Below are 46,120 nucleotides of genomic sequence, written 5' to 3'. Positions count from 1 at the left end.
CCGCCGCCGCGGCCGCCCGTCCGGGCGGCCGCGGCGGCGGCCGTCAGGACGCGGCGGCGGGGCGCGGCGGGGTCTCGACCCGGTTCCAGAACGCGGTGAGGGCGCCCGCCGTGGTCTCGGGCGCCTCGACGTTGGGGGAGTGGGCGGCGCCGGGGATCACCACGCGCTGCGCGCCGAGGTGCTCGGCCATGGTGGCCTGGACCTCGGCGGGCCAGGCGTCGTCGTTCTCGCCGTAGACCACCAGCTTGGGGACGTCGGTCGCGGCCAGGTCGAGCGTGCGGTCGGGGGCCGACAGCAGCTCCTCGGCCATGCGCACCAGCGCGTCGGGGTGGTTGGCGAGCATGCGGGCGCGCAGGAACGCGTAGATCTCGTCGGGCAGCCCGCTGGTGCGGGCCGGGGCGTCGAGGTGGTCGGCCCACAGCGCGTGCACGTGCTCGCGGGTGGGGGTGCGGCCCAGAGCGGCGACGAGCCGCCGGGCGTCGGACGCGCGGGCGCCGCCGATGGCCGAGGGGCCGGAGCTCATGAGGGTGAACGACAGCACCGGCACCCGCGCCTCGATGACGGTCTCGCGGGTGACCAGCCCGCCGAAGGAGTGGCCGAGCAGGTGGACGGGCCCGTGGTCCAGGGCCGCGGCGACGGCGGCGACGGCCCGGCCCAGCCCGGCGCGCGTGTAGTCGGCGGGGTCGGCCAGACCGGGGGACTCGTACTGCCCGGGAAGGTCGATGGCCACCACGGACCGGCCCGCCTGGGCCAGGGTCTGCAGCAGCCCGATGAAGTCCTCTTTACTGCCGGTGAACCCCGGGACCAGGAGCGCGGGCTGCAGCTCGCACCCGCCGGCGGCCGGCAGGGCGGTCAGGGCGGCGACGGTGCCGAGCGGCGTCGCGACGTCCGTCCGCCGCACTCCGGGCGGAAGGTCCAGGAACCGAGGTGTACTCACGGCGATTCACTATATTCCCCGTTGGTCCGCCCCCGCGATCATGCCCGCGGCGGCGCCGGGGTGGCGTCCGCCGCGGCGGTGCGGCCGGCCCGCTGACGCGGTCCGGCGCGCGCGTTCGTTCCTCGTTGCGGGGGGTCAGCCCTGCTGCTTCTTGTCGATGTCGACGCCACCGCGGGTGCGGCGGCGGCGACGGCGCCGCGCGGCGGCCGGAGCGGACGCGGTGGCGGTGTCCGCCGGTGCCGCGGCGGCCTGCGGTGCCGCGGCCTGGGGGGCGGCGGCCTGCGGCGCGGGGGCCTCGCCGCGGTCGGCCGAGCGGCGGTTGCGGCCGCCGCGTCCCCGCCCGCTGCGCCCGCGGCCGCCCTCGCGGTCGCCGCGGTCGTTCCGGTCGCCCCGGTTGGGCCCGGTGTCGCCGATGTCCTCGACCTCTTCGGCCTCCAGCCCGGCGCGCTCGCGGTGCTCGACCGCGAGCCTTCCCTTGGTGCCGGCCGGGATGGACAGCGCCTCGAAGAAGTGCGGGGACGTGGAGTAGGTCTCCTCGGGGTCGGCGAACGGCAGGTCCAGCGCGGTGTTGATGAGCTTCCAGCGCGCGACCTCGCGCCAGTCGATGAACGTCACCGCGGTGCCCGAGCGCCCCGCGCGGCCGGTGCGGCCGATGCGGTGCGTGTAGGTCTTCTCGTCCTCGGGGCACTCGTAGTTGACGACGTGGGTGACGTCGTCGACGTCGAGCCCGCGGGCGGCGACGTCGGTGGCGACGAGCACGTCGATCTTGCCGTTGCGGAACGCCCGCAGGGCGCGCTCGCGCTGGCTCTGCCCGAGGTCGCCGTGGACGGCCGCGGCGGCGAAGCCGCGGTCCTTCAGCTCGGCGGCGACCTTGTCGCAGGCGCGCTTGGTCTGGCAGAACACCATGGCCAGGCCCCGGCCCTCGGCCTGGAGCAGCCGGGCGAGCATCTCGGGCTTGTCCATGGAGTGGGTCCGCCACGCGTGCTGCTCGATGTGGCTGATGCGGCTGGGGTCGGCCTCGTCGTCGTCGCCGGCCCGCACGTGGGTGGGGCGGCGCAGGTAGTTGCGCGACAGCGACACGATCTCGCTCGGCATGGTGGCCGAGAAGAGCATGACCTGGCGCTCCTCGGGGATGCGGGTGAGGATGCGCTCGATGTCGGGCAGGAAGCCGAGGTCGAGCATCTTGTCGGCCTCGTCGAGGACGACGGCCGAGACGCCGGCCAGGCTCAGATACTTCTGCTTCTCCAGGTCGAGCAGGCGCCCGGGGGTGCCGACGACGATGTCGACCCCGTTCTTCAGGCCCTCGATCTGCGGCTCGTAGGCGCGCCCGCCGTAGACGGTGAGGATGCGGCCGCCGGTGCGCTTGCCCGCGGTGGTGAGGTCGGCGGCGACCTGGATGGCGAGTTCGCGGGTGGGGACGACGACCAGGGCGCGCGGGCGCTTGGACTCGCCGGGCGCCTGCTGGGCCCGCTGGAGCAGCGGCAGCCCGAAGGCGAAGGTCTTGCCGGTGCCGGTGCGCGCCTGCCCGATGATGTCGGACCCGGACAGGGCGAGGGGCAGGGCGAGGGACTGGATCGGGAAGGGCTCGATGATCCCCTCGGCTTCGAGGGCGTCCGCGATCTCCGTGCTGACGCCGAGGTCGCGGAAGGTCTTGCGAGCTTCGGTGGTGGTATCTGTGCTGGTCAGGGCTCATGCCTCCATCTGGCGGGCCGCAATGGCGTTCGTGGCCTCGTGTGGTGCGGACGGGCTCGGCGGCCGGACGGCGCCGGCGGCGGTCGCGCCCCGGTCCGGGGCGGTACCCGCGCGGCTCGGGGCTCCGGGGTGGCGGGCACCGGGGAGCCGGGCGCGGCCGGGGCCGTGGTCGGCGGCTCGGTGCCGGTGGTCACGGGAACGTGATCGGTGCACTGGCGCCATCCGCTATAGGTCGTCGCGCCGAAGGGCGGTGCGGCCGGCGTGCCGTCCGGACCGCGGTGCGGGTCCGTCCGTCGCGGCGGAGCCGCCCGCCCGGGTGTCGCGATGTGTTGTCATGGTGCGCGGCGGAAGCGCCGCGCGAAAGATCCCGCGGCCGGCCGCGGGGAGACCGTCGCGCGCTGCTCCCCGGCGGCCGTGCAGGTTCCGGCGGCCCGCCCGGGGCGGGCGGCCGTTCGGGTGCCGCGTGCGGCGCCTGTGCGGGACCGGGGGGATTCCGCGCGGTGACCGGCCGGTGCCGGTCACAAGGGAGAGTCTAACCCGCCGGCCCCTCGCTGGACATGCCGCGTTTCTCGGCGGACGCCCGGGTCCGGCGGCTCCCACCCGCACAACGCCGATCCGCCGCCGAATAATCCGCCCGGCGCCCCGGCCGGGCGGGGAGCGCTAACCTGGGCTCCATGACGACAGGCTCCCCCACCGACCCCGGCGCCGCCGCCGTCTCCGGCGGCCCCGCAGCAGGGGTCGTCGACCTGCTGGGCCTGCTGGCCTACGCCGAGCTGATCGCGTTCTTCCGGCTCGCCGGGCACGCCGACCTCGCCCCCACGCTGTCGGCCAAGGGGGAGCTGGCGGCGCTGGCCGCCGTCGAGTACGAGCACTACCGCCGGGTGCACGAGCGGCTGACCCGCCTGGGGGTCGACCCCGAGTCGGCCATGGAGCCGTTCGTCGGTCCGCTGGACGCCTGGCACGCCCGCACCGAGCCGCAGAGCTGGCTGGAGGGCCTGGTCAAGGCCTATGTCGGTGACGGCATCGCGGGTGACTTCTACCGCCAGGTGGCCGAATCCGCCGACGACGACACCCGCGAGCTGGTCGGCGGCGTGGTGTCCGAGAACGGCCGGGCCGAGGTCATCGCCGCGCGGGTGCGCGAGGCCGTCGCCGACGACCCCAAGCTCGCCGGGCGGCTGTCGCTGTGGGCGCGCCGCCTGGTCGGCGAGGCGCTGAGCCAGGCGCAGGTCGTGGCGGCGCAGCGGGTCGAGCTGGCGGCGCTGCTGGCCGGTGCCGGCGGGCGGCCCGCCGGCGGCTCCGAGGGCGCCAAGGGAGCGGGGGCGAGCGACCTCGGTGCGGTGAGCCGGCTGTTCGCCCGGCTGACCGACGCGCACACCGCGCGCCTGGAGGCCATGGGGCTGAGCGGCTGAGCCGCCTCCCCGGAGGGGGCGCCCGGGCACGGTACCCCGGGTGACGTGCGTCATTTTGCACTTCCGGGTCATGTTTTCGTGTTTTATTCGTATATAGTCGGTCGCGTTCTGTCCCCTGTTCCGAGGTACCGATCCATGCGCCGTGGTTTCTTCACGGAAGGGCCGCTGGCCCGGCTCTCCCGCGAGTTCGGCCTGCTGGGCCCGCTGAGCGCGGCGCCCGAGCCGTGGCTGACCGCCGAACTGGACCAGCACGCCGCGGCCGTCCGCGACTCCATCGCGGCCGGCGGTGCCCGGGTGAGCCACCGCAGCCTCACCCGCTACCTGCACGGCTTCATGGACGGCTGCCGTGAGCGCGGCTGGGATTCCGGCTCCGACGGCTACGACTGGGAGACCCTCCGGGTCCTCGCGGTCTGCCGCTTGGCGAAGGAATACGGTTTCGTCCGCTAGGTTGGTCACGCCACTGGCGGGAGTACCCCGGATCGGCGCGGGCCGCCGATCCGTGAAGTGTCCCCACTGCCGCCCCCACCGAGCGTAGTCTGATCCGTACGCGTGGTGCGTCGGTGCTGGTCGCGGGCTCGCGGCCGCGGCGCGGACGTTCCATGCGACCGGTGGCGCGGATTCCACCGACCCGACAGGGGACTCCCCCCGGGACCGAAAAGCGCGGCCGTCACAGTGCCGCGAGAAAGGAAGAGCGCATGGGGAGCGGCCGGCATGGTGCGGCGCGTCCGCCTATCGGCGTCCTGATCCAGCAGGACCGCGTCGACTTCTCACTCTTCGCCTCCATCATCGTGGTGGCCCTCGCGGTCATGGTGCTGATCGGCGTCGGCCTCTCGGCGGCCGCCTTCTGGCTCGCCGTACTGCCCGTCTTCGCGGCCGCGGCGCTCATGGTGCGCCGCATCAGCCGCCTGTCGCGCGACGAACTCCGCGACGAGGAACTCCTCTGACCCCGTCCGCTCCGGCGGAACGGAACGGGGCGGCGCCCTCGGGCGCCGCCCCGTTCTACCGTGTGCCGGGCCCCGCCCGGCGTCCGGCTCAGCCGTCCATTCCGGTGTCGCGGCGGTGCTCGCCCACCGGGCCCTCGCCCATCGCCGGGCCGTGGGTGGCCGGCGCCTGGCGCGGTGTCCGGTGCTCGGCCGTGCCCGCCCGGTCGTCCGGGCGGCCCATGGCGTCGGACCGGCCGGCCTCGTAGCCGGCGTCGCCGCGCATCCGCCCGGTCTCGCGCTCGGCGACGTCCAGCCACCCGGCCCACCGCTGCTGCATGGGCCGGATCAGGCCGCCGCCGACGCCGACCACCAGGATGCCGCCGACGGTCGCCAGCACGGCGATGAGCACCGGCTGGGTGACCGTGGTGGCCACCCCGATCTGGTTGAGCGCCGCGATGACCCCCAGGGCGAGGATGAACACGCCCGCCACGTTGGCCACCAGCCGGCCGTAGCTCAACCCGCCCAGCGCGCCGGACACCAGGTCGCGCACCGCCTTGGCGATCATGCCGGCGACGACGACGATGACGATGGCGACGACCGCCTGCGGGATCCAGGCGATGACGGAGTCGAGCAGCCGCGTGACCGGGTTGGTCGGCCCGAACACGCTGAACGCGAGCTGCAGGGTGATCAGCAGGCCGACGTAGTAGACGATGCGGCCGCACAGCCCGCTGGCGCTGGTGCGGGCCCGCCGGAAGTACTCACCCACCCCGCTGCGGTCCAGGGCGCGGTCGAGTCCCACGCGGGCCAGTCCCTTGCCGACCAGCCGGCCGACGAGCTTAGCGATGAGCCAGCCCAGGACCAGGATGACCAGGAACGCGGCGAGCCGCGGAACGAATGACGCGATGGCGGACCACGCCGTAGTCAGGCTCTGCCCGATGTCCATGTCGTTTCACCCCCGATGGCCCGCCGGGACGCGCACCGGGTCGGCCCGCACCCGTCCGGAACCGTGACGGATTGGTCTCTTCACGGCGATTACCCGATAAAAGGACAACCGAATCATCGGAGAGTGATCGTCGACTACGTAAAGTGACTCTTGACGGGCGCGTGACCCGCCCGTGGTGCGGATGCCGGGCCGCCCCGGACGGGGCGGCCGGGGGTCAGTCGCGGGTGAGGTCCCAGCCGCTGATGCCGCGCCAGGCCAGCCGGGCGACGAGCAGTTCGGCGGCCTCCTTGGGGATGGCGCCGTAGGTGCTCAGCCAGTAGCGCGCGCTGGTCTCGGCCATGCCGACGAGGCCGATGCTCAGCAGGTGGGCCTCGTCGTCGGAGATGCTGGTGTCCTGGCGGATGACGTCGCCGATCAGCTCCGCGCAGCGCTGCAGCGTGTGCTCGGTCTTCTCGCGCACCGCCGGGAGGTTGCGCAGGTCGGACTCGAAGACCAGGCGGAACGCCTCGCCCTCGCCGGCCACGAAGTCGAAGTACGCCTGGAAGCTCGCCGTGACCCGCTGCCGGTTGTCGTCGGTGCTCTCCAGCGCCTCGCGCTGCTTCTCGACCAGCGACTCGGAGTGCTGCTCCAGCAGGGCCAGGTACAGCTCCAGCTTGCCGGGGAAGTGCTGGTAGAGCACCGGCTTGCTCACCCCGGCGCGGTCGGCGATCTCGTCCATCGCCGCGGCGTGGTAGCCCTGCGCGACGAAGACCTCCTGGGCGGCCGCCAGCAGTTGGCGCCGGCGGGCGAGCCTCGGCAGTCGGGTCCCTCGCGGGCGGGCGTCTGAAGAGGCGGTCACACCCTCACCCTCCGAACTCGTGGCGCCGCGGCACCACACTCGACACCTGGTGCGCCGCCGACCGGCCGCGGGGAGCGTGGCGGGGGCGGACGCGTTCGCGCCCATCCTACTCGCACGTAGGTTCGGTGCCGCCAGCGTCCCCGGCGGCCCGGCGGGCGGGCCGGGGGCCGCCGCGCGGACGGCCCCCGCGGGCCGGTCAGCGGTAGTCGTCCTCGTCGTCCGGCCCGACCTCGCGCATCTGCTCCACGGCGTCGGCCTCGGCCGCGTCGTCGGGCGGGCCGTCGCCGACGGCGTCCAGCCAGTCGCGCTCGCCGTCACCGGCCGCCGGTGCCTCCTGCTCGGTGAGGTCGGCCTCGGCCGCCTCCATGGAGCGGTCGTCCGCGTCGCTGGCGCGCGGGCCGTCCTGCTGCGGATCGGTCGTCACGGATCCTCCCTCGATTCCTCGGTGTGGCCGGGCGTCCGGACCCGCTACCCGGGGCGCGGGCGGTGACACGGACCCGCCGCCGGAGCCGCGCGCCGCCACCGCCCGGCGGACGGTGGTTAGAGTGCGGAACGGGAGTCGACCGGATCAGGAGGGGCGCCATGCCGGACCCCATCGCCCCGTGGCCGGGGGGCCTCCGCCGCCTCGGCGGGCGCACCGTCCACGTCCGCACCGACGCCGCCCCCGGCGGGTGCGGCGCCGACCGCCCGCGCACCGTCTACGTGCACGGCCTGGCCGGGTCGTCCACCAATTGGACCGACCTCATGGGCGAGCTGTGCCCCGAGTTCGCCGGGGAGGCGGTCGACCTGCCCGGGTTCGGCCTGTCGCCGCCGCCCGCCGACGGGGACTACTCGATCGACGCGCACGCCGCCGCCGTCACCGGCCTCCTCGCGGCCGGCGACCACCCGGCGCACCTCGTCGGCAACTCCATGGGCGGCGCGGTCGCCGTGCGGGTCGCCGCCGAAGCGCCCGATCTGGTGCGCAGCCTGACCCTGATCTCCCCTGCGCTGCCCGACCTGTGGCCGCGCCGCGTCCCGTACCAGATGGCGGGCGCGCTGGTCCCCGTGCTCGGACCCGCCGTATACACCCGATTGCAGAGCCGCCCCGCCGAGGCGCGGGTCCGCGCCACCTTCGGCGCCACCTTCCACGACCCCGACGCCGCCCCCGCCCAGCGCGTCCGCGAGGCCCTGGAGGCCGAACGCGCCCGCGAGGAGCAGGGCCACGCCCAGGAGGCGGTCCTGGGGTCGCTGCGGTCGCTGGTCACCGAGTACGTGCGGCGCGGCCCCCGCTCGCTGTGGCGGCAGGCCGCCGGCGTGCGCTGCCCCACCCTGCTCGTCTACGCCTTCGAGGACCGGTTCGTGAACCCGCGGGTGGCCCGCCGCGCCGCGCGCACCTTCCCCGACCGGCGGATCGTGCTCATGCCCCGCACCGGGCACCTGCCGATGATGGAGCACCCGCGGCGCACCGCCCGGCTGCTGCGCCCCTTCCTGCGCGAGGCGTCCGCCCCCGCCGGGCCGGCGGACCGGGTGACGGGGATCGCCGACCACGGCCTCCCCGGGGTGGGAATGCCAAACCCCACCCCGTAGGTTGGGTATGAGTGCAAGCCCGTCACGTGCCCGTACGCCCCCGGCGTCGCGCGGCGCCCCGGACGTGACGCCACCGGAACTTTGAGGAGCTGCTGTGTCGCTGCCGCCGCTGGTCGAACCAGCCGACGAGCTGACCGTCGACGAGGTGCGCCGCTACTCTCGTCACCTGATCATCCCCGACGTGGGCATGGACGGCCAGAAGCGCCTGAAGAACGCCAAGGTGCTGGTCGTGGGGGCCGGCGGGCTCGGCTCGCCCGCGCTCCTGTACCTCGCCGCCGCGGGTGTGGGCACGCTGGGCATCATCGACTTCGACGTCGTCGACGAGTCCAACCTGCAGCGGCAGATCATCCACGGGCAGAGCGACGTCGGCCGGCCCAAGGCCGTCTCGGCGCGCGACTCCATCCGCGAGACCAACCCGAACGTCGAGGTCGTGCTGCACGAGGAGCGGCTCGACTCCGACAACGCGTTCCGCATCTTCGAGCCCTACGACCTCATCGTGGACGGCACGGACAACTTCGCCACCCGCTACCTGGTCAACGACGCGGCCGTGCTCATGGGCAAGCCCTACGTGTGGGGCTCCATCTACCGGTTCGACGGCCAGGCGTCGGTGTTCTGGGCCGAGCACGGCCCCTGCTACCGCTGCCTGTACCCCGAGCCCCCGCCGCCCGGCATGGTGCCGTCGTGCGCCGAGGGCGGCGTGCTCGGCGTGCTCTGCGCCTCCATCGGGTCGATCCAGGTCAACGAGGCCATCAAGCTCCTCGCCGGGTTCGGCGAGCCGCTGGTCGGCCGGCTGATGATCTACGACGCCCTGGAGATGAGCTACCGCTCGGTCAAGGTCCGCAAGGACCCCGAGTGCCCGCTGTGCGGCAAGAACCCCACCATCACCGAGCTGATCGACTACGAGGCCTTCTGCGGCACGGTCTCGGAGGAGGCGCAGGAGGCGGCGGCGGGCTCCACCATCACCGCGGGCGAGCTCAAGGCGATGATCGACCGGGGCGACGACTTCCAACTGGTGGACGTGCGCGAGAAGAACGAGTACGAGATCGTCAGCATCCCGGGCTCGGTCCTCATCCCCAAGGGCGAGTTCCTGAACGGCGAGGCGTTCGCCAAGCTGCCGCAGGACAAGCGCATCGTGCTGCACTGCAAGTCGGGCGCCCGCTCCGCCGAGGCGCTGGCGGCGCTCAAGGGGGCCGGGTTCTCCGACGCGGTGCACGTCGGCGGCGGCGTGCTGGCCTGGATCAACCAGGTCGACCCCAGCCTGCCCACCTACTAGCCGGACCTCCGGCCACGGGGCCGCCGCGGCACGTCCGCGGCGGCCCCGCCGCGTTCCCGCGCGCCGGCCGCCCCGCCGCGCGCGACCTGGAACGCCCCACGGGCGACCCGCGTGTGACCCGCGTCACCCCGGGTAGCCCCTACGCATGGGCCCGCGACCGCCGGACCCGCCGGGAGGTGCGCCATGAGGGGACGCTGGGACGACTGGGCCGCGGTGGCCGCCGGGTTCGCCGCGTGTGTGAGCTGGCTGTGGCACGGCATGCTCGGCACGCCCATGGCCGCGCTGTTCCTGCTCGGCATGCTCACCCTGTTCGCCGCGGTCCTGTCGCTGACCCGGCCCGGCCTCGTCGCCACCGAGGCGGTCGTGCTCGTGGCGGGCGTGCTCATGTTCTGCACCCCGTGGGCGTTCGGCTTCGCCGACGACCCGGCGGCGGCGTGGACCGCGTGGCTGCTCGGCGCCGCCATCGCCGTCCTCGGCGTGGTCGGCCTGCCGTCGGCCATCGGGGCGCACGGCCGGGCCGCCCACCGCTAGGGCGCCCGCCGCCCCGATGCGAACGGCCGGGCGCCTCGCGTTGGGCGCGCGTCCCGGAGCACGCGCGCTCGGCACCCCCGGTCCGCCCCTGTGCAGCCGGCGGGGTGAGGGGGGCGCCGCCCCCGGCCTTGTCGGAGGCCGCTACCAGCCGCCGGGCAGCGGGCCGCCGTACCAGTGCTCGATCAGCTTGCGCGCGATCGACACCGGACCCGGCAGCAGGACCGCCCCCGACTCCGCCGCCGCCAGCAGCTCCGGCCGGGTGAACCACCGCACGTCCGAGATCTCCTGGGCGTCGGTGCGCTCGGCGGTGCCCACCGCGCGCGCCGTGAACCCCAGCATCAGGCTGCGCGGGAACGGCCACGGCTGCGACCCCAGGTAGCGGGGGTCGGCCACCGCCACCCCCACCTCCTCGGCGACCTCGCGCGCCACCGCCTGCTCCAGCGACTCCCCGGGCTCGACGAACCCGGCCAGCACCGAGTAGCGGTTCTCCGGCCAGCGCGGGTTGTGCCCGAGCAGGCACTGCTCCGCGCCGTCGACCTCCCGGTGCACCAGCATGATCACCGCCGGGTCCGTGCGCGGGAAGTGCTCGATGCCCTCTGCGTCGCACATCCGCACGTGCCCGGCCGCCGCCATGCGCAGCGGGGCGCCGCACGACCGGCAGAACCGGGTGCCGGCGTTCCAGTTGGCCACCGCCACCGCGTGGGTGAGCAGCCCGGAGTCGCGGTCGTCCAGCAGCGCCCCCACCTCGCGCAGCGACGCCGGTTCGGCGCCCGCCACCTCGGGGAACGGGGCGCCGCCGGCGGCGCGCACCGCGAAGTAGGCGTGCCCCTCGTCGTCGGCGCCCAGCAGGTAGCGCTCGCCCTCGGGCGCGGCGGCGGGCGGCACGAACACCAGCCGGTGGCCGTCCGGGCCCGCGGTGACCAGCGCCCGCGACTGGCGGGCCAGCAGCGCCTGCCACCCGTAGGAGCCGGGGTCGCCGCTCTCCAGCACCAGCACGCGGGTGCCGGGGTCGGCCCACGCCCGCTCCAGCCAGGCGTCGTCGGTTCGGCGGTGCCCCGCCGGGTCGACGTGCCCGCGCGACAGCGCCGGGCGCAGCGCCTCCGGGCCGGTCGGCTGCGGCGGGGCGTCGGCGCGGCGGGCGCTCACGACCGCGCCCCCGCGGCGTGTGCGGCCAGCTCGGTCCACAGGTGGGCGGCGCTCTCCGCGCCCTTGAGCAGCAAGGGGATCTCCACCTTCTCGTTGGGGGCGTGGATGCGGTCGTCGTTCAGCCCCACGGCGAGGAACACCAGCGGGGCGGCCAGGATGTCGGCGAGGTCGGCCTCGGGCCCGCTGCCGCCCTCGCGGGTGAAGAGCACCTCGGTGCCGAACGCCCGCTGCATGGCGGCGCGGGCCGCGCGCACCGCCGCGCCGCCGCCGAACGGGCCGCCGGGGTCGGCGGCCGACGGCGGACCGCCCACGATCGAGGAGATGTCGGAGGCGCACGCCCGCACGCCCGGCCCGGCGAACTCCACCTCGACCCGCAGCCCGGCGGGCAGGCGGTCGGCGACGTAGGCCCGGAACCGCTCCTGCACGTGGAGCGGGTCCTGGCCGGGCACCAGCCGGAAGCTCACCTTGGCGTGCGCCGACCGGGGCACGATGGTCTTGGACCCGGCGCCCGTGTGGCCGCTCCACATCCCGTTGATCTCGGCGGTGGGCCGCACCCAGACGCGTTCGAGCGTGCTGTAGCCGGCCTCGCCCGAGGCGGCGGTGCTGCCCGCCGTCCGCAGCCACGCGGCCTCGTCGAACGGCAGACGGGCGATCATCTCCCGCTCCTGGGGGGTCACCTCGGCCACGCCGTCGTAGAACCCGGGGACCGCCACCCGGCCGTCGGCCCCGTGCAGCCCCGACAGCAGGTCGGCCAGCCCCCGGGCCGGGTTGGGCACCGCGCCGCCGAACGACCCGCTGTGCAGGTCGGTCGCCGGACCGTACACGTCGACCTGGCAGTCGGTCATGCCGCGCATGCCGACGCACATCGACGGGGTGTCGGCCGCCCACATGGTGGTGTCGGACACCACCACGGCGTCGCAGGCGAGCCGGTCGCGGTTGCGGCGGAGCAGGTCGGGGAAGTGCGGCGACCCCGACTCCTCCTCGCCCTCCACCAGCAGCTTCACGGTGACCGGCGGCGCGGCGGCGCCCGACGCCGCCAGCAGCGCGCGCAGGCCGAGCGCGTGGAACAGCACCTGCCCCTTGTCGTCGGACGCGCCCCGGCCCACCAGCCGGTCGCCCTGCTCGACCGGGACGAACGGGTCGGTGTGCCAGCCGTCGGCGAGGTCGGCGGGCTGCACGTCGTGGTGGCCGTAGACCAGGACGGACGGGGCGGCGGGGTCCTCGGCCGGCCACTCGGCGAACACGGCGGGCGCGCCCGCCGTCTCCCACACCTCCGCCGTGGGGAACCCCGCCTCGGTGAGGTGGGCGACCAGCCACTCCGCCGACCGGCGGACGTCGCCCGCCCGCAGCGGGTCGGCCGACACCGAGGGGATGGACAGCCAGTCCTTGAGCGCCGCGACGAACTCCCCGCGGTGCCGTTCGATGTAGGTGCGCGCGTCCATCTGCCCGACGGTCCCCTCTCCTGTGCCGATACGACCCCATCGAGCCTAGGACCTCCGGGTACCGTCCCGGCACGCCACCCGCACCACCCCCGGCCGCAGGCCTGCGCCGACCCGGGGCCGCCCCGCGTGCCGCCGCGCCACCGGCCCGGGAGGCGTCCGCGCGCGGACGGTGCGTGGCGCGCGGCGACGGGCACGCCGCGCGCGGCCGGGCCCGGTCCCTGCGTCGCCACCGTGGGCGGCGGCGGGCGTTCCGCGCGGGCGCGCGCCCGGGGCCTGTCGGCGGGCGGGTGGCGCGGGGGCGAGGGCGTCCCGCGCGCGGGCGCGCGCCCGAGGCCGCCCCCGGCAGCCGCGCCGGCGCGGCGCTGCGGGAGGCCGCCACCCCCTACGCGAGGACCAGCCCGGGTATCACCCGGAAGGGGCAGGCGGCCCCGGGCGACACGGCGTAGCGTGGGGGGCCGCGTGCCGCCCCGCAGCGGGGCGGCGCCCTATCATCGACCCGCCGCCGCGCACGGCGGCGACGCTACCGGAGTGTGGGGGATGGCCGGCGCGCACACCGACACCGGACCCGGCGACGCCGGTCCCGCGGGCGGGGAGCCGCCGCGGCTCGTCGCGCGCACCGCCGCCGACGTGCTCGTCCGGCCCCCGGGCCGGCTGCACCGCCGCCTGCCGGCGCCCACCGCCGCCGACTCCGACCCCGCCTACCGGCCCGTCGTCGGCGGCGTGTGCGCGGCGCACGCGGCCCGCCGCGGCCTCCCCGCCCGCCGCGTCCGCCGCCGGTTCGCCGCCACCGTGCTGCCGGCCCTGCTGTACCCCGTGTTCTGGCTGGTCCGCGCCGCCGGGCGGCCGGAGGCGCACGGCCGCGAGGCGGCCAACCGCGCCCCGCTGCTCGCCGTGGCCGCCGCCGGGGTCGGCCTGCTCAGCCTGGTCCAGCTCGCGGACGCCCGCGTGGGCGGCGCGTGGGCGGTGGTCGCGGCCGTGCTCGTGGGCGCCCCCCTCGCCGTCCTGCCCCGCTCGCCCCTGCTGACGTGGCGGGTGATGACCGTCGGCGCCCTCGCGGTCCCCCTGCTCCCCGGCGGGACCGACGACGGCCGGGTGCCGTTCCCGCTGGCGGCGGCCGCCGCCTACCTGCTCGTCCTCTACGTCCTCGCCGCGCAGTACGAGCGGCGCGTCGTGCTGGGGGTCGCGGCGGCGACGGCTCTCGCGCAGCTCATCGCCACCACCACCCCGCTGTACACGGCCGCCCCCGCCGCGGCGGTGTGGCCCGTCCTGCTGTCCGGCGCCGCCCTCCTCATCGGCGACAACGTCCGCATCCGGCGTGAGGGCGCCCTCGCCTACCGCGCCCCCGAACCGGAACGGCGCCGCGAACCCCTCCCCGTCCTCGACGGGGTGGCCGACGCCGTGTGGCGCGCCCCGGTGCGCCGCCCCGGAGGCCCGTTCCGGCTGCTCCGGGGCCCGCGCCGGCCCATCGACGGCCGGGTCGCCGCCGGGGTGTGCGCGGCCCTGTCGCGCGGCTCCCACGGCGCGCTGATCACGCTGCGCGTGGTGTTCCCGCTGGCGCTGCCCCTCGGCCTCGCCGCCTACCTGCTGCTCTGGCTCGTCCTGCCGCGCGCCGACGACCCGGCCGCCGACGACGACGCCGACCCGCCCCCGCCCGGTCCGCGCGAGATCACCGCCTGGGCGGTGCTGGTCGCCCTCAGCGGCGGGGCCACCTCCCTGGTGGCGGTGCAGCTCGTGGGCTACCACGGGGTGCCGGTCGCGGCCGCCGTGCTCCTCGGGTTCGCCACCGGGCTGCCCTTGGCGCTGCTCCCCGTCGCCCCGCTGCTCACCTGGCGGTTCCTCGCCGCTGGGCTGCTCGCCGTCCTGCTCGCGGTCGGCGGGCTCGGGGCCCCGCCCGAGGACCTGTGGCCGTGGCCGGTCGTCCTGCTGCTCGCCCTGCCCGTGGTGCTGTACGCCGTCGCCACGACCGCGCCCGGGTGGACGACCGTCGGGGTCGGGGCGGTGACCGTGACCGCCGACATCGCGGCCGCCGCGCCGGTCGCCGGGACCCCGCTCGGCCAGGTGGCCTGGATCGCCGCCGTAGCGGCCGGGGTGCTGCTGCTCGGCTACAACGTGCGCAGCCGGCGCACCGCCCAATCGCGGCTGGCCCGGGAGAGCGCGCTGCGCCGCCAGGACCGCGCCCGCCAGGCCGTGCTGGAGGAGCGCTCCCGCATCGCCCGCGAACTCCACGACGTGGTATCGCACCACATGTCGATGATCGCCATCCAGGCCGAGGCCGCCCCCTACAAGCACCCCGGGATCGGGCCGGACGCCGCCGCCACCTTCTCCACCATCCGCGACGCCGCCCGCGACGCCCTCGCCGAGATGCGCCGCGTGGTCGGGCTGCTCCGCGCCGACGACGAGGACGCCGAGCGCGCCCCCCAACCCGGCCTCGCCCTGATCGGCGACCTGGTGGCCGGGGCCCGCCAGGCGGGGATGCGCGTCGACGTCGCGGCCGGCGTCGACGCGGCGGGGCTGCCCAGCGCCGTCGACCTGTCGGCCTACCGCATCGTCCAGGAGTCGCTCAGCAACGCCGGCCGGCACGCGCCCGGGGCGCCGGTGGCGGTCGCCGTCGAGCGCACCGCCGACAGGCTGCGGGTGCGCGTCGCCAACGGCCCGCCGCCCGGCGACCGCCGGCCCGCCCCGGACGCCGGCGGCCACGGGCTGGTGGGGATGCGCGAGCGCGTCGCCATGCTCGGCGGGCGGCTCAGCGCGGGCCCGCTTCCCGACGGCGGGTTCGCCGTCACGGCCGACCTCCCGCTGGCCGCGGGGCGCGGCGGCCCCGCCGCCCTGGAACCCCCGCCGTCCGGGGGGCCCGGTGCGGACGCCGGTCCCGCCGGGGGCGAGGACCTCCCGCCGCCCGGTGAACGTGGCTAGAGTGGTGCCGTGCCGATAACCGTGTTGGTCGCCGACGACCAGGCCATGGTCCGCGACGGCATCGCCACCCTCCTCGACGCGGCCCCCGACCTCCAGGTGGTCGGCCAGGCCGCCGACGGCCGCGAGGCCGTCGACCTCACCCGGCGGCTGCGGCCCGACGTCGTCGTGATGGACGTCCGCATGCCCGTTCTCGACGGCCTCGCCGCCACCCGCGAGATCACCGCCGGCCGCGGCCCCGGTGGCGGCCCCGGCGCAGCGGCGGCACCGGGCGGCCCCGACCCGGACGGCGCGGGCGACGGCCCGCCCCCCGGCCCCCGGGTCCTCGTCCTCACCACGTTCGACCTGGACGAGTACGTCTACGAGGCCCTCGGCGCGGGCGCCAGCGGGTTCCTGCTCAAGGACGCCCCGATGGACGACCTCCGCGCCGCCGTGCGCGTGGTGGCCGGCGGCGAGGCGCTGCTGGCCCCGTCGGTGACCCGCCGCCTCATCGCCGACATCGCCCGCCGCCGCCGCGAACGCGTGCACGCCCGCCCCGAGGCGTTCGCCGACCTCACCCCGCGCGAGACCGACGTCCTCCGCCAGGTCGCGCGGGGCCTGTCCAACGCCGAGATCGCCGGCGAGCTCTTCCTCTCCGAGCAGACCGTGAAGACCCACGTCGGCCGCATGCTCACCAAGCTCGGCCTGCGCGACCGCACCCAGGCGGTCGTGTTCGCCTACGAGAACGGCGTCGTCTGACCCCTGCCGCCGCCGGCGGCCCACCCCCGCCGCACCGGCGCCCCCCGGCCGGAGGCCCCGCCCCCGTGTGCGGCGGGACGCCCGCCGGCCACCGCCCCCCGATCCCCCGGAGGGGGCGGGCGCGGGTTCACCCGCGACGGGGACGACCGGGCGGGTCGGCGGTTCCTAGCGTCGTGAGCCATGAGACGACGGATGGCACTGCCGCTCCTGGCGGCGGCCGCGGTCGCCGCCGGACCGGCCGGCCCGGCGGCCCCGGCCGCGCCCCCCGGCACCGTCGCCGCCCCCCTGGCCTACGCGGCGCGGGCCGGCGACGGCGGCCGCACCGTGCTGGCCGACGACCCCGCCGGGTCCGGGCGCGTGGTCGAGGTCATCGGCGACCTGGCCGCCGCCGACGACATCGCCGTGGTCGTCCCCGGCAGCGGGCAGAACCGGGAGAACTTCCACGCCTCGGCCGCCAACCCGGGCACCGTGCCCCTGGACAACGGGCGCGCCCTGCACGCCGCGATGCGCGACCGCCGCCCCGACCGCGCCGCCGCCGTCGTCGTGTGGCTCGGCTACCTCCCGCCGCAGCGCGTCGACGCGGAGGCCGTCACCACCACCCGCGCCGCCGTGGGCGCCGCCGAACTCGCGCGCTTCGGCCGCGACCACCTCCCCGGCGGCGCCCACGTCACCCTGGTCTGCCACAGCTACGGCAGCACCGTGTGCGGCCTGGCCGCGCGCGAGGCCGGGGTGGCCGACGACGTCGTCGCCCTGGCCAGCCCCGGCATGGGGGTGGACGGCGCCGGCGAGGTCCGCGCCCGCGTCTGGGCCACCCGCGCCGACGACGACTGGATCCGGTTCGTCCCCTCGTTCTCCGCCGGGGTCCTCGGCCTCGGCGGCGACCCCATGGACCCCGCGTTCGGCGCCCGCACGTTCTCCGCCGGGGACGCCTCCGGCCACGAGCAGTACTACCGGCGCGGCGGCGCCGCGCTGGCGGGGATCGCCGCGATCGCCGCCGGCGCCGCACCACCCACCACGCGCCCCGGAGACGGGGCCCCGGACGCGGAGGGGCCGGCATGACGACGGGACGGGTGCGGGCGGCCGCCGCACGGGTGGACCGGGCCACCCCGGCATCGCGGGAACGCGCCCTGGACGGGCTGCGGGCGCTGGCGATCGCCGGGGTGGTCCTCGGCCACTGGCTGGTGACGGCGCTCGTGCTGTGGGGTGACGGCGGCCTGCGCGTCTCCAGCCCGCTGAAGCACCTGCCGGGGCTGGCGCCGGCGAGCTGGGCGCTGCAGACGCTCGCCCTGTTCTTCCTGGTCGGCGGCTACGTCGCGGCGCGCGGGCTGCGGCGGGCGCGGGAACGCGCCGCCGGGACGTCCGGCGGGTCCGGTGCGGCCGACGCGGAGTGGCTGCGGGGCCGCCTGCTCCGGCTGGGCCGGCCCGTGGTCCTCGCCCTGGCCGCGTGGGGGGTGCTGGCGGCCGGCCTGGCCGCCGCCGGTACGCCCGCGGCCACCGTCCGCACGGGGCTGCTGCTGGCCCTCCAGCCGCTCTGGTTCATCGCGGTGTACCTGGCGGTCACCACGCTCACCCGGTGGGCGGTCGCGGCCGACGCGCGGTTCGGCGCGGCGGCGGTGGCCGCCCCGTTGGCGGTCGCGGCCGCCTGCGACGCCGCCCGGTTCGGCCCGTGGGGCGGCCACGTCCCGGACGCGTGGGGGTACGCCGCGGTGCTGCCGGTCTGGCAGGCCGCCTACCAGGCGGGGGTGGCGTGGGAGAGCGGGCGGCTGGGCCGGCGCGGCGCGGGGGTGCTGCTCGCGGCGGGGGCGGTCGGCCTGGCGGTGCTCCCGCAGCTGGGGTACCCGGTGAGCGTGGTCGGGGTGCCGGGGGCGGAGCGGTCCAACTCCGCGCCGCCGACGCTCATGCTCCCGGCGCTGGGGTTCGTCCAGATCGGGGCGGCCGTCCTGCTGCGCGGCCCGGTGGAGCGGCTGCTGCGCCACCCCGTGCCGTGGGCGGCCACCGTGCTGGTCAACGTGGGCGCGCTGACCGTGTTCTGCTGGCACCTGACCGCCGTGGTGCTGGTCAGCGCGGCGGGCGCGGCGGTGGGCGGCGTCCTCCCCGGCCTGACCGACACCCCGGACGGCCCGGGGTGGCTGCTCGCCCGCGCGTGCTGGGCGGGGGCGTTCGCCCTGGTCCTGGCGGCGTTCTGGGCGGCCGCCCGCCGGTTCGAGGGGCCGTGGCGCGGCACCGTCCTGGGCCCGCGGCCCGCCCGCGCGGTGGTCGCCGCCTGCGCCGCCACCGCCCTCGCCATCGCCGCCGCCCTCCTGTGACCCCGTGGCGGCGCCGGTCGTCCCCCCCGACGGGCGGGTCAGTCGGCCTCGGGGACGGCGGTGAGCAGGGCGGCGAGGCCGTCGGCGTCGAGCAGGTCGGTCGGGCGGACGGTGCGGTCGGCGCGGACGTAGTGGAACGCGGCGCGCACCTGTTCCAGCGGCACCCCGGCGAGCCGCGCCCACGCGATCCGGTACGCCGCGAGCTGCACGGCCACCGCGCGGCGCTCGCGCTCGTTCTCCGGCGGGCGGCCCGTCTTCCAGTCGACCACGTCGTAGCGGTCGTCCGCCGCGTCGTGGAACACGGCGTCCATCCGGCCGCGCACCAGCCGGTCGCCGATGATCGTCTCGAACGGGACCTCGACGTCGAGCGGGGTCCGCCCGCCCCACTCGCTCGCCTCGAACCGGCGCTGCAGCTCGTCCAGGTCGTCGTCACCGCCCGCGCCGTCGTCGGCCGCGCCCGGCAGCTCGTCGGGCACCAGCAGGCTCTGCTGGCCGAAGCGCTGCTCCAGCCAGGCGTGGAAGGCGGTGCCCCGGCGGGTGTGCGGGGCCGGCGGGCGGGGGAGGGGGCGGCGGATCTGCCGGGCCAGCGCCGACGGGTCGCGCGCCAGGGACACCAGGGACGACACCGTGAGGTGCGCGGGCAGCTCGACGGGGATCGTGCCGTCGCCCGCGCCCGGCCGGGAGTCGCGGTGGGCGAGGAGCAGTTCGGTGTCGCGCGCCCAGCCGTCGAGCCGGCGCCGCATCGACGGCGGGACGGTGGCGCGGTCGATCAGGTCCAGCCAGGCGCGGCCGGTGGTGCGGACGTCGCCGCCGTCCGGGTCGGCGGCGGGGGCCGGCGACCCCTCGGTGCCGTCGGCGGTCGCAGCGGACGGGTCCCCGGCGCCGTCCGGGGGCGCGGTGGCCGCCCCGTCGGCGCCGTGTGCGCGCGGGCCGCCGACGGCACCGGTGACCGTGGCCGCGGCCCCGGGGCCGCCCCCCGCGTCCCCAGCGGGCATGTCCGCTGTCCCGGCGCCGCCCTCGGTGCTGGGCGCCGGGGCGCCGGGGCGGCGGCGGGCCAGCTGGACGAGTTCGGCGCCCGCGGCGATCTCGCGGTGGCGGCGGGCGGCCGCGTCGTCGTCCTCCTCCTCGGGCGGGCGCGGCCAGGCGACCGGGGCGGTGTCGGCGGTCTGCGGGTTGGCCTCGTCCTCGCCGGGCGGGTCGGCCCAGTGGGCGACCCGGCCCGCCCCGGACGCGCACGCCTCGCGGACCTCCTCCAGGAACACCGACGGCCCGCGCCGCCCCGCCGCCGAACGCCCCCACCAGTGCCCCGTGCACAGCAGCGCGAACGACGCCCGGGTGACGGCGACGTAGGCCAGCCGCCGCTCCTCCAGGCCGTGCCGGGCCCGGTCGGCGGCCACGAACTCGCGCACCGCGCGCTTGTCCACCCCGTGCAGCCGGGGCAGCCCGGCGGCGTCCCCGCGCAGCGGGAACGGCAGCCGCTGCTCCTTGCCGACCCACCCGCCGGCGTCGCGCGCCCGGGTGGGGAACACCGGCGACGCGGTCCCGCCCGACAGACCGGGCACCACGACCAGCGGCCACTGCAGCCCCTTGGCGCCGTGCACGGTCATGAGCTTCACGGAGTCGCTGGACCCCACCCGCTCACCCGGCTCCAGGCCCTTCTCGGCGTCCTCGGCCGACCGCAGGTAGGTGAGGAACGTGCCCAGGGTGGGGTCCTCGCTGCTGCCCACGAACCGCACCGCCGCGTCGACGAACGCGTCGAGGTCGGCGCGCGCCGCCACCGGGTCGCGGCCCGGCCGGGCACCCACCTCGATGCCCAGGCCCAGGGCGCGCTCGACCTCGCTCACCAGGTCGGGCAGCGGCTGCCCGACCAGGCGGCGCAGCCCGCGCAGTTCGTCGGCGAGCGCCGCCAACCGCGCGTACCCCTCGGCGGAGTACCGCTCGGCCGGGCCCAGGTCGTCCAGCGCGTCGACCAGGCTCCCGCTCTCGGCGGTGAGGTCGAGCACGGTGCGCCGCAGCAGGTCCTCGCCGTCGCCGTCCCCGTCGTCGGGGGCCGCGCCGGTGAGGTCGCGGCGGGTCTCGCGGGCGAGTTCGGCCGCCCGTTCACCGAGGGCGACCAGGTCGCGCGGCCCCATGCGCCACCGCGGCCCGGTGAGCAGCCGGGCGAGTTCGTTGCCCGCCGTCGCGTCGTGCAGCACCCGCAGTGTGGCGACGATGTCGCGGACCTCGGGCACCGTCATCAGCCCGCCCAGGCCGACGACCTCGACGGGGATGCCGCGCGCCTCCAGCGCCTCGCGCAGCGGGGTGAACTGGGAGCGCTTGCGGCACAGCACGGCGACGTCGCCGGGGGTGATGGCGTCCCCGCCCTCGCCGGGCGGCCACGGCAGGCCGTCCGGCGCCAGGTGGCCCGGCTGGGCCAGCGCGGCCTCGATGGTGGCGGCGATCCACGCCGCCTCCTCGGTCTCGGTGCGGAACAGCGCGCACGCCACCGTGCCGCGCCCGCGCCGGGCCGGGCCCGGGTACAGAACGGGGACGTAGTCGGCGAGCCGGGCCGCCGGCGCCGGGGCGAGGTCGACCGGCGGCGGGACCGGGGACCCGCCGGAGGGCACCTCCTCGGCGCGCAGCGGCTCGGCCAGCCGCTTGGCGACGTCGAGCACGCGCTCGCCGTTGCGGAAGCTCGTGGCCAGCCGGCGCACCGGCGCCGGGCGGCCCGGGGCCTCGGGGAAGTCGGTGGGGAAGCTCGTGAGGTTGCCGGAGCTGGCGCCGCGCCACCCGTAGATGGACTGGCACGGGTCGCCGACGGCGGTCACCGGGTGGCCGCCGCCGAACAGCGCCCGCAGCAGCACGAGCTGGGCGTGGCTGGTGTCCTGGTACTCGTCGAGCAGCACCACCCGGTAGCGGCTCTGCTCGATGATGCCGACCTCGGGGTGGCGCTGGGCGATGCGCGCGGCCAGGGCCACCTGGTCGCCGTAGTCCATGACCTCGCGCGCCGCCTTGGCGGCGGTGTAGCGCTCGACCAGCGGCAGGAGCTGCTCGCGGCGCCGCTGGGTGGCGACGAGGTCGCGCGTCTCCTTGACGGCCCGGCCGGGCAGCGCGGCGACGCGCTCGGCGATCCACCGGCCCACCCCCCGCACGTCGTCGGGGGTGCGCAGGTGGTCCGCCAGCTCCCCGGCGAGCTCCAGCACCCGGTCGGTGACGGTGCGCGGGCCGACCGTGACGGCGTCCATCGGGCCGTCGTAGCCGGCCACGATCCGGGTGGCGAGCTGGTAGGACTGGCCGGGGCTGAGCAGCCGGGTGGTGGGCTCGACCGCCTCGCGCAGCGCGTGGTCGCCGACCAGCCGCGCCGCGTAGGAGTTGTACGTCGACACGGTGGGGTCGCCGTCGAGCACCTCGGCGGGCACCTGCTCGGTGGCGCGGAGCTGGTCGAGGCGGCGGCGGACCCGGTCGGCCAGCTCGGCGGCGGCCTTGCGGGTGAACGTCAGCCCCAGGACGTGCTCGGGGCGGACGAACCCGTTGGCGACCAGCCACACCACGCGCCCGGCCATGGTCTCGCTCTTGCCCGACCCGGCGCCCGCGACCACCACCCCGGGGCCGAGGGGCGCGGAGATCACCGCGGCCTGCTCGGCGGTGGGCTCGGGCTGGCCGAGCAGCCGGGACAGCTCGGCGGGGGTGAGCAGGCGGCGCGGCGCGGTCGGGGCCGGCGCCACCTCTTCGCCGGCGGTCACACGCGCTTCCCTTCGTCGTGCGCGGGGCAGCTCGACCGGACGGCGCAGGAGTCGCAGAACGTGTTGCGCCGCGCCTGGAACCGGGTGCCCGACATGCTCTCGGCGACGTCGCGGACCAGCCGGTCCGACCACCCGGGGTCGGGGTCGGCGCCGAGCGGGCGCTGCGCCTGGGTGCGGGCGGCCTTGGCGGTGGCGGCCTTGCCGACCTGCACCAGTTCGGCGCCGCCGGGCTCGCCCAGGCCCAGGTGCGCGAACGCCGACCGCAGCACGGCGAGCTGGTACACGCCCAGCTGCGGGTGGCGGGCGAGTTCGGCGTCCTTGGGCCGCGACCCGCCGGTCTTGATGTCGACCACGACGGCGCGGCCGTCGGCGTCGCGCTCCAGCCGGTCGACCCGCCCGGTGATCTCGATGCCGCCGATGTCGACCTTGAACCCCTCCTCCGTGACGACCAGTTCGCGCTCGTTGGCGTCGTGCCAATCGACGAGCCGGCGCACCATCTCATCGGCGCGCTCGCGCTCCTTGCCGGCGAACCACGGGCCGCCGAAGTCCAGCTCGGACCAGATGCCGTCCATGCGCCGCCGGACGTCCTCCATGCTCGCGCCGTCGGCGACGAGCACGGCCACCGCGTGCACGATACTCCCCAGCGCGGAGGACATCTCCATGGCGGAGGCCCCGGCGGCGCTCTCCAGCAGCCACCGCAGTTCGCAGGTGGTGAACCGCTCCACCTGCGACGGCGACACCCGGATGGTGCCGCCCGGGTCGACCAGCGGGCGGTCGTCGGAGAAGCGGGTGAGCGCGTACCACTCGGCGGGGTCGGCGCCGCGCACCCCGGCGTCGGCGAGCCGGGCCAGGTGCGCGGCCGCCGCGCGGCGCAGCGGGTCGGGGCGGGCCGGGTCGGTGACCACCGAGCGCAGGTCGGCGACGAGCGCGGGCAGCGACAGCCAGCGGCGGCCGGTGCTGACGCGCTCGGGTTCGCCGACGCCCAGTTCGGCGAGGAACCGCGACGGGCGCTCCTCGGTGTCCTCACCGCCCACGGCGGTCACCACCAGGGTGTGCCGGGCGCGGGTGACCGCGACGTAGAACAGCCGCCGCTCCTCGTCCAGCAGCCGGGACGCCACCGCCGCCCCGCTGGTGTCGGCGAACCCGTCGACCGCGTCGACCAGGTGCTCGACCCCCAGCAGCGAGCCGCGCAGCCGCAGGTCGGGCCAGTCGCCCTCCTGCACCCCGGCGACCACGGTGAGGTCCCACTCCAGCCCCTTGGACCGGTGGGCGGTGAGGATGCGCACGGCCTCGCCCTCGGGGGCCCGCTCGGCCAGGCTGTCGCCGGGGATCTCCTGCGCCTCCAGGTCCTCCAGGAACCCGGCGGGTACCCCCGGGGGCAGGCGGTCGCAGTAGCGGGCGGCGCTCTCGAACAGGGCCACCACGGAGTCGAGGTCGCGGTCGGCGGCGGCGCCGCGCCGCCCCCCGGCCTGGCTGGCGGCGAGCAGCCGGTCGGACAGCCCGCTCGCCCGCCACAGCTCCCACAGCACGTCCTCGGCGGAGGCGCCGGCGGCGGCGCGGTCGGCGACGAGCCGCAGGTACCCGGCGACCCGGCGGGCCGGGGCGGCGACGTCGGGGTCGACCAGGGTGAGTTCGCGCGGGTCGCGCAGCGCGGCGGCGAGGAGTTCGCCCGCGGTGCGGGCGCCGCCGCCGAACGGGTCGCCGCCCTCGCCCGCGTCCGGCGCGGCGGCCTCGGCGGCGGTGTCCGGCGCGGCCGGCCCCGGGGCGGCGGTACCGGGGGCGTCCGCGCCCTCCTCGCCCTCCGCTGCGGCGCCGTCGGCCGCCGCGGCGCGGGCGGCCCGCCGCCGGGCCGCCCGCGCGTCGAGATCGAGGCGGCGCAGCGCCCGGCCGAGTCGGCGCAGCCGCACGGCGTCGGCGTCCCCGAACGGGCTGGTCAGCAGCTCGTGCGCCGCGGAGTCGTCCAGGACGGCCGGGCGCAGCGCGCAGCGCAGCAGCAGCAGCATCGGGCGCACCAGCGGTTCGGCGGCCAGCGGGAGTTCGTCGCCGCCGACCGCCACCGGCACCCCGGCCGCCGACAGCGCCCGCCGCAGCACCGGCACCTGCCGGGTGGCGGAGCGCACCAGCACCGCCATGCGCGACCACGGGACCCCGTCGACCAGGTGGGCGCGGCGCAGCGTGTCGGCGACCACCGCGGCCTCCTGGGTGGGGCTCTCGGCGAGCAGCACGCGCACCTCGCCCTCGGGGGCGCCGTCGACCGAGGCCAGCACCCGGTGGGCGTTGACGGGCCCGCCGCCCGGGGCGGGCGCCGCGGGCAGCCGCCGCGCCACCCCGCGCGACGCGCCGAGCAGCGCGGGCCCGCTGCGCCGGCAGGTGCGCAGCGCGACGACGGGCGCCGGGGTGCGGTCGGCGCGCGGGAAGCGGTCCGGGAAGTCCAGGATGCCGCGCACGTCGGCGCCGCGGAACCCGTAGATGGACTGGTCCGGGTCGCCCACGACGACGAGGTCGCGGCCGTCGCCCGCCAGCGCCCGCAGCAGCTCCTCCTGGGCGGGGTCGGTGTCCTGGTACTCGTCCACGAACACGGCCTCGCGGGCGGCGCGCTCGCGCGCCTGCACCTCGGGGTCGTGCAGCAGGTTGGCGGCCACCCGCACCAGCTCCGCGTAGTTGAACGTGGGCAGGGGCGCCACGTCGAAGCGGCCGGTGTAGCGGTCGAGGAAGTCGCCGGCCGCGACCCAGTCGTCGCGGCGGTGCTCGCGGCCCATGCGGTCGAGGAGGGCGGCGTCGATCCCGCGCTCCTGGGCGCGCATGAGGAAGTCGCGCAGCTCCTCGGCGAAGCCGCGGGTGCGCAGCGCCGGACGGAGCCGCTCGGGCCACCCCGGGGCGCCGTCGTCGGCCTCGCCGGCGAGGAGTTCGCGCATCTCCATGAGCTGCTCGGGGCCCGACAGCAGGCGCGGCGCGCGGTCGCCCAGGCGCTGGAACTCGCGCCGGATCAGCGCGTAGGCGTAGCTGTGGAAGGTGAGCGCCAGGGGTTCGCGCGTGGTGCGGCGCAGCCGCGCGGTGATGCGTTCGCGCAGCTCCTGGGCCGCCCGGCGGCTGAAGGTGAGGACGAGCACGCGCGAGGGGTCGACGCCGCGGCCGTCGATGCGCTCGACGACGGACTCGACGATGGTGGTGGTCTTGCCCGTGCCCGGTCCCGCCAGCACCAGCAGCGGGCCGCCCCGGTGCGCGACCACGCGGCGCTGGTCGTCGTCCAGCGCCGGTGGTGGTGCGACGCGGTGCGCACGCCGCACGAGGCGGTACGGGGAGGGGCTCACCCCTCCTAGTTCACCAGATGATCAGGACACTCCAGGACCCCACCCGGCCCGCCCCGCACAGCACCCCCGGCGCGGGCGGGCGTCAGTCGGAGTCCGGGCCCGCCCAGCGGGCACGGCGCATGTCGACGCGGCCGGTGGCGGCGCGCATCGGGGTGGCCTCGGCCGCGTAGTGGCGCCGGGCGCGGACCTCGTGGCCCGACGGGGGCGTGCCGTCGGAGCGCAGCACCCGCCACCACGGGACGCCGTCGCCCCACGCGGACATGACGGCGCCGACCTGGCGGGGGCCGCCCTCGCCCAGGTACTCGGCGATGTCGCCGTAGGACATCACCCGGCCGGGCGGGATGCGTTCGACGAGGTCGAGCACCCGTTCGGCGTATTCACCGGGGTGGGCGTCGGGTCGGGGCATGCGGCGACCCTACCGGGGCCGGCGGCCGGTCCGCAGCGGGTCGGCGCACCCCTCGGGGCGCGGGCCGGCGCCCCTCAACGCGGGGCGCGGCGGGGCTCGGCCTCGGCGGCGGCGCCCTCGCCCGCCAGTTCCACCGGCAGCGGGGTGAGCGGGTTGGTGCTGCTGGTCACGACGTCGCGGGCCATGTCGGCGACCCGGCGCCCGCGCGAGCGCGCGGCCGAGCGCAGCCGCTCGAACGCCTTGCGCGGGGTCAGCCGGTGCCGCTCGGCGAGCACCCCGATGGCCTGCTCGACCACCACCCGCGTGTGCAGGGCGTGTTCGAGCTGGGCGACGGTGACGCGCAGGCGCTCGACCTCGGAGGCGTCGGCGTCCGCGCGCGGGGGCGCCGCGGGCGGCGCGCCCGGCGCGCCCTCCTCGGCGGCGATGAGGTCGGCGAGGACCATCGCGTTGAGCAGGTCGGGGAGCTCCTCGCCGTCGTTCACGCGCCACCCCGCCGACGTCCGCTGGACCATGCCGTAGGCGTCCGGTCCCGCGTCGCGCCCGTCGCGCACCGTTCTGTGAGATGTCACGTCTTCCCCCATTCGTTGCCCCGTGCCCGGGGTGCCGGCCGCCGCCCCGGGAGCGGGACGGCGGCCGCGCGGGTCACGCCTGCCCCGCGAGCTTCTCCTTGACCTGTGACAAGGACGGGTTGGTCAGGGCGGTGCCGTCGGCGAAGACCACCGTGGGAACGGTCTGGTTGCCGCCGTTGACCCGCATCACGTACTCGGCCGCCTCGGGGTTCTGCTCGATGTCGACCTCGTCGATCGCGATCCCCTCGCGCCCGAGCTGGCTCTTCAGCCGCTTGCAGAAGCCGCACCAGGGGGTGGAGTACATCGTGATCCGGCCGGCGGTCGGGGTGGTCATTGCGCCGTCTCCTTCGTCCGTATTGCGTGTTGACACCGCCTACTACCAACGCCGGGAGGCGCGCGGAGCTTCCCCGGAACGTCCGTGCCAGCTGGTGGGACGCCGCCCGTGCGGCTTCGGTTCCCCCCTTTCGCGCCGTCCACAGGTGGACGGATGGGGTGGAGGCGCGCGCACACCTCCACTGATACTTGAGAGACTGGTCGGGGGGAACGGAACGGTCGTGGCCACACGCGCGCCCTTCCTCCCCAGCGACCCCTGCCGAAACGGAGCGGATGCGGATGGATCCCGACCGGGTACTCGACGGACTCGACCCCGAGCAGACGGCGGCGGCCCGCGCGGTGCGCGGTCCGGTGTGCATCCTGGCCGGAGCCGGCACCGGCAAGACCCGGGCCATCACCCACCGGATCGCCTACGCCGTCGCCAGCGGGGTGGTCGCCGAGCAGCAGGTGCTCGCGGTCACGTTCACCGTGCGCGCCGCGGGCGAGATGCGCGGCCGGCTGCGCGCCCTGGGCGCCCCGCGCGTGCAGGCCCGCACCTTCCACGCCGCGGCGCTGCGCCAGCTCTCGTTCTTCTGGCCGCAGGTGGTCGGCGGCCCGCTGCCCACCCTCATCGACAGCAAGATCCCGGTGGTGGCGCGCGCGGCGCACTCCTGCGGTGTGCAGGCCGACCGCACCGCGCTGCGCGACCTCGCCAGTGAGATCGAGTGGGCCAAGGTCACCCAGGTCCGCCCGTCCGACTACGAGGCCGCCATCGGCAAGGCCGGGCGCACCGCCCCCATGGCCGCCCACGACGTCGCCCGCGTCTTCGAGGCCTACGAGGACGCCCGGCGCGAACGCAACCTGCTCGACTTCGAGTCCATGCTCGAACTCACCGCCGCCATGCTGGCCGACCGCCCCGACATCGCCGACCGCGTGCGCGACCAGTACCGCTACTTCGTGGTCGACGAGTACCAGGACGTCAACCCGCTGCAGAAACTGCTGCTCGACGCCTGGCTGGGCGACCGCGACGACCTCTGCGTCGTGGGCGACCCCAGCCAGACCATCTACTCCTTCTCCGGGGCCACGCCCTCCTACCTCACCCGGTTCTCCGCCGCCTACCCGCACGCCACGGTGGTGCGGCTGGTGCGCGACTACCGCTCCACCCCGCAGGTGGTGCGGGTCGCCAACCTCGCCCTCAAGTCCGCCGCTGCGCCGTCGGGCGTGCAGGCCGCCGACCACCGGCTCGAACTCGTCGCGCAGCGCCCCGACGGCCCCGACCCCACCTACACCGAGTACGACGACGAACCCGCCGAGGCCACCGGTGTGGCCCGGCGCATCGCCGCCCTGGTCGACGCCGGCACCCCCGCGCGCGAGATCGCGGTGCTGTTCCGCGCCAACTCCCAGTCCGCCGCCTACGAGCAGGCGCTCGCCGACGCCGGGGTGGCGTACACCGTCCGCGGCGCCACCCGGTTCTTCGAACGCCCCGAGATCAAGCAGGCCGTGCACACCCTGCGCGGCGCCCGGCAGGGGGCCGACGACGCGCCGCTGGCCGCCACCGTGCACCACATCCTCGCGCCGCTGGGCCTCACCCCGGCCGCCCCCGAGGGCCGTCAGGCCCGCGAGAAGTGGGAGTCCCTGGCCGCCCTCGCCCAGCTCGCCGAGGACGTCGCCGCCGAACGCCCCGGCGCCACCATGGACGACTTCGTGGCCGAACTCGACGCCCGGGTGGCCACCGAGCACGCCCCCGGCCTCGAAGGCGTCACCCTGGCGTCCCTGCACTCCGCCAAGGGCCTGGAGTGGGACGCCGTGTTCCTCGTGGGGCTCACCGAGGGCATGCTGCCGATCATCCACGCCGACACCCCCGAGCAGGTCGAGGAGGAGCGCCGGCTGTTCTACGTCGGTGTCACCCGCGCCCGCGAGTACCTCGCCATGTCGTGGGCGCTGGCGCGCTCGCCCGGCGGGCGCAAGGGGCGCCGCCCCACGCGCTTCCTCGACGGCCTGCGCCCGGCGTCGCCGTCGCTGGCCGCCGGGCGGCGCGAGCGCCGGTCGGCGCGGGCCGCGCAGTGCCGCATCTGCGGCGCCACGCTCACCGAGGCCGCGGCCCGCAAGCTCGGCCGCTGCCTGGACTGCCCGGCCGACTACGACGAGGCGCTGCTGGAGCGGCTCAAGGCGTGGCGGCGCGCCACCGCCGAGGAGCAGAAGGTCCCGGCCTACGTCGTGTTCACCGACGCCACCCTGCAGGCGGTCGCCGAGCACGTGCCCGGCGACATCGCACAGCTGTCCCGCATCTCCGGTGTCGGGGCGGTGAAGCTCGAACGCTACGGTGAGGCCGTCCTCGCCCTGTGCGCGGGCCGCGATCCCGAGGCCCCGGCGGCGGACGGCGACGAAGGGGGCCCCGATGCCGGATGACCGCGCCGGCGGCACGCCCGCCGCACCCGGGGCGGACGCGCCCGAACCCGGCCAGACCCTCACCGGTCTGCTGGGCATCCTCGACCTGGAGCGGATCGAGGACAACATCTTCCGCGGCAGCAGCCCCGACGGCGGTCCGCAGCGCGTCTTCGGCGGCCAGGTGGCGGGCCAGGCGCTGGTGGCGGCGGGGCGCACCGCCCCCGCCGACCGCCACGTGCACTCGCTGCACGCCTACTTCATCCGGCCGGGCGACCCCTCGGTGCCGATCGTGTACAACGTCGACCGGGTGCGCGACGGCCGGTCGTTCACCACCCGCCGGGTCACCGCGGTGCAGCACGGCAAGGCGATCTTCACCCTGTCGGCGTCCTTCCACAAGGTCGAACCCGGGCTGGAGCACCAGGTGTCCATGCCCGAGGTCCCCGGCCCCGAGGACCTGCCCACCATGCGCGAGCGGCTGCTCGCCGCGTTCGGCCGGGTGCCGCGCTTCGCCACCTGGCACCCCATCGAGATGCGCCCGGTGGGCCCGCTGTCGTTCGAGGTCGAGCGCGACCCCGCGCTGAGCACCACCCGCAACCTCGTGTGGCTGCGGGTCGGCGGCGACCTGCCCGACGACCCCCTGCTGCACGTGTGCCTGATGACCTACGCGTCCGACATGACCCTGCTCGACACCGTGCTGCTCCGGCACGGCCGGTCGTTCGCCGGCATCTCCATGGCCAGCCTCGACCACGCCATGTGGTTCCACCGCCCGTTCCGCGCCGACGAGTGGCTGCTGTACGCGCAGGAGACCCCCACCGCCACCGGGGCCCGCGGGCTGGCCCGGGGCCTGGTGTACACCCGCGGCGGCGAACTCGTCTGCTCGGTGGTCCAGGAGGGGCTGATCCGGGTCCTCGACGGCCCCGCCGGACCGCCCCCGCCCTGACCGTCCCCGACGCCGCGCCGGCCCCGCAGGTTCCGGCCGGATTCGGCCGAAGACGCAGGTCAAAAATGGGTTGCCGGTGATGATCGGCGCCCTCTAGGGTGAACCCGTAAGCATCCGCGCCCGGCCCGGGACTCCCATCCCGCTGGCCCGACCGTGAAGGAGGTGTCCCGTCAGATGATCGACAACAGCGCAATGTTCGCCGGCTTCCAGCCCGAGCGCTTCGACGCGTTCTCCGCCATCTCGCGTGGCACCGTGCGCGGCACCGCCGCGTCCTTCGGTTCCGGTCGCGTCGGCGGCGCCGCGTCGGCGGCCCGACTGCGGGCCGGTGCCGAATCCGCGGTGGCCTATGTCCACGGCGGGGGCAACCCCGGCGGCTGGGCGGCCGGCGACCACGGCGGGCGCCCGGCGGAAGCCGAATTCATGGATGTGCAGCTCGCAGCAGGATCCCCGCGCCCCAAGGGCGTCGTGGGGGAGTGTCCACGGAGCGCACCGGCCTAGCTCGACGGCCGGGTGTCTCTCCCGTGGCCGCGGACCCCACACAGGGGCCGCGGCCGTTTTGATCTCCACCGAACCCCGACCGCTCCGGCGGTCGGCCTCGGCTGGACGCGTCGCAGGTCTTGGCCCCACCACCGGATGACCGGTGGCGGCAGATTTCCGGATCGCCGCCCCCGACCACCGGCCGCAGCCAACCGTAGGACGAATGATCAGGGAGGACACCGATGCTCGCGTCGGTCCTGGAGACTCCGTGGCTGGGGGACGCCGAGGTCCCGTGCCGTCGGGAACCGGAGCTCTTCTTCGCCGAGGCCCCGGCGGACGTCGAGGCCGCGAAGGCCGTCTGCCGCGCCTGCCCCGTCCGGGAGCAGTGCCTGGCCGACGCCCTGGAGCGGCGCGAGCCGTGGGGCGTCTGGGGCGGCGAACTGCTCGTCGCCGGCCAGGTCGTGGCGCGCAAGCGCCCGCGCGGCCGCCCGAGGAAGAACCCCGAGCCCGTCGCCGCCTGACCCCCCGCCCGCTTCCGCTTCCGCACGTCACCCCGCACCGAAGGAACAACGCCATGCTGCTGCACGAACTCGTCCGCCTCCAGGAGACCGTCGAGCGCAAGCGCGACCGCCAGCGCCTCCGCATGTCCGCCCGCCGCCTGCGGGCCGAGCTGCGCGAGCGCAACCGCGCCGAACACGCCCTCATGGAAATGCGGTGGGCCCGCCTATGTTGACCCGCCGCACCGGCTGAGAATGGGGTCGGCGTCCTCCGGGACGCCGGCCCCGGCGCGTTCGGCGGCCCCGGTCGCCCCCGACCCCGGGGCCCGCGCGGCCGTGACCGGAACCGGCCAGCCAGGGTTGACCGGGCGGCGGGCGCGTCGGTGCCGATCACGGCGGGCGGGTGTTCCCCGAGGTCGCGGCCGGGGGAGCGAATGCCACGATCACGGGTCAAAAAGGAGCAACACGACCCTGTGACGTTCGTCAAGCGTCGGCTAACGTGATTTCGTGCCTCCGAACTCGAACGTCGAGGTACGCCGCAGTCCCCGCCGCCGGCGGACCGTGTCCGCCTACCGCGACGGTGACAAGACGGTCGTCCTCGTGCCCGCCACCTTCTCCCGTGCCGAGGAGAAGCGCTGGGTGGGCCGCATGCTGGAGCGGCTCGACGCCCGCGACGAGCGCCGCCGCCCCGGCGACGACGCGCTGCGGGCGCGGGCGCTCGACCTCGCCGCCCGCTATCTCGACCGCAGGGCGCGCCCCGCGTCCGTCCGCTGGGTCGACAACCAGCAGGCCCGCTGGGGTTCGTGCACCCCCGAGGACCGCTCCATCCGCATCTCCCGGCGCCTGGCCGGCATGCCGTCGTGGGTGGTCGACTACGTGCTGGTCCACGAGCTGGTGCATCTCGTGATCCCGCACCACGGGCCGGAGTTCTGGGAGCTGGTGCGCCGCTACCCCAAGGCCGAGCGCGCCCGGGGCTATCTCGAAGGGGTCAGCGCCGCCCCTCGGCTCGACGCCGGGGGCAGCGGCGAGGTCGAGGAGGACGACGACGACGTCGTCGGCGAGTGACCCCCGCCGCTGCTACACCGTCCCGCCGCCACCCCGCCCGCCGCTACTCCGCGGCCGCGTAGGCGGCGGCGTACTCCGCCGTCGGCTCGGTGGGCGTGATCACGTCGATCAGCACCCCGTTGGGGTCGGCCACGATGAAGTGCCGCTGCCCGAAGTCCTCGGTGCGCAGCGGCAGCACCTCGGGCAGCCCGGCCGCGCGGACCAGCCGGTCGTGCTCGGCGTCCACGTCGGCCACCTCGAAGTTGAGCAGGAGGCCGCGCACCGGCGCCCGGTACGCGGCGGGCACGGTCGGGTGGCCGGCGTCGACCACCGCCAGCTCCTGGTGCGGCGGGTCGGCGCGCTTCAGGCTCACGTACCAGTCGGCGGCGAAGGCGGTCGTGAAGCCGAAGTGGGTGCGGTAGAACTCCGCGGTGGCGGCGACGCGGGGCGTGCAGATGACGGGATAGAAGCCGGTGAGGTGCATGGCGGACTCCACTCTGGAGGGACCCGAAGAGATGCGTACTCTCGGTATGTCGCGCTAACCTAGACGCGTACTCCGGGTATGTCAAAGCACCGGATCGGGGAGGACCACCATGGCCGCCGCACCGCGCACCAAGGCGCAGCAGCGCGAGGAGACCTCGCGCGCCCTCGTCGCGGCCGCCCGCCGGCTCTTCGCCCGGCACGGCTACGCCGCCGTAGCGCTGGAGGAGATCACCGCCGCCGCCGGGGTCACCAAGGGCGCCCTCTACCACCACTTCGGCAGCAAGGCCGGGATCTTCCGCGCCGTCGTCGCGGAGGTGCAGCACGAGGTCGGCGAGCGGGTGGCCGCGGCCGCCGACGCCGAACCCGACCCCTGGGACCGGCTCGTGACCGGCTGCCGGGAGTTCCTCGCCGCCGGGGCCGACCCGGAGGCGCACCGCATCATGTTCGTCGACGGCCCGGCCGTCCTCGGCTGGGACGCGTGGCGCCGGATCGACGAGGCGTCGTCGGAGCGCCACCTCGCCGAGCAGCTGGCCGCGCTGGCCGAGGCCGGGATCGTGCGGGGGCCGGTCGCCCCGCTGGTGCACCTGCTGTCGGGCGCCATGAACGAGGCCGCCCTGTGGCTGGCCCAGTCGCCCGAGGGCGACCCGGACGAGACCGCCGACGCGCTGGTGCGCATGCTGGAGGCGCTGCGGGCCCGGTGAGGGGCAAGGGTGCGGCGGGCGGCCGGGGGCGGCCCGTCAGCCCGCCCGGCGGACCGCAGCCGCGGCCGCGCGCACCAGGGCCCGGCAGGCCTCGTCGGTGGGGTCGGGGACCGCGTCGACCGGCCACCACGCGAGGTCGGCGGACTCGTCCTCGGCCCGCACCAGCACGGCGTCCTCGGGCGCCACCGCCGCGTACTCCACGTCCAGGTGCCAGGACCCGGACCCGCCGCCGCACGGCACCGCGTGCCGGTCGAGCCGGACCGGGTCGGGCAGCAGCCGGAGCCCGACGATGCCGGACTCCTCGGTGGCCTCGCGCAGCGCGGCCCCCGCCAGCGAGACGTCACCGGACTCGCAGTGCCCCCCGGTCTGCAGCCACATGCCCATCATGCGGTGCAGGACGAGCGCGGTCCGGGTGCCCGAGGCGTCGACGATGGCGGCGCTCGCGGTGATGTGGCCGGGCGCGCAGGTGCGCCACATGGCGTCGGGGTGGGCGTCGAGATGGTCCAGGTAGGAGCGGCGCAGGGCGTCCTGGCCGGGGTCGGGCGCCACCCACCCGGACAGGACCGCGCGGGCGTCGCCGTGCAGGGTCGGGGTCACCCGCGGTCCCCGGGGCCGCCGGTGCCCTCGGGGCCGTCGCTCCCGTCGCCAGTGCCGTCGCCAGTGCCGCCGTCGGTGTCCCCGGCGGCGCTTCCGTCCGCGTCCCCGTCCTCCGCGCCGTCACCGTCGGTGAACCGGGAGATGTCGAGGTCGTCGGCCGGGGAGCCGCCGCGGACGAACGCGGCGGGGTCGTCGAGGTCGTCGCTCGACGGCATGAGGTCGGGGTGCTCCCACAGGGCGTCGCGCCCGTCGACCCCGCGCGCCTCGCGCAGCGCCTCCCACAGCGCGGCGGCCTCGCGCAGCCGGCGCGGCCGCAGCTCCAGCCCGACCAGCGTGGCGAACGTGTGCTCGGCGGGCCCGCCGGTGGCGCGGCGCCGCCGGGTGGCCTCGGCCAGGGCCGATGCCTGGGGCAGGCGCTCGGACACCGCGGCGCCCACGACCTCCGACACCCACCCCTCGATCAGCGCGAGCGTGGTCTCCAGGCGGGCCAGCGAGGCCTTCTGCCGGGGGGTGTCCTCGGGCTGGAACAGCCCTTCGCCGCCCTGGCCGGACAGCACCTCCTGGAGCGCCGCGGGGTCGGCCATGTCGATGCCGCCCAGCTTCTCCTCGAGCCCGCTCATGTCGAAGGACATGCCGCGCGCGTACTCCTCGACCAGGCCGAACAGGTGCGAGCGCAACCACGGCACGTGGCCGAACAGCCGGTGCAGCGCGACCTCGCGCGCGGCCAGGTACAGCCGCACCTCGTCCTTGGGGATCTGCAGGCCCTCGCCGAACAGCTCGACGCCCGACGGCAGCAGGGCCGCACGGCCCTCGCCGGCCAGCGGCAGCCCGACGTCGGTGGAGCCGACGACCTCGCGGGCGAGCTCGCCGATGGCCTGCCCCGCCTGCTGGCCGACCAGCATCCCGCCCATCTGCTGCACCATGCCGAGCAGCGGGCCCGCCATGGACTGCATGTCGCCCGGCAGGTTCTGCCCCATGGACTCCACGACCTTGGCGGTCAGCGGGTCGCACAGCTGCGCCCAGGTGGGCATGGTGCGCTCGACCCACTCCGAGCGGCTCCACGCCTCGATGACGTGCACGCCCGAGGGCAGGGTGGTGGCCTCGTTCAGCCAGAGGTCGGCCAGCCGCAGCGCCTCCTGCACTTTGGCGTAGTCGAGCGGGCCGACGCTGGGGTCGCCGTGCTGGGAGACGGTGTGCCGGGCGATGTTCTTGGCCATGTCCCAGTTGACCGGCCCGGAGGTCCCGCCGCCCTGGCCGGGGGCCGGGGACTGCGCCGCCATCATGTCGGCGAACTGGCGGAGCATCTGCGCCATCTGCTGGGGGTCGCCGAACGGGAAACCACCCGGCATCCCCGGCATACCGGGGTCGCCACCGCCCGGGCCGCCGCGCCCGGCGCCCGAACCGGAACCCCCCGAGGGGCGCCCGGACTCGTCGTCGGGGTCGTTCGGCATGCTGAAACCAAAAGGCAGGTCGCTCACGATTAGACCTCAGGCAGGATTAGGTTTGTCTCCACTGTCACGTTAGCTGGGAGCCGCCCGGAGTGAATACCGAAACCGACCAGGTTCGCCCACAGCACAGCCCCTCCGGCGGAGCAGGGCCGGTGGTCGCCGTCACCGGAGCAGCGTCCGGCGTCGGCCGCCTGCTGGTGGAACGCCTGCGGGCGGCCGCTGGTTCCGCCGGGGCCGACCGGACCGTCGCCATCGACCGCGAACGCGGCGACACCGAAGGTGTGGCCTGGCGCCTCGCCGACGTCCGCGACCCCCGGCTCGCCGGGTGCCTGCCGGGCGTCGACGTCCTCGTGCACACCGACGTCGACCGGTCGCTGGAGACCCCGGCCAAGGACCGGCGGGCGGCCAACATCCGGGCGGCGCAGACCGTGCTCACGGCGGCCGCAGCCGAACGCGTCCCCCGGGTCGTGCTGGTCACCAGCACCATGGTCTACGGCGCCGACCCGGCCAACCCGGTGCCGCTCCCCGAGGACGCGGCGCTCACCCCCGAGGCCGGGCAGGGCCTGCTGGGCGACTTCGTCGAGATCGAGGACCTCGCCTGCCGGGCCCGCCGCGCCCACCCCGGGCTGTCGGTCACCGTGGTGCGGCCCGCCCCGCTGGTCGGCCCCGGAATCGACTCCGCGCTGAGCCGCCACTTCGCCGCGCCCCGGCTGCTGACGGTCAAGGGGGTCGCCCAGCGGTGGCAGTTCTGCCACGTCGACGACCTCGCCGGCGCCCTGGAGCACGTCGTCCGCACCGGGCTCGACGGCAAGGACGGCGCGCTGGCGGTGGGCTGCGACGGCTCCCTCGACCAGGCCGGCGCCGAGCGCGTCTCGGGGCTGCGCCCCTTCGAACTGCCGGCCAACGTCGCGTTCGGCGCCACCCATCGGCTGCACCGGGCCGGGCTGACCCCCGCCTCCGCCGGGGAGCTGAAGTACCTGGTCTACCCGTGCGTGGTCGACTGCGCGGCGCTGCGCGCGTCCGGCTGGGAGCCCGCCTACGACAACGAGGCCGCGCTGCGCGCCCTGCTCGACGCCCGCGCCGGGCACGCCCTGGTGGGCCGCCCCCTGGGCCGCAAGGAGGCCACCATCACCGCCGCGAGCGCGGCGGGCGCCGCCGTGGCCGCCATCGGCACCGCGGCCGCCGTCCGCCACCTCCGCAAGCGCCGCAAGGGCTGACGTCCCGCGGGCGCGGGCGGCCGGCACCGCGCCCGCGGCGGGGTGGGCGGTGGGCACCGCCGTCCCACCGCGTTGGTACGGTCGATCGTGTGGAACCCATCACCCTGGTAGGACTGCGCGATACCCCGATCTCCGTCGACGAGGTCCTCTCCGCCGTCGGCGACCCCCGGGCGGGCGGCACCGCCTTCTTCGCCGGAACCGTGCGCGACCACGACGGCGGGCGCGGCGTGACCGGTCTGGCGTACTCGGCCCACCCGAGCGCCGAGGCCGAGATGCGCCGCGTCATGGAGAAGGTCGTGGCCGACACCTCCCGCGACGGCCGCCCCGTGTGGCGCGTCGCCGCGCTGCACCGGGTCGGCGACCTCGCCATCGGCGACACCGCCGTGGTGGTCGCCGCCGCGGCCGCCCACCGCGAGGAGGCGTTCGAGGCCTGCCGCCGCCTCATCGACGACCTCAAGGCCGAGGTCCCCATCTGGAAGCACCAGACCTTCACCGGCGGCGACACCGAATGGGTGGGCAGCGCCTGACCGCGGCCGCCCCGGGACCGCCGCGACCGCGGCCCGCGCCGTCCCGCCGAGGCGCGGGTGACCCGCCCCCGGCGCCGCCGTAGGCTGTGCGCATGTTCCGTCGCGCCATCACCCTGCTCGTCGCGGCCGTCCTGCTGGTCGGCTTCGCGGTCGGGGGGCTGTACCTGCCCGTGCCCTACCTCGTCGCCTCGCCCGGCCTCGCGCTGAACACGCTCGGCGAGGTCGACGGCGAGCAGGTCATCCAGGTCGAGGGCGCCGAGACCCACACCCACGACGGCGGGCTGTCCATGGTCACCGTGCAGTACACCGGCGGGCCGGGCGTGCGCATGGACCTCTTCACCGTGCTCAGCGCGTGGCTGTCGCCCAGCCAGGCCGTGCTGCCGCAGGAGGCGCTGTTCCCGCCCGACCGCAGCGTCGAGGAGATCAGCGAGTCCCAGACCCTGGAGATGGACGACTCCCAGACCAACGCCACCGCGGCCGCGCTCACCGAACTGGGGATCGACTTCTCGACCGAGCCCTACGTCGCCGACGTCGCCGACGGCATGCCCGCCGAGGGCCGCCTGGAGTCCGGCGACGTCATCACCGCGGTCGACGGCGAACCCGTCGAGCGGGCCGGCGAGGCCGTCGACATCGTCTCCGAGCGCGACCCCGGCGACACCGTCGAGATCAGCGTCGAGCGCGACGGCGAGCCCGTGGACACCGAGATCGCCACCACCGAGGGCGACGACGGCACCCCCCTCGTCGGCATCATGATCGCCGAGGACATGGAGTTCCCCGTCGACGTCGAGATCAGCGTGGGCGACGTCGGCGGCCCCAGCGCCGGGCTGATGTTCGCCCTGGGCATCATGGACCGGCTCAGCGAGGAGGGCATCACCGGCGGCCACCACATCGCCGGCACCGGCACCATCACCGCCGACGGCACGGTCGGCGGGGTCAGCGGTATCGCGCAGAAGATGGTCAGCGCCGACCGGCTGGGCGCCGAGTACTTCTTCGTGGCCGGCGAGAGCTGCGCGCAGACCTTCGAGTCCGCGGCGGCCGGCGACATCGAGGTGGTGCGGGTCGACGACCTCGGCGACGCCGTCGCGGCCCTGGAGAACATCCGCGAAGGCGGCGACCCCGCCGACCTGCCCCGCTGCGAACCCGGGTGACCGCCGCCGCGCCCGCGCCGCCCCGGCGGGCGGCGGGGCGCGGCGGCGGCTACTCCTCCTCGAAGGTGAGCGCCAGCGCCGAGGTGAGGGCGGGCACCAGGTCGGCCCCGTTGAGCACCTCGTCGGCGCTGTCGTGGCTGCGCATCCGCAGCGCGGAGTGGCGGGCGCCGTCGCGCAGCACCCCGGCGACCATCCGGATCTCCTCCGCGCCGTCCTGGCCGCGCGCCCACGCGCCCGCGTCGGCGCCCTGCGGCGGCTCCAGGGTGGCGTCGGAGCCCTTGAGCACCAGCCGCTCCATGACCATGGCGCAGCCCGCCACCGCGTCGGGCCAGGCCATGCGGCCCAGCGCCTCCTCGATGGGCATGCCGTCGGGGAGCGGCTCCTGCTCCACCGGGGTCAGTTCGTCGGGGCCGACCTCCCCGGTCACCCCGAGCATCTCGGCGAGCGCGGGCTCACGCGCCACCAGGTCGGCGGTCGGGACCAGCGCGTAGACGCGGATGGGCTGGTCCCAGCCCTGGTCCGACGCGTGGCGTTCGATATCCATCACGACTTCGCGAATGTTGAAAGACACCCCTCCATGGTGGCGCAGCGGACGGGGTGGCCGGGCGGGCCGCGACGAGTAGGGTCGGAGCACCGCGCTGCGCCGATGCGTGACCGAGTCCCGGTCGATGTGATGTTGTCATCGGTTCGGCGCGGGGGATCGGGAACCTCCGGTCCAGCCAATAAGTTGCCGATACGTAGCCATACGTGGGAGACCTGAATCTCCGCACGACCACCCACCACAACCGAGAGCGAGGGGGAGGCGTGAGCTTCCGATCGCCCGGCCCGAACCCGCGTGTGCCCCGCCGATCCCGGCTGCTCGCACCCGTCGCGGCCGCCGTCGTCGTCATCGTCGCGGGGCTGATGCTCGCCGCGAACTTCTGGACCGACTACAAGTGGTTCGACTCCGTCGGCTACACGTCGGTCTTCCTGACCGAGCTGCGCACGCGCGCGATGCTGTTCGCCATCGGCGGCCTCATCATGGCGCTCGTCGTCGGGGCGAGCATGTACGTCGCCTACCGCACGCGGCCCCTCGCCCGGCCCATGAACCTGGAGCAGCAGGGGCTCGACCGGTACCGGATGTCGATCGACCCGCACCGCCGGCTGTTCTTCTGGATGATCGTCGGCGGCCTGGGCCTGCTCACCGGCGCCTCCGCCAGCGGCGACTGGGGCGTCTACCTGCAGTTCGCCAACTCCACCGAGTTCGGCGTGAACGACCCCCAGTTCGGCACGGACGTGTCGTTCTACACCTTCGTCTACCCGTTCCTGCGGGTCACGCTCGGCTACCTGTTCGCGGCCGTGGTGCTCGCGTTCATCGCCGCCGTGGTCGTGCACTACCTGTACGGCGGGGTCCGGCTGCAGAGCCAGGGGCAGCGCGCCACCCCGGCCGCGCGCGTCCACCTGTCGGTGCTGCTGGGCGTGTTCGTGCTGCTCAAGGCCGCCGCCTACTGGCTCGACCAGTACGGGCTGGTGTTCTCCAACCGCGGCTACACCTTCGGCGCGTCCTACACCGACGTCAACGCCGTGCTCTACGCGAAGATCATCCTGGCCATCATCTCGGTGGTGTGCGCGGTGCTGTTCTTCGCCAACATCTACTTCAAGAACGCCATGGTGCCGATCGCCAGCCTCGGCCTGCTGGTGCTGTCGTCGGTCCTCATCGGCGGCGTCTACCCGATGATCGTCCAGCAGTTCCAGGTGAGCCCGAACGAGCAGCGGGTCGAGCGGCCGTTCATCCAGCGCAACATCGAGGCCACCCGCGACGCGTACGACATCGCCGACACCGAGGTCGTCGACTACGACGCGCAGACCCAGCTCACCCCTGAGCAGCTCGCCGAAGAGGCCGCGACCATCCCCAGCGTCCGGCTGCTCGACCCCTCGGTGGTCTCGCAGACCTTCCAGCAGATGCAGCAGGTCCGCGGCTTCTACCAGTTCCCCGACGTGCTGGACGTCGACCGCTACCAGGACGCCGAGGGCAACAGCGTCGACACGATCATCGCCGCCCGGGAGCTCAGCGGCCCGCCGGAGGACCAGGACAACTGGCTCACCCGGCACACCGTCTACACCCACGGGTTCGGCATCGTGGCCGCCGCCGGCAACCAGGTCGACACCGAGGGCCGCCCGGTCTTCACCGAGTACAACATCCCGCCCACGGGCGAGCTGTCCGAGGTCACCGGCGAGTACGAGCCGCGCATCTACTTCGGCCGCGAGGGCGCCGAGTACGTCATCGTCAACGCCGAGCCCGAGTACGACTACCCGCTGGGCGGCACCACCGAGGACGTGCCCACCACCGAGGACGCGGCAACGCCCACGGCCTCCCCGTCGCCCGACGAGGCCAACGCGCCCGCCGACGGCGAGCAGGCGCAGGACGACCCCAGCGCCGAGCCGAGCGCCGAGCCCAGCGCGGGCGCCGGCGAGGGCGAGGAGAACAACACCGGGCAGCAGACCAACCACTACGACGGCGACGGCGGGGTGCTGCTCAGCAACTTCTTCGACCGCGTCCTGTACGCGCTGAAGTACCGCGAACCCGACATCCTGCTGAACAACGCCATCACCTCCGAGTCGCAGATCATCTACGAGCGCGACCCGGCCGAGCGCGTCGAGAAGGTCGCGCCGTTCCTCACCGTCGACGGCAAGCCCTACCCGGCGATCGTCGACGGCCGGGTGCAGTGGATCATCGACGCCTACACGACCTCCAACGGCTACCCCTACGCCAACCGGATCGACCTGGCCGACGCCACCGAGGACACGTTCACCTCGGGCACCACCACGGTCGACTCGCTGCCGGGCAACCAGGTCAACTACATCCGCAACTCGGTGAAGGCCACCGTCGACGCCTACGACGGCACGGTCACCCTCTACGGCTGGGACGAGGAGGACCCGGTCCTGCGGACCTGGTCCAAGGCGTTCCCCGGCATCGTCACCGAGCGCGGCGAGATCGACGACGAGCTGCTGTCGCACCTGCGCTACCCGGACGACCTGGTGAAGGTGCAGCGCGAGATCCTGCGCCGCTACCACGTCACCGACGCCGACGCCTTCTACGGCGGCCAGGACTTCTGGAACGTCCCGGCCGACCCGACCAAGGAGGGCGACAGCCCCGAGCCGCCGTACCGGCAGACCATCCGGTTCCCCGGCGACGACGCGGCGTCGTTCTCGGTCACCTCGACCTTCGTGCCGCGCGGCCGCGAGAACCTGGCCGCGTTCATGGCGGTCGACAGCGACCCCAACTCCGAGAACTACGGGCGGTTGCGCATCCTCAACCTGCCCCAGGACGCGGTGGTGCTGGGCCCGGGCCAGGTGCAGGCGCAGTTCCAGGCCGACAGCGGTATCCGCGACGTGCTGCTGCCCTTGCAGCAGAACGACCAGTCGCGGATCATCAACGGCAATCTGCTGACGCTGCCGTTCGCCGACGGCCTGCTCTACGTCGAACCGCTCTACGTCCAGGCCGAGGGGAGCGAGAGCGCGTACCCGCTGCTCCAGCAGGTCATGGTCGGGTTCGGTGAGGAGGTCGCCATCGGCAGCAACCTCCAGGAGGCGCTGAACAACCTCTTCGAGGGCGGCGAGGGCCCGCTGGACGAGAGCGACCCCGCGCCCGAGGAGGGCGGGGGTGAGGGCGAGGACGGCGGCGGCGCGCCCAGCGGCGACCTCGCCGACGCGCTCGCCGACGCCGCCGACGCCTACCAGGAGGGCCAGGACGCCCTCCAGGACGGCGACTTCACCGCCTACGACGAGGCCAACGACCGGCTCGCCGAGGCGCTGGAGCGCGCCGAGCAGGCCGCGGAGTAGCCGCGCCGACCGCGCCGGCCGGGGGAGGGGCGTCCGCCCCGCCCCCGGCCGGACCCCCGGCCGGACCCGCCGGGAAACCGATTTGGCGTTATGGGCGAACCGCGCTAACCTGAAGACACAACGACGCGGGGTGGAGCAGTTCGGTAGCTCGCTGGGCTCATAACCCAGAGGTCGCAGGTTCAAATCCTGTCCCCGCTACCAATTGCGGGAACCGCGCCTTCCGATAACGGGGGGCGCGGTTTCTCGCTTTTCCCCGAGGGCCCCCCGGCGCCCCCGGGGAGGCCCGGGGCGGCGCGCGTCCCCCCAGGTCGGTCCGGCCCGAACGCGCCCGCGAGGGCGCGCGGAGGCCCGCCGGGAAACCGATTTGGTGTTGCGGGGGAATCGCGCTAACCTGAAGACACAACGACGCGGGGTGGAGCAGTTCGGTAGCTCGCTGGGCTCATAACCCAGAGGTCGCAGGTTCAAATCCTGTCCCCGCTACCACGACGAAATGCCCGGTGCGAACGCACCGGGCATTTCGGTTTTCCGCCGTATCCGCGCCTCTCCGCGCCCCGCACACCGCGTCCTTCATGCCGCGCCGCATCCCGCACACCGCGTCCGCCGCGGCGCCGGTGCGCGGCCCCGCGGGGCCGCGCACCGGCACGGGACCTAGCCCACGCGGAACCCGTCGCAGGAGACGAACGCGCCCGAGGCGTCGGGGGTCGTCCACACCACGGTGTAGGTGCCCTTGGCCGGCTTCTCCGGGGCGCCCTCGAAGTCGGCGGGGTAGTCCAGGCGGGCCCAGTCGCCGCCGGAGGCGGTGGCCTGGGCGGTGAACCGCTCCTCGTCGGGGGTGAGCACCTCGGCGGTCAGCGGGACCTCGCCGGAGCCCTCGGTGTCGCGCAGCCCGACTTCGGCGGGCGCGTCGGACACCTTGGAGCGGGGGGCGGAGGTCTCCCAGGCGCCCGGCTCGTCGCTGTAGAGCAGCGGGGCGCAGGCGACCGTCTCGGGGTCGAAGCGGAGTTCGGCGGGCTCGGGCTCGGCCGAGGACCCGGCGGAGGCGTCGGGGGCGATCATCGCCTCGAGTTCGCTCTGCGAGGGGCCGGAGGGGCCCCCGCAGGCGGTCAGCAGCAGCGTTCCGGCCAGGGCCGCGGGCGGCAGGGCACGGCGGAGGAGGGAAGGGAGAGGGGACACGAGCGGCACCCTACTACGGGCTCCGCGCCCATCGGACGGCCCGCGGGCCGCCGCGGCTCAGGTGAGCCGCAGCGGCGTGGGACCCCCGTTGAGCCAGGTGAGGACCTGGCTGTGCAGCGCCCCGTTGGTGCAGACCAGGGCCCCGCCGTCGGTGAAGTCCTGGCCGCGCAGGTCGGTGGCGCGGCCGCCGGCCTCCTCCAGGATGATGGGCAGCGGCGCGGCGTCCCACAGCGACAGCTCGGGTTCGGCGGAGATGTCCACCGCGCCCTCCGCGACCATCACGTGCGACCAGAAGTCGCCGTAGGCGCGGGTGCGCCACACCGACCGGGTGAGGCCGAGGAAGGAGTCGAGGCGCTGCTGCTGCTCCCACTCCGACAGCTCGGAGAACGACAGGGACGCGTCGCTCAGTTCGGACACCTTCGACACCGAGCAGCGGGTCGCCTTGGTGAGGCTGCGCCCCGTCCAGGTGCCGCCGCCCTGGGACGCCCACCAGCGGCGCATCAGCGCCGGCGCGGACACCACCCCCATGACGGGGCGGTCGTGCTCCAGGAGCGCGATGAGGGTTGCCCACACGGGCACCCCGCGCACGTAGTTCTTGGTCCCGTCGATGGGGTCGAGCACCCACACGCGGTGGCTGTTGCCGGTGCGGCCGTACTCCTCGCCGACGACGGCGTCGCGCGGCCGGGCGCGCGAGAGCACCCCCCGCAGCGTCTCCTCGACGGAGCGGTCGGCCTCGGTGACGGGGGTCAGGTCGGGTTTGGTGTCGACCTTGAGGTCGAGCGCGCGGAACCGCTTGAGGGAGATGTCGTCGGCCGCGTCGGCGAGGACATGGGCGAGACGCAGATCATCGTCAAAGGACGCCATGGCGCGTAACGCTACCTTCCCGGGCCCCGGCGGCGCCGTAGGGCACCCCCGCGTGATCAGAGTGTTAGCGGGTCCGCGTGGCAGTATGAGCCCATGAGTCCCGGGAGTGCGCACACCACGCGCGAGCGGACCGCCGGGGGCGGGGTGCGCGACCGCCTGCTCGACGCGGCCTACGCCGAGGTCGTCGCCGGCCGCTGGCCGCGCATGCGCATGGCCGACATCGCCGCGGCGGCCGGGGTCTCCCGGCAGACCCTGTACAACGAGTTCGGCAGCAAGGAGGGCCTGCTCCAGGCGGTGGTGGTGCGCGAGGCCGGCGGGTTCCTCGACGGCGTCATGCACATCCTCACCGGCCACGAGGGCGGCGTGGCGCACGCGGTCAGCGCCTCCACGCGGTGGGCGCTGCGGGCGACCGCCGACGACCCGCTGCTGCGGGCGCTCGTCGCGGGCGACGACGGCCTGCTGCCGGTGCTGACCACCCGCGCCGAGCCGCTGCACATCGAACTCGGCCGACGCATGACCGACTACCTGCGGCGGCGCCGGCCCGACCTCGGCGACCGGGCCGAGGCCATCGCGGAGGTCGCCATCCGGCTCACCCTGTCCTACGTGGTGCTGCCCACCGACCCCGACCTGGCGGCCGAACGCGTCGAGGCGGCCGTGCACGGCATGTTCGTCGCCGCGCGCGAGCGCGCCCGCTCCTGAGCCGGGTCGGCCGCCGCGCCACGCCGCGCGGGTCGTTCCCTTTCCGGCGGGGTCCGGCGAGACTGCTCGGGTGAGCGCGCCAACGGAGGCCCCGTATCCGCCGCCCGCGCCGCCGGCGTTCCTGTTCGACCTCGACGGCACCCTGGTCGACAGCGTGTACCAGCACGTCATCGCCTGGCGGACGGCGCTGGCCGGGCTGGGCGTCGACCTGTCGGTGTGGCGCATCCACCGCCGCATCGGGATGAGCGGCGGCCTGTTCGTGTCGGCGCTGATGCGCGAGACCGGGCGGGAGCTGACCGCCGGCCAGATCGCCGACCTGCAGCGGGCGCACGCCGAGGAGTACCTGCGCCGGCACGCGTCGGTGGCGCCGCTGCCCGGCGCCGCCGCGCTGCTGCGCACCCTCACCGAGCGGGGCGTGCGGTGGGCCATCGCCACCAGCGGGCGCCGCGAGACCGCGCACCACGCGCTCGGCCTGCTCGGGCTGCCCGAGGACACCCCGATGGTCACCCGCGACCTGGTGCGGTACGCCAAACCCGACCCCGACCTGTTCCTCGCCGCGGCGGCCCGACTGGGGGTGGACCCGCGGCACGCCATGGTGGTCGGCGACAGCGTGTGGGACCTGCTCGCCGCCCGCCGCGCGGGCGCCCTGGGCGTGGGGGTGCTGTCCGGCGGCTACGGCCGCGACGAGCTGGAGCGCACCGGCGCCTACCGGGTCTACGCCGACACCGCCGACATGCTCGCCCGGCTCGACGAACTGGGCGTCCGCGGGGCCGCCGGCGCGGACCGGTGAGCGGCGGTCCGCCGGAGCCCGCGCCCGCGCCGCCGGGCGCGGACCCCGACGCGGGGAGCCCTCCGGCGCTGTGCCTGCACGTCCACCTGCCCGACGGCGAGCCCCGCCGGCTGCTCGGCCTGCTCGGGGCGCCCGCGCGGCTGCGCGTGTTCGCCGCCCTGGTGCTGGGCGCGGAGACCTCCGACGAGGTCGCCGAACGGGCCGCCCTGCCGGTGCGCGAGGCGCTGCGGGAACTGCGCGAGCTGGCCGACGGCGGGCTGGCCGAGCGCGCGGGCGGCGGGTGGGCGGCCCGCCCCGACGCGCTGCGCAACGCCGCGGCGGCCGGGGCCGC

Annotated in this window: 41 protein-coding genes, 2 tRNA genes and 1 pseudogene; 26 read left to right on the top strand and 18 right to left on the bottom strand. The window is 75.9% G+C overall.

The genetic code is table 11. The annotated features are described in order from the left end of the window. Positions 1 to 43 precede the first annotated feature (43 nt). Entirely contained in the window at positions 44 to 937 is an 894-nt protein-coding gene (locus NT8_RS07520) for an alpha/beta fold hydrolase (protein ID WP_067965676.1), read from the bottom strand. 135 nt (positions 938 to 1,072) lie between these two features. After that, positions 1,073 to 2,530, bottom strand: a complete 1,458-nt coding sequence (locus NT8_RS07515; protein WP_245646075.1) for a DEAD/DEAH box helicase — start codon at positions 2,528 to 2,530, stop codon at positions 1,073 to 1,075. A gap of 773 nt (positions 2,531 to 3,303) precedes the next feature. Here NT8_RS07515 and NT8_RS07510 point away from each other — a divergent pair. The 3 genes from NT8_RS07510 to NT8_RS07500 all read left to right on the top strand — a co-directional run bounded on the left by NT8_RS07510 (position 3,304) and on the right by NT8_RS07500 (position 4,982). Beyond that, the gene (locus NT8_RS07510) at positions 3,304 to 4,038 is read left to right on the top strand and encodes a ferritin-like fold-containing protein (protein ID WP_067965672.1); all 735 of its coding nucleotides are present in this window, start codon (positions 3,304 to 3,306) and stop codon (positions 4,036 to 4,038) included. A gap of 135 nt (positions 4,039 to 4,173) precedes the next feature. Next, on the top strand, positions 4,174 to 4,485 hold the full coding sequence (locus NT8_RS07505; protein WP_067965670.1) for a DUF6401 family natural product biosynthesis protein: 312 nt from the start codon (positions 4,174 to 4,176) through the stop codon (positions 4,483 to 4,485). A gap of 248 nt (positions 4,486 to 4,733) precedes the next feature. Further along, positions 4,734 to 4,982: a hypothetical protein gene (locus NT8_RS07500; protein WP_067965668.1), complete on the top strand. Its 249-nt coding sequence runs from the start codon at positions 4,734 to 4,736 to the stop codon at positions 4,980 to 4,982. Between the two features lie 88 nt (positions 4,983 to 5,070). On the opposite strand, the gene NT8_RS07495 is transcribed toward NT8_RS07500, so the two are convergent. The 3 genes from NT8_RS07495 to NT8_RS07485 form a co-directional block, all read right to left on the bottom strand. Continuing rightward, complete coding sequence (locus NT8_RS07495) at positions 5,071 to 5,904, bottom strand: mechanosensitive ion channel family protein (RefSeq protein ID WP_067965666.1); 834 nt, start codon at positions 5,902 to 5,904, stop codon at positions 5,071 to 5,073. A 214-nt stretch (positions 5,905 to 6,118) separates the two neighbouring features. Then, positions 6,119 to 6,742: a TetR/AcrR family transcriptional regulator gene (locus NT8_RS07490; protein ID WP_067965663.1), complete on the bottom strand. Its 624-nt coding sequence runs from the start codon at positions 6,740 to 6,742 to the stop codon at positions 6,119 to 6,121. 196 nt (positions 6,743 to 6,938) lie between these two features. Further along, positions 6,939 to 7,166 (bottom strand): hypothetical protein, encoded by a 228-nt coding sequence (locus NT8_RS07485; RefSeq protein ID WP_067965662.1) that lies wholly within the window; start codon positions 7,164 to 7,166, stop codon positions 6,939 to 6,941. A 158-nt stretch (positions 7,167 to 7,324) separates the two neighbouring features. Between NT8_RS07485 and NT8_RS07480 the strand changes: the two genes are divergently transcribed. From NT8_RS07480 to NT8_RS07470, 3 genes are all read left to right on the top strand, one after another. Then, entirely contained in the window at positions 7,325 to 8,308 is a 984-nt protein-coding gene (locus tag NT8_RS07480) for an alpha/beta fold hydrolase (RefSeq protein ID WP_067965659.1), read from the top strand. Between the two features lie 94 nt (positions 8,309 to 8,402). Then, the gene (moeZ, locus tag NT8_RS07475; RefSeq protein ID WP_067965658.1) at positions 8,403 to 9,581 is read left to right on the top strand and encodes an adenylyltransferase/sulfurtransferase MoeZ; all 1,179 of its coding nucleotides are present in this window, start codon (positions 8,403 to 8,405) and stop codon (positions 9,579 to 9,581) included. A gap of 183 nt (positions 9,582 to 9,764) precedes the next feature. Then, a complete protein-coding gene (locus tag NT8_RS07470; protein WP_067965657.1) occupies positions 9,765 to 10,112 on the top strand; it encodes an SPW repeat protein in 348 nt (115 codons plus the stop codon). A 141-nt stretch (positions 10,113 to 10,253) separates the two neighbouring features. Here NT8_RS07470 and nudC read toward each other — a convergent pair whose 3' ends face one another. Together nudC and NT8_RS07460 are read right to left on the bottom strand one after the other, a co-directional pair. Continuing rightward, entirely contained in the window at positions 10,254 to 11,258 is a 1,005-nt protein-coding gene (gene nudC / locus NT8_RS07465; protein WP_245646074.1) for an NAD(+) diphosphatase, read from the bottom strand. Next, the gene (locus NT8_RS07460) at positions 11,255 to 12,700 is read right to left on the bottom strand and encodes a M20/M25/M40 family metallo-hydrolase (protein ID WP_067965655.1); all 1,446 of its coding nucleotides are present in this window, start codon (positions 12,698 to 12,700) and stop codon (positions 11,255 to 11,257) included. The genes nudC and NT8_RS07460 overlap by 4 nt, the downstream gene beginning before the upstream one ends. A 537-nt stretch (positions 12,701 to 13,237) precedes the next feature. Between NT8_RS07460 and NT8_RS07455 the strand changes: the two genes are divergently transcribed. The 4 genes from NT8_RS07455 to NT8_RS07440 all read left to right on the top strand — a co-directional run bounded on the left by NT8_RS07455 (position 13,238) and on the right by NT8_RS07440 (position 18,654). Next, positions 13,238 to 15,613 (top strand): sensor histidine kinase, encoded by a 2,376-nt coding sequence (locus NT8_RS07455; RefSeq protein ID WP_067965653.1) that lies wholly within the window; start codon positions 13,238 to 13,240, stop codon positions 15,611 to 15,613. A gap of 45 nt (positions 15,614 to 15,658) precedes the next feature. Beyond that, entirely contained in the window at positions 15,659 to 16,348 is a 690-nt protein-coding gene (locus NT8_RS07450) for a LuxR C-terminal-related transcriptional regulator (RefSeq protein ID WP_067965684.1), read from the top strand. Positions 16,349 to 16,540: 192 nt separating this feature from the next. Next, complete coding sequence (locus NT8_RS07445) at positions 16,541 to 17,407, top strand: alpha/beta hydrolase (RefSeq protein WP_067965651.1); 867 nt, start codon at positions 16,541 to 16,543, stop codon at positions 17,405 to 17,407. Then, complete coding sequence (locus tag NT8_RS07440) at positions 17,404 to 18,654, top strand: acyltransferase family protein (protein ID WP_067965649.1); 1,251 nt, start codon at positions 17,404 to 17,406, stop codon at positions 18,652 to 18,654. The genes NT8_RS07445 and NT8_RS07440 overlap by 4 nt, the downstream gene beginning before the upstream one ends. A 38-nt stretch (positions 18,655 to 18,692) precedes the next feature. Here NT8_RS07440 and NT8_RS07435 read toward each other — a convergent pair whose 3' ends face one another. The 5 genes from NT8_RS07435 to NT8_RS07415 form a co-directional block, all read right to left on the bottom strand. After that, entirely contained in the window at positions 18,693 to 22,376 is a 3,684-nt protein-coding gene (locus NT8_RS07435) for an ATP-dependent DNA helicase (RefSeq protein ID WP_084468724.1), read from the bottom strand. Further along, positions 22,373 to 25,663, bottom strand: coding sequence for an ATP-dependent helicase (locus tag NT8_RS07430; protein ID WP_067965681.1), 3,291 nt, complete (start codon positions 25,661 to 25,663; stop codon positions 22,373 to 22,375). Before NT8_RS07430 ends, NT8_RS07435 begins: the two co-directional genes overlap by 4 nt. 106 nt (positions 25,664 to 25,769) lie before the next feature. Next, entirely contained in the window at positions 25,770 to 26,093 is a 324-nt protein-coding gene (locus NT8_RS07425) for an MGMT family protein (protein WP_067965648.1), read from the bottom strand. Between the two features lie 74 nt (positions 26,094 to 26,167). After that, the gene (locus NT8_RS07420) at positions 26,168 to 26,605 is read right to left on the bottom strand and encodes an ANTAR domain-containing protein (RefSeq protein WP_067965680.1); all 438 of its coding nucleotides are present in this window, start codon (positions 26,603 to 26,605) and stop codon (positions 26,168 to 26,170) included. A 130-nt stretch (positions 26,606 to 26,735) separates the two neighbouring features. Beyond that, entirely contained in the window at positions 26,736 to 26,996 is a 261-nt protein-coding gene (locus tag NT8_RS07415) for a mycoredoxin (protein WP_067965646.1), read from the bottom strand. A 278-nt stretch (positions 26,997 to 27,274) separates the two neighbouring features. Here NT8_RS07415 and NT8_RS07410 point away from each other — a divergent pair, with 278 nt between their 5' ends. The 6 genes from NT8_RS07410 to NT8_RS07390 all read left to right on the top strand — a co-directional run bounded on the left by NT8_RS07410 (position 27,275) and on the right by NT8_RS07390 (position 32,341). Next, entirely contained in the window at positions 27,275 to 29,383 is a 2,109-nt protein-coding gene (locus NT8_RS07410; protein WP_067965644.1) for an ATP-dependent DNA helicase UvrD2, read from the top strand. After that, a complete protein-coding gene (tesB, locus tag NT8_RS07405; protein ID WP_067965642.1) occupies positions 29,373 to 30,302 on the top strand; it encodes an acyl-CoA thioesterase II in 930 nt (309 codons plus the stop codon). The genes NT8_RS07410 and tesB overlap by 11 nt, the downstream gene beginning before the upstream one ends. 174 nt (positions 30,303 to 30,476) lie before the next feature. Next, a complete protein-coding gene (locus NT8_RS29215) occupies positions 30,477 to 30,800 on the top strand; it encodes a hypothetical protein (RefSeq protein ID WP_067965640.1) in 324 nt (107 codons plus the stop codon). Positions 30,801 to 31,021: 221 nt separating this feature from the next. Further along, positions 31,022 to 31,300, top strand: coding sequence for a WhiB family transcriptional regulator (locus NT8_RS07395; protein ID WP_067965638.1), 279 nt, complete (start codon positions 31,022 to 31,024; stop codon positions 31,298 to 31,300). A 53-nt stretch (positions 31,301 to 31,353) separates the two neighbouring features. Beyond that, a complete protein-coding gene (locus NT8_RS29795; protein ID WP_169805195.1) occupies positions 31,354 to 31,512 on the top strand; it encodes a hypothetical protein in 159 nt (52 codons plus the stop codon). 325 nt (positions 31,513 to 31,837) lie between these two features. Next, positions 31,838 to 32,341 carry a M48 metallopeptidase family protein gene (locus NT8_RS07390; RefSeq protein ID WP_084468720.1) on the top strand — a complete coding sequence of 168 codons (504 nt, stop codon included), beginning with the start codon at positions 31,838 to 31,840 and terminating at the stop codon, positions 32,339 to 32,341. A 43-nt stretch (positions 32,342 to 32,384) separates the two neighbouring features. Here the strand turns inward: NT8_RS07390 and NT8_RS07385 are convergent, their stop codons facing one another. Next, a complete protein-coding gene (locus tag NT8_RS07385; RefSeq protein WP_067965634.1) occupies positions 32,385 to 32,804 on the bottom strand; it encodes a VOC family protein in 420 nt (139 codons plus the stop codon). Between the two features lie 109 nt (positions 32,805 to 32,913). Here NT8_RS07385 and NT8_RS07380 point away from each other — a divergent pair, with 109 nt between their 5' ends. Further along, positions 32,914 to 33,504, top strand: a complete 591-nt coding sequence (locus NT8_RS07380; RefSeq protein ID WP_067965632.1) for a TetR/AcrR family transcriptional regulator — start codon at positions 32,914 to 32,916, stop codon at positions 33,502 to 33,504. Between the two features lie 36 nt (positions 33,505 to 33,540). On the opposite strand, the gene NT8_RS07375 is transcribed toward NT8_RS07380, so the two are convergent. Together NT8_RS07375 and NT8_RS07370 are read right to left on the bottom strand one after the other, a co-directional pair. Continuing rightward, on the bottom strand, positions 33,541 to 34,101 hold the full coding sequence (locus NT8_RS07375; RefSeq protein WP_067965629.1) for an NUDIX hydrolase: 561 nt from the start codon (positions 34,099 to 34,101) through the stop codon (positions 33,541 to 33,543). Continuing rightward, on the bottom strand, positions 34,098 to 35,579 hold the full coding sequence (locus tag NT8_RS07370; RefSeq protein ID WP_067965627.1) for a zinc-dependent metalloprotease: 1,482 nt from the start codon (positions 35,577 to 35,579) through the stop codon (positions 34,098 to 34,100). Before NT8_RS07370 ends, NT8_RS07375 begins: the two co-directional genes overlap by 4 nt. Positions 35,580 to 35,701: 122 nt before the next feature. Between NT8_RS07370 and NT8_RS07365 the strand changes: the two genes are divergently transcribed. From NT8_RS07365 to NT8_RS07355, 3 genes are all read left to right on the top strand, one after another. Then, positions 35,702 to 36,766 (top strand): NAD-dependent epimerase/dehydratase family protein, encoded by a 1,065-nt coding sequence (locus NT8_RS07365; RefSeq protein WP_067965624.1) that lies wholly within the window; start codon positions 35,702 to 35,704, stop codon positions 36,764 to 36,766. A gap of 89 nt (positions 36,767 to 36,855) precedes the next feature. Next, positions 36,856 to 37,293: a molybdenum cofactor biosynthesis protein MoaE gene (locus tag NT8_RS07360; protein WP_067965622.1), complete on the top strand. Its 438-nt coding sequence runs from the start codon at positions 36,856 to 36,858 to the stop codon at positions 37,291 to 37,293. A gap of 92 nt (positions 37,294 to 37,385) precedes the next feature. After that, positions 37,386 to 38,441 carry a YlbL family protein gene (locus NT8_RS07355; protein ID WP_067965679.1) on the top strand — a complete coding sequence of 352 codons (1,056 nt, stop codon included), beginning with the start codon at positions 37,386 to 37,388 and terminating at the stop codon, positions 38,439 to 38,441. A 49-nt stretch (positions 38,442 to 38,490) separates the two neighbouring features. On the opposite strand, the gene NT8_RS07350 is transcribed toward NT8_RS07355, so the two are convergent. Next, entirely contained in the window at positions 38,491 to 38,985 is a 495-nt protein-coding gene (locus tag NT8_RS07350; protein WP_067965620.1) for a PPA1309 family protein, read from the bottom strand. Between the two features lie 359 nt (positions 38,986 to 39,344). Here NT8_RS07350 and NT8_RS07345 point away from each other — a divergent pair, with 359 nt between their 5' ends. The 3 genes from NT8_RS07345 (at position 39,345) to NT8_RS07335 (ending at position 42,746) form a co-directional block, all read left to right on the top strand. Then, entirely contained in the window at positions 39,345 to 42,263 is a 2,919-nt protein-coding gene (locus NT8_RS07345; protein WP_067965678.1) for a UPF0182 family membrane protein, read from the top strand. Between the two features lie 124 nt (positions 42,264 to 42,387). Further along, positions 42,388 to 42,464, top strand: a tRNA-Met gene (locus NT8_RS07340). 205 nt (positions 42,465 to 42,669) lie between these two features. Further along, positions 42,670 to 42,746, top strand: a tRNA-Met gene (locus tag NT8_RS07335). A gap of 165 nt (positions 42,747 to 42,911) precedes the next feature. Here the strand turns inward: NT8_RS07335 and NT8_RS31215 are convergent. Together NT8_RS31215 and hisN are read right to left on the bottom strand one after the other, a co-directional pair. Then, a complete protein-coding gene (locus NT8_RS31215) occupies positions 42,912 to 43,436 on the bottom strand; it encodes a hypothetical protein (RefSeq protein ID WP_281203395.1) in 525 nt (174 codons plus the stop codon). Positions 43,437 to 43,493: 57 nt separating this feature from the next. After that, positions 43,494 to 44,300, bottom strand: coding sequence for a histidinol-phosphatase (hisN, locus tag NT8_RS07325; protein WP_067965618.1), 807 nt, complete (start codon positions 44,298 to 44,300; stop codon positions 43,494 to 43,496). Between the two features lie 93 nt (positions 44,301 to 44,393). Between hisN and NT8_RS07320 the strand changes: the two genes are divergently transcribed. The 3 genes and pseudogenes from NT8_RS07320 to NT8_RS07310 form a co-directional block, all read left to right on the top strand. Then, positions 44,394 to 44,999 (top strand): TetR family transcriptional regulator, encoded by a 606-nt coding sequence (locus NT8_RS07320; RefSeq protein ID WP_067965616.1) that lies wholly within the window; start codon positions 44,394 to 44,396, stop codon positions 44,997 to 44,999. Positions 45,000 to 45,069: 70 nt separating this feature from the next. Beyond that, positions 45,070 to 45,789, top strand: coding sequence for an HAD family hydrolase (locus NT8_RS07315; protein WP_067965614.1), 720 nt, complete (start codon positions 45,070 to 45,072; stop codon positions 45,787 to 45,789). Continuing rightward, a pseudogene (locus tag NT8_RS07310) lies at positions 45,786 to 46,120 on the top strand (hypothetical protein); the annotation flags it as partial. The gene NT8_RS07315 and the pseudogene NT8_RS07310, both read left to right, overlap by 4 nt.

The sequence above is a fragment of the Nocardiopsis trehalosi NBRC 14201 genome (assembly GCF_001552555.1).
Lineage (GTDB): Bacteria > Actinomycetota > Actinomycetes > Streptosporangiales > Streptosporangiaceae > Nocardiopsis_B > Nocardiopsis_B trehalosi.
This window is presented reverse-complemented; position numbering and strand designations above follow the sequence as displayed.

Bases quoted from the DNA above. Each gene is read 5' to 3' on its own strand.
- NT8_RS07425 (WP_067965648.1), bottom strand. From the start codon at position 26,093: ATGCCCCGACCCGACGCCCACCCCGGTGAATACGCCGAACGGGTGCTC.
- hisN (WP_067965618.1), bottom strand. From the start codon at position 44,300: ATGGCGTCCTTTGACGATGATCTGCGTCTCGCCCATGTCCTCGCCGAC.
- NT8_RS07345 (WP_067965678.1), top strand. From the start codon at position 39,345: ATGCTCGCCGCGAACTTCTGGACCGACTACAAGTGGTTCGACTCCGTC.
- tesB (WP_067965642.1), top strand. From the start codon at position 29,373: ATGCCGGATGACCGCGCCGGCGGCACGCCCGCCGCACCCGGGGCGGAC.
- NT8_RS29795 (WP_169805195.1), top strand. From the start codon at position 31,354: ATGCTGCTGCACGAACTCGTCCGCCTCCAGGAGACCGTCGAGCGCAAG.
- NT8_RS07500 (WP_067965668.1), top strand. From the start codon at position 4,734: ATGGGGAGCGGCCGGCATGGTGCGGCGCGTCCGCCTATCGGCGTCCTG.
- NT8_RS07410 (WP_067965644.1), top strand. From the start codon at position 27,275: ATGGATCCCGACCGGGTACTCGACGGACTCGACCCCGAGCAGACGGCG.
- NT8_RS07350 (WP_067965620.1), bottom strand. From the start codon at position 38,985: ATGGATATCGAACGCCACGCGTCGGACCAGGGCTGGGACCAGCCCATC.
- NT8_RS07440 (WP_067965649.1), top strand. From the start codon at position 17,404: ATGACGACGGGACGGGTGCGGGCGGCCGCCGCACGGGTGGACCGGGCC.
- NT8_RS07480 (WP_067965659.1), top strand. From the start codon at position 7,325: ATGCCGGACCCCATCGCCCCGTGGCCGGGGGGCCTCCGCCGCCTCGGC.
- NT8_RS07505 (WP_067965670.1), top strand. From the start codon at position 4,174: ATGCGCCGTGGTTTCTTCACGGAAGGGCCGCTGGCCCGGCTCTCCCGC.
- NT8_RS07395 (WP_067965638.1), top strand. From the start codon at position 31,022: ATGCTCGCGTCGGTCCTGGAGACTCCGTGGCTGGGGGACGCCGAGGTC.
- NT8_RS07450 (WP_067965684.1), top strand. From the start codon at position 15,659: ATGGTCCGCGACGGCATCGCCACCCTCCTCGACGCGGCCCCCGACCTC.
- NT8_RS07510 (WP_067965672.1), top strand. From the start codon at position 3,304: ATGACGACAGGCTCCCCCACCGACCCCGGCGCCGCCGCCGTCTCCGGC.
- NT8_RS07420 (WP_067965680.1), bottom strand. From the start codon at position 26,605: ATGGTCCAGCGGACGTCGGCGGGGTGGCGCGTGAACGACGGCGAGGAG.
- NT8_RS07445 (WP_067965651.1), top strand. From the start codon at position 16,541: ATGGCACTGCCGCTCCTGGCGGCGGCCGCGGTCGCCGCCGGACCGGCC.
- NT8_RS07495 (WP_067965666.1), bottom strand. From the start codon at position 5,904: ATGGACATCGGGCAGAGCCTGACTACGGCGTGGTCCGCCATCGCGTCA.
- NT8_RS07470 (WP_067965657.1), top strand. From the start codon at position 9,765: ATGAGGGGACGCTGGGACGACTGGGCCGCGGTGGCCGCCGGGTTCGCC.
- NT8_RS07380 (WP_067965632.1), top strand. From the start codon at position 32,914: ATGGCCGCCGCACCGCGCACCAAGGCGCAGCAGCGCGAGGAGACCTCG.
- NT8_RS29215 (WP_067965640.1), top strand. From the start codon at position 30,477: ATGATCGACAACAGCGCAATGTTCGCCGGCTTCCAGCCCGAGCGCTTC.
- NT8_RS07415 (WP_067965646.1), bottom strand. From the start codon at position 26,996: ATGACCACCCCGACCGCCGGCCGGATCACGATGTACTCCACCCCCTGG.
- NT8_RS07355 (WP_067965679.1), top strand. From the start codon at position 37,386: ATGTTCCGTCGCGCCATCACCCTGCTCGTCGCGGCCGTCCTGCTGGTC.
- NT8_RS07455 (WP_067965653.1), top strand. From the start codon at position 13,238: ATGGCCGGCGCGCACACCGACACCGGACCCGGCGACGCCGGTCCCGCG.
- NT8_RS07320 (WP_067965616.1), top strand. From the start codon at position 44,394: ATGAGTCCCGGGAGTGCGCACACCACGCGCGAGCGGACCGCCGGGGGC.
- NT8_RS07460 (WP_067965655.1), bottom strand. From the start codon at position 12,700: ATGGACGCGCGCACCTACATCGAACGGCACCGCGGGGAGTTCGTCGCG.
- NT8_RS07385 (WP_067965634.1), bottom strand. From the start codon at position 32,804: ATGCACCTCACCGGCTTCTATCCCGTCATCTGCACGCCCCGCGTCGCC.